The sequence below is a fragment of the Roseburia sp. AF20-18LB genome (assembly GCF_003461185.1).
GTDB classification, from domain to species: Bacteria; Bacillota; Clostridia; order Lachnospirales; family Lachnospiraceae; genus Roseburia_C; species Roseburia_C amylophila.
In genome coordinates this window covers 1-48,924 of record NZ_QTWP01000011.1, presented here as the reverse complement: position 1 = coordinate 48,924, position 48,924 = coordinate 1, and the positions used below count along the sequence as shown (strand labels likewise).

Here is a 48,924-nt window from a genome sequence, read left to right as displayed (position 1 = left end):
AACTTAAACTTGCAAACTGGAAGCTCGGATTCCAATTCAGCATGGGAAGCTATTATAAGGCTGAGGCGAATCACAATATACCCCATTTTACCAGATAAAGCATTAAAAATATGCTATACGTAACAATTATATTGAAATTCTGATTAAAATATGTTATATATAACAATATAGATATAATGATAATGAAAATATGTCGCATATAACATAAAAGAGACTAAATTTGAATAATTATGTTAATGCTGACATAGTGAAAGGGGATTATTTATGGATAATGATGCATTAAATGCAATCTTTGAACAGATAAATAATTTAAAAAAGCCAGAGACTGAAATGAGTGAAATAAAACCTGAGAATAAAACAAGTAATATTAAAGTGATACTAAATGGTATATCACAGGAAATACAAAGGGTATTAGATGAGAATAATCTTACACAGGAGGACTTATGTCGCATAACCAATATGTCTCAATCTAATATAAGCAAAATACAGAATGGAAAAGTTGTTCCACGAATAGAGACTTTACAGAAGATTGCGGATGCTACGCATACAAGATTAGTCATTAGCTTTGAAAGTGTGGAAGGGGATGAGTAATAATGGCCAATATAAAAAAAATTGAGATTAACCATTTTAGAGGAATCAAGAAATTAGAAGTTTCCAGGTTTTCCAATATCAACCTTATTGTCGGGGATAATAATAGCGGAAAAACTTCATTCTTGGAGGCCATTCAGTTGTTATTTGCAAATGTTCAGTTGGGATCTATAAAAAATATAATAAAGCAGAGAACTGTGCTGAACGTGAATGACAGTAGTTTTTACAGTTCGTTCATTAAGATGTTTAATGCTATGCAAAGAAGCGACTCGTTAGAATTAGATATTTACGCTGAAAGCAATGTTGGACCTATCAAATTTGAAATGCGAGGAACAGAAAAAAGTATCTCCGGAGAAGATGCTCTTCAAATATCAACTATGTCGTCACGTCAAAAGGCATACTATAAAAAGACATCTACACTCGTTCCTGAGATGGTAAAAGTTTTTAATGGCAGCATTATTAGTCAAAAAGGAAAGAAGTTAGTGGAAAAGAAGATTAAACTTACTTCTTTGGACAATACATTTGTTGGACCAGTGGTTAAGAAGGAAGTGCAATATATTCCTTCCTTTGGTCATTTAAGATATGATCTGTTACAGAATATCGTAGATAATCCTGAGTACAAAAATTTGGCTATAAGTATTTTGAAACAGTTTGATGAAGCTATCGTGGATATTTGCTATACAAAAGCAGATGATGGATCTTTCTTGGAAACCGTTATTACAGAAGATGGAGTTAATATGCCTTTTTCAGTGTATGGAGATGGCATAAAGAAAATATTATATATTTTAAATAAGTTGTTTGATGCAACAGATTCTATTTTGCTCATAGATGAGATAGAAACAGGCTTACACAAAAAATACTACGACAAGTTATTCCCTGTGGTCTTTGAATTGGCGAAAAAGCTTAATGTACAATTGTTTATTGCAACACATAGTATGGAAGCCATTGATGCAATTCTCGAGTATGGAAAATATGATGATATCGATAATAAGATTGATCCAATCAAAGTTATCACCTTAAAGAAAGTAGAATCGAAGGATGGAAAGGAAAGTAACGTAGTGGCTCGAAATGTAGATGGTCAGTACGTCTATGAAAACAGAAAAGCGTTCGAGTTTGAGGTGCGCCTATGATGACAGAACTAATACTTGTTGAAGGCGTATCAGATGTGCAGTTAATCAGTTATTATCTGCAAAATGTGTATGACTGGAAACACGAAAAAGAGAATAATTTGAGAATGATTCCATTGGATGCTCATGATCATATAGAGAATCTTTCAAAGAATGGAAATCAGCTTATTTTATGTGGCGTAGGCGGAAATGGAAGATTTTCGCATTTTATTAAGCAGCATAGAATTAATAGCATGATTATAGAGAAAGAAATTGCTTCTATCATGGTTGTCACAGACCGAGATGATGAAGCACTCCCTAAAATAGGAAGAAGAATAAACGACTTGTTTGAAAATATATCATTCAAGATTGGTGAATGGAGTGATATTTCCATAGAGGATTCTTTTGGATTAACCAAGGCAATAGATACATATCTTTTAGTCGTACCACCAGATAAGAAAGGCGCTCTTGAAAATGTAATAATTGACGCTTTGAAAGAAATAAATGAGGAACAGGCTCTGATTGAAGAAGTAATACAGTTTATTGATTCATTGAAAGTACAGTTAGTTCCAGAACTAGAGCAGATAAATTATGCAAACAAGGCAACTATAGGAACATTTTTTAGCGTAAGAGATCCTAAACATGCCATGAGATCTTTTGCAACCTATGTTTCAAAAATAGATTGGAAAAAGTCAGAATCTTTAAATGAGCTGTTTGCTCCGTTTGCGGATTTGGGAAGATAAGTATACGGTATTCCTGGGATGTAAACATAGATAAATACAAGAATAAAAATTTTATTTGGAGGTCGCCATGGCATATTCAGAGTTAATAAAAAATTTTGACAATATAAGAAGCTACATGCGTGACTTCTTTATTTATGGGTTCAAAACAAGAGGAGAGTATGACCGGAAAAGTGCCCGAAGCTATGATAATGAGCGCCGCAGAATACAGAGCTATTTGGGAAAGCTTGTTACCTTTAATCAGAATGCTTCTGGTAAGCGGATGTTTATTTCGCTGGATGGAAGAAGTGTGACACATAACCCATTATATCAGGCATTCAAGTCGAAAAGTTTTACCAATAAGGATATAACACTTCATTTTATTGTGCTGGATATCCTTGCAACCGGGAATGAGTATAAGCTCAAGGAATTGCTGGAAGTTATAGATGCAGATTATCTTTCCTGTTTTAATCATCCAATAAGCTTTGATGAGTCAACTCTTCGCAAGAAGCTGAAAGAATATGAGAAACTTGGAATTATTTTATCTGAAAAAGAAGGAAGAACAGTCAGATATAAAATAGTGCCTGATGAAGTGAAACTTGAACCATATAGAGAGGCTATCAGATTTTATTCAGAAGAAAATCCTTTGGGAGTAGTAGGCAGTTATCTGGAAGATAAACTGGAACCGGATAAGGAATATCTTACTTTTAAAAATCATTATATTATGAATGCTTATGATGCTGAAATTATTGAGGCAGTACTTCAGGGGATTCATGAGAAGAGAGTAATTGAAATTGTTAAGTTCAGCAGGAATGAAAATCAGGAAAGAAGATGGCAGGTGATTCCACTTAAATTATATGTCAGTACGCAGGGCGGACGTAATTATCTTCTATGCAGGGGTGCTACGAACCGAAAAATTCTTTCTTTTCGAATAGACTATATTCAAGAAGCTACTGTTAAAGATATTTATCCGGGGTTTGATGAAGCATTGGAAGAGTTTGAAAAAATGTCAAAGCATATGTGGGGAGTGGCATGTACAAAGGACAGAAAATTTGAACATATAGAAGTGGACATTCAGGTCGGAATAGGAGAGGGCTATATAGTCAGAAGATTAAATAGAGAAAAGCGCTGCGGAAATATTAGAAAGATTGATGATGAAACATACCGTTTTTCAGCAGATGTTTTAGATGCATATGAGATAGTGCCATGGATTCGCACTTTTTTCGGAAGGATTAAGGCAGTCAGGTCTGATAATGCAGAAGTAGTAAACCAACTAAAGCTTGATATTGTGAAGTTGGCAAAGCAGTATGAGGTGATGAAATGATTTTTAATGAAATATATGGCTGCTATTATAATGCAGTTGCAAAAATAATTGGTCTTGCTATAGATGGAAGATTGACGGAAAGCAAAATGAATGAAATTGCATCAGAATATGCTTTTGAGGAAAGTTTTCTTACGATTGTTCCTGCGTTAAAAAATCAGGATTGGCAACTCGTAAATCATGAACTGGAGACGCCAATTGTAAATAAACCGGCTATGCCCATGACTACACTTGAGAAAAGATGGTTGAAAACAATATTGCTGGATTCAAGGATTGCATTATTTCAGATACCGCAGGGAGAACTTGAGAAGGTGGAACCTTTATTTGAAGCGGGAGATATTGTTTATTTTGACAGGTATCTTGATGGCGACAGATATGAGGGGCCTTTATACATAGAAAATTTTCATACGATTCGGCAGGCTATAAAAGAACATAATAAAGTAAAAATCAAATTCTGGAATAGGAAAAACCAGGAGAGAACACAAATAATAGAACCAATAAAGATTGAGTATTCGGACAAGGAAGATAAGTTCAGGGTACTCAGTGCAGGGCGGTGGAATATCAGAACAATCAATATGGGAAGAGTAATTCAATGTGTAAAACTTGATGAAACATTTCCTGAAAAATTATGTCTTCAGACAAGAAAAAAGGATACGTTAATTTTTGAATTAATAGACGAAAGAGATGTTCTGGAAAGAGCTATGATGAAGTTTGCTCATTATAAAAAGAAGGTAGAGAAAGTCGATGATGAGCTATTTCATGTAGAGATGGAATATGACGTAGAGGATGAAACCGATGTACTGATACAGATGATGTCATTTGGCAGCTATGTTAAGATATTAGCACCAGATAAGATGAGAAAGGAACTTTGCAAGAGAATAGAAAGACAGTTGGAAATGTTAAACTGGTAAAGGAATGGATGAAATGAAGTCCATTCCTATTTTTATTCCTATCTCTGAAAGGTGCATGGTAATGGAAAGCACTGTCATGAATTATGTTCGCAACTTTTTTTCCGTGAAAGAAGTAGGGCGCTGCGTTATCATTTAACTATCAGATACAAACAATAGAGGTTATGAGAAAATTGCAGCATAGAAATTTGTAAAGGTTTGCTTGGAAAGCAGGAAAGGAGTTCATAATGTTTGAGATAAAAGGAAAAGTAAATACTGCTGTTTGTTATGCCACAGTAGTGGAGGATGAGGCAATTGAGCAGATTAGAAGAATGTGTGATTACACAATGTCTGAGGGTTCACAAATAAGAATTATGCCGGATGTACATTATGGAAAAGGATGTACAATTGGAACCACAATGACAATCAAAGACAAAGCAGTGCCGAATGTGGTAGGTGTGGATATTGGCTGTGGAATGTATACAGTAAATCTTGGACATCAGGATATAGACTTTGAAAAATTTGATGAAGTGGCACATTTTATTCCACATGGAAATGATGTTTGGAGTGGAAGACAGATGAAATTTGATCTTAGCAGATTAGAATGTTACAGAGAACTTAAAGATTCTAAAAGATTGGAACGATCTATAGGAACTTTAGGTGGGGGAAATCATTTCATTGAAATTGATATAGCATCAGATGGAACAAAATATCTGGTAATTCATTCCGGAAGTAGAAATCTTGGAACGCAGGTTGCCGGTATATATCAGCAGTTAGCAATAGACCTTAATAAGGGGATAGAACCTTATCTTGAGGCAAGGGAGAAATTAATCAGGACATATAAGGAACAGGGAAGAAGACAGGAAATTAAGTCAGCACTGGAGCAGATTAAATGGGAACCGCAGGAGATGACGATTCCTATGGATCTTTGCTATGTGTATGGTAAATATCTTGACCAGTATCTTCATGATGTGGAAATCTGTCAGGAATTTGCCCGTCTTAACAGAGAAAAGATGGCAGAGATTCTTCTTGAAAAAACCGGTTTAACAGGAACGGATGGTTTTCATACCATTCACAATTATATTGACACGAAGGAAATGATTCTTCGTAAAGGTGCTATTGCTGCACATAAGGGTGAAAAGGTTTTGATTCCAATTAATATGAGAGATGGAAGTGTGCTTGCTGTAGGTAAGGAAAATCCGGAATGGAATTATTCTGCACCTCATGGCGCAGGACGAATCATGTCTCGGTCAAAGGCTAAGTCCACTTTAAGTCTGGAAGAATACAAACAAACGATGGAAGGCATTTATACAACCTGTGTAGGTGATGCGACCTTAGATGAAGCACCGATGGCTTACAAATCACTAGAGGATATTATTGATGTAATACGTGATTCTGTAGACATTATTGAGGTTATGAAGCCACTTTACAATTTTAAGTCAGACAAATAATTTTATCTTATATGGATATTGCAAATAAATTTGGAAAGGAGGTATTTAAGTGAAAGATATGATTCGTAAAAAACTAAAAGAAATTGAAAAAAAGGAAAATGTAAGAATTATCATGGCGGTTGAGTCTGGTAGCAGAGCCTGGGGATTTGCTTCACCAGACAGTGATTATGACGTCAGATTTGTTTATGTGCGGCAGTTAGAGGACTATTTACGGCTTGAAAAAACAAAAGATACGATAGAGTGGCAGTTAGATGATGTGCTTGATATCAGCGGTTGGGATTTGAAGAAAGCATTACAGCTCATGCACGACTCGAATCCATCTATTTTTGAATGGTGTGCCTCTCCGGTTGTATATCAGAGTTCGGATGCTTTTGAAGAACTGAAAAGGATTCGTGGGGATTACTATTCAAGAAAGAAGAGTCTATATCACTATTGGCATATGGCGAACGGTAACTATCAGACTTATCTTCAGGGAGAAAAGGTTCGGATTAAGAAGTATTTTTATGTAATAAGACCGTTACTTGCGGCAATGTGGGTGGTAGATAAAAAAACTCAGCCACCAATGCTGTTTTTGGAATTACTGGATGCTGAGCTTCCAGTAGGATTAAGGAACATTGTGGACGAACTTTTGGAAAAGAAACAAAAAATGCCAGAGATGGGTATGGCTTCTAAAATTAAAAAATTAGATAATTTTATAGATAGGCAGTTGATAGAAGTAAAGAAAGCTGCTGATACAGAAGAAACAATAAAGCGAGATTGGAAACTGCTGGATGAATTTTTTTGCCGGGTAGTTGGTGAGAGTATAAGAGAATATCAGGCCTGATTGATGTTTTTTGCTTAGTAGAGTATAATTTGCATAAAAAATAAGAGGGCAGAAAAGTAATTCTAATGTGCCAACCGGGAGACAATAATATGGTTTTTTTTGCATTAAAGAAACGTAGGGCTGAACGTGCAAACAGAGAAAAAAATTTATGGATTCAGAAGGCACTTGCAGAAATTGATATGCTTGTGCCAAAACAAGATAAGCTAGATGTGGAAAAATCAGGTTCAGAGATTCGTTATAGCCTGGATGTCAGGTGGTCTGATTTTGATGAGTGGAAATCACAGCTTGTTTATCCTACATTTCAAGAAATGCTTATGACATGTATAGAGAAAAAAGGTATGTCAAATCAAGACTTTTATAAAGCAGCACATATGGATAGAAAACTTTTTTCAGCAATAAAGAACAACACAGAGTATCAACCGAAAAAAGAGACAGCGGTAGCATGCTGTTTTGGTCTTACTTTGGACTTGGAAGATGCTGAAAATCTTCTTGAACTTGCGGGGTATAAATTATCGTTGGCAATTACCTGGGACAGGGTTATATATTATTGCTTGAAGAATGGAATTTCCAATATTGATGTAGTCAATGAGCTTCTTTATGAGGAAGGAGAGAAGTGCATCAGGGTATAGGATGGAGTTTTATATGATTTCTATGTGATTGTCGTTTTTAAAAAGACCATTTATTGGTAAAAATGGGCTAATATTACATTGCAAACTTGCTGAAAAATAATTGAATTTAGGAGAAATGTAATTATGCCAATCGTATTAAAAGCAATTGATTTAGAAGAAGTATTTGATGACGATGAATTCCTTCTTGCCTGGGTTGGAAAATCTATAGAAGAGGGGAGAAGTTTTGGGGGATATTCTGGAAATATCTATTCACATAAAAAATATGGAAATGCAGAAATATACTCTTGTCTTGTTGTAAATGAAGAAGATAAAAAAGTGGAACTGGAGAAATTTGACATTCAGATTAGTGGAGCTTGTGTTTGGAAAGTTCGTTATTCGGATATACCGTTAAAAAATGATATATCATATAATATGACAAGATTGAGTGCAGTTAAAAATTCTGAAGGTGATGGATTTACAATTATGCATCTCATTAATGCAGATGTATTACCAAGTTTTCTTGAAGATGATGAAATTGAGGCACAAGTGGTAGCGTACGCATTAGATGTTCATTATTATGAGGATGAAGGAGCTTTTGCGGCAACCGTTCCAGAATGTGAAAGCGTGAAATGTGAAAACTTGAATGGATATAAGATTTTACCGGCAATGGGTTCTGTTTTGCCGAATGGATTTTTACGTGGTAATATTGTAAAAATGGATAACGGCACAGGGGAACATGATGAATCAGATGACGAATTAGTGACAATAACAGGGATTGTAAAAGCAGCATGTGTAAAAGCTATAAAATTGGATGAAGAAGTACTTTCAAAATTTATCGTAATACGTCTTGAAACACAGTTTGGCGAACTTGATTTGGTCCATTCCAGAGCCATGATTACAGACGAGGAAGCTTTGTATATTAAAGAGGGTGCAATTGTGCAGGCTGTGGCAATTCTGTCTGGGGATGTAGCAATTAAGGAATATGAGAATGGTTTTGTAAAGAATCAGAAAAATGATTTGGCTGCATTAAGATATGCACTTATAAAGGGAAATGCATCCAGACTTAAACTGATTATGGCAGAAGATATTTCTTATGAATCTGTCAACGCAGATTCTGTAATTAAAGGAAAAGAAAATGTGATTGCACACTTAAATTATGTTCATAATGAAACAAAAACAAAGTATTTTTCTTATTTGGCGACGCTTAAAAATGAAAATCCAGGAGAACGTTGTATTATATTAGCGGAAGATGAAAAATATAATTTTACGTCAATTGTCCGCATTGTTGTAAATGAGGAGGGACTTATTTCGAAAATCATTATCACAAATAATCCGAATATAAAGTTCAAGATAGATACCAAGCCAATATATTCTAAGGGTTAGGGTGGAATGGATTATGATAGAACGGAAAACGGATATTACACAGATGACAATATCGCAACTGGAAACAAAATTTGTAAGTGTATATACGAAGTTGATTTTATCAGGAACTGCATTCAAGGTATTTCCATCCGTTATGTTGTGGGGACCGCCGGGAGTAGGAAAGTCACAGGCAGTAAAGTGTATAGCGGAGAAAGTGGCAGAAAGAACAGGAAGAAAAGTTGTTGTAACAGATGTGAGATTGTTGTTATTTAACCCTGTGGATTTAAGAGGTATTCCAACAGCCAATGCAGATAAAACGTTAGCGGTATGGCTAAAACCAAAGATTTTTCAAATGGATGAAAGAGAGGATGTTGTTAATATTCTATTTCTGGATGAGATATCTGCAGCTCCGCAGTCGGTTCAGGCGGCAGCATATCAGATTACGCTGGATAGAACAATCGGAGAACATAAGCTACCGGAAAATTGTATTGTAATAGCAGCGGGTAATAGAGTTACAGACAAATCGGTTGCTTATACTATGCCTAAAGCTCTGGCAAACAGGCTAATGCATATTGAGGCTGTAGGAAATCCGGCCAGTTGGATAGAATGGGCAAACTTGCATGGAATTCATCCATATGTAATCGGCTTTATCAGTTATAGTCCGGCAACGCTTATGGAAGTTGAGCCGTCTATGGATGAGTTGGCATTTCCAACACCAAGATCATGGGAAATGGTGAGTAATATTTTGAACTATGTTTCTGATAATTTGGATGAAGTTATCCAGCTAGTAGCTGGATGTATTGGTAAAGATACAGCGTACTGCTTTAAAGCATGGACAGAAATGTATGGCGTAATTCCAGAAATAAGTGAAGTATTTGATGGTTCACTGACGCAGATTCCTAAGCGACCTGAAGTTGTGTTAGCCTTAACATCACAAATTGGAAACTACATACAGGAACACCATAGCTCAATTGAAGTCAAAAATGCATTGGATTATGTATTTTTAATGCCGATTGAATATAGAAGTCAGGCACTTACCAGTTTTCTGGGAGTGAAAGAGATACGAAAACAACTTCAAAATGATGATAGATTTTGTAATTGGTTTCTTCGTTCAGGAAGAGATTGGGATGATTATAGATGATTCTGACCAAAATTCGAAAGCAGAAAATACAATCAAAGATTCAAGAAGCAAGAGCAGGGTTGATTGCTGAAAAACCATTCTTTGGGCTATTACTTATGTATGTGAAATATGTTGCTGTTAATAATATAAAGAATATTTCAACAAATGGGCGCTGTATATATTTTCATCCTGATTTTTTGGATAAGCTTACTTTGTATGAAATACAATTTATTTTTTGTCATCAAATTATGCATATTCTAATGGGAGATATTTGGAGAGATTTTGACAGAACAGGAGATGAGTATCATCGAGCTTATGATATTGTAGTAAACAGACAATTATTAAAGACAGGCTGGCAGGAAAATGGTTTATCGCATTTGGGAAAGCTTCAATATGATATACCTCATTGCCCATATGAGATTGAAAATCTTAGTATAGAAGAAATCTATGAATTATTTCCATTTAAACTTCAAATGCTGGATGAGAGAACGAGAAAACGCTATATGACAGATTCGGATTACTGGTGGAACTTTAAAGAGGATACAGGGGATGGAGGTATAGTAATACTGGATTTACCTGATATTAGTATGTGGTCTGATAAACCGCAAAAAGAAAAAACTGTTGAAAAGCTGCAAGAGTTTTGGACAAGGAAAGCAAAACAGACATTTGAAATTGCAAAGATGCAGAACAAGGGGAAAGAGGCATCAGACGTGCCAGACTCGGTAAAACGGGTTATCAAAGAAAAAAAGAAGTCTATATTGGAATGGAGAAAAATTCTGGATGATTTTGTGCAGGAAGAAATAATGGATTATTCATTTTCTCCTCCAGATAGAAGATTCTCTGATTTTGACTTCTTTTTGCCAGATTTCAACGAAAGAGATTTTGTCACAAAAGAAATTTTGTTTTGGGCAGATACTTCCGGTTCAGTAAATCAAGATGCGCTTGAAGCAGTATATGCAGAAATTAGAGGTGCTATTGAGCAATTTAATGGTAAAATAGAGGGAAAGCTTGGGTTCTTTGATACAGATGTAACCCCACCAATTTCGTTTGAAAATATCAATGAATTAGAAAAAATAATACCATATGGTGGAGGTGGTACTGATTTTACGGTTGTGTTTCATTATATAAAAAGTAATGTGAAACACGACCTGTCATCTGTCATTATTATATTTACTGATGGATATGGTTTATTTCCAGAAGAAGCAGATATACCTGATATTCCGGTTCTCTGGTTGATTGATAATGAAGATGTGAATCCACCCTTTGGAAAAGTAGCAAGACTAAGAAAGGCACAACAATGACAACCAATCATCTGATTTTAGATTTTTCGCATGTATATTGCGATGAAAACATACCAAAGAATACCGGCATCCACTGGCTGGACTGCTCTGAAATTGAAGAGTGTGATTTGTATTGTTCCAGACAGGCGGAAGAGAAAATCAGAGAAAAAATCAAGCCATATGGAATTCATGGAATTCATTTTCTGGATTCCGGAAATTATCATTATGTGACAGAAATTATGACAAGCCAGATTCAAAAGGAATTCCAGCTTGTTGTATTTGACCATCATACGGACATGCAAAAGCCGATGATTGAGCACATGACAAGTTGCGGAGACTGGGTAGAAAAGGTGTTAGAGACGAATCCATGGCTACAGCAACTGGTATTAATCGGACCGCAGGCGAAGGATATAGAGCAGCTTTATCGGGAAAATGATGGCTTGATGAATCGTAAAGAAATATCAGAAAAACTCCTTACTTTTTCCGCAGAAGAAATTCATACCGGAGAAGACAAAAATAAGATTTCCAAAATAAAAAAGAATCTGCCGGTTTATATATCCATAGACAAAGACATCTTGGATAAACAATATACGGAGACAAACTGGAGCCAGGGGAACATGTCACTTCCGATGCTGGAGCGATTGCTCTCACATTTTCTGGAAAACGGAAATATACTTGGCATTGATATTTGTGGAGAATGCCAGCAGGGAATTCCACTGCCGGAATATTTGCAGGCAGAAGAACTGAATGAAGAAACGAATCAGAAATTATTTGAGTTCCTGTCCCATTATATTTTATAACATTCCAAAGCAGAAAATAGGATATCCCCACAAGCTCTCCAAAGCTTTGTAAAATCTTGAAAAAGCTAATCTTCAGATATATAATGTTAAGAAAGTAAGAGCAATGAAGGAAGAGTATAAGATATTTGATGAGTACAGATTGCATAAAATGTTTTCTAAAATCAAGTTGTTTTCTGAATAAAGAACTTTGACTAGAATAACTATGAAGCGAGGTAGTGGATATGGAAAAAGACCCGTTTAAGGAATATTTGAGGGAGTCTGAACCGGATAAAGCTCATAAAGGATATGCTTGGAGTACGGCAATTGGACTTCAGGCAGTGGACGGACTCAAACCATCTAAATATCTGATTGATACCGCCATTCAGAACATTGAAGGTAAAATCACGATGAAAGAAGCACAGAGTCTTATTGACAGCTATTATGAAGAAAGACCAGTGCATTTGTCCGATGATGAGCGTACCGAAGAAGCAGATAAGGTTTCGTCCCGTATCGCAGAAATTCTTTCGGAAACAGCGTTTTCATTTTCACCAAACGAGTATATCTCTATCCACCGTAAACTCTTTCAGGGTATTTATAAACACGCCGGAAAGATTAGAGATTACAACATCACAAAGAAAGAATGGGTGCTTGATGGAGCAACTGTTATGTACGGTAGTGCTTCAGAACTGAGAGCTACACTTGAATATGATTTTTCGAAGGAGAAGGATTTTAGTTATAAAGGGCTTTCAATGGACGAGATTATTCATCATCTTGCGGTATTCATTTCAGGGTTATGGCAAATCCATATCTTCGGGGAAGGCAATACGAGAACAACGGCAGTGTTTTTCATCAAATATTTAAGGACGCTTGGGTTCTCTGCAACCAATGATATTTTTGCAGAAAATGCGTGGTATTTCAGAAATGCACTTGTCCGTGCAAACTATACAAACCTGCAAAAAGGTATTCACGAAACAACAGAGTATTTGGAAGCATTTCTCAGAAATTTGCTTTTGAACGAGGAAAATGAGCTTCATAATCGAAATCTTCATATAAGTGGACTTTTGAACAAAGAAAAAGTGGACATTGGGGATATAAAAGTGGATATTGAGGATATAAAAGTGGATATTGAAAGTGTACTTTCCGAAAAAAGTAGTGATTTCTTGGTAAAAACGACGATTCATATCCATAGACTTTTTGAGAAGTTTGGCTTTGATGAGGTGTTTGGAAGAAGTGCAGTTATGGAACTTCTTGAACTGAAAGGTTCAGGTGCTTCAAATCTTCTTTCCAATTTGGTGCAGGCAGATATTATTGAACCAGTGTCCGGTCACGGAAAAGGAAAATATAAATTCAAGAAGTAATGTATATCTTGTCTGAAGTTTTATAAGTTTTTTCTTGAAATTGTCGACACAGCGTGTAGACAATCCGATGTTTTATTTTCAGCAGAAGAAAAGAGAGAAAAGGAACATAATAGAAATTGTGTTGATGATAGAATCCAGAAATAAAAAAAGACAGCCACTTTTGGGGGTCGGTACAGTCGCCTCAATTGAGACTGTCTTATTTTTGACTAAATCAAAAGGGAAAGTATCTTTTCTAAAAACAAGGAATGTTATACAATATATCTGTTAAGATAAAATATACGGAGGATGTCCAATGTATACAACATACAAAGAGTACTTAAAACAGGAGACGTCACTGCCCTTTGAAGAAGCCATGCAGATCTGGGACCAGATTGCAGAGCGGGGGGAAGCGGATGCAGCCTGCAGGGAACTCATAGACCGTTTTTTGAAATGTGCAGTAGACTATGTGCGAATCAGAAACGGATGGAACCAGAAATCGCTGGCAGAGAAAGGGCAGGCAGATGCGGAGCGCACCCGCTGTCATAATCTTGTGATCAGTGCGAAAAACAAATTGTCCGTCTATATGTATGAGCATAAGCTGGGCAATGACTGGGATGATTGGTTAGGGGAAGAGCGAAAACGAATCGGAGACTTCGCATGTTATGTGGTACTGCTTCAGGGACTGGAAGCAAGATAGTATAGAAAACAAAAGAAATCGAGGAACTTATCACATGGCAAAAGTGATTATGATACAGGGAACAATGTCGAATGCCGGAAAAAGCCTGATTACAGCAGGCTTATGCCGTATCTTTCATCAGGATGGATACCGCGTGGCGCCTTTTAAGTCGCAGAATATGGCATTGAATTCCTATATTACAGCAGAAGGGCTTGAAATGGGACGGGCACAGGTTATGCAGGCAGAGGCAGCTGGAATCGAGCCACAGGTCTGCATGAACCCGATTCTTTTAAAGCCTACAAATGATATTGGCTCCCAGGTGATTGTCAACGGTACGGTCATTGGCAATATGCCGGCGCGGGAATATTTTAACTATAAGAAAAAGCTTGTCCCGGATATATTAAAGGCATTTCACAAACTGGAAGAGCAGGCGGATATTATTGTAATAGAAGGAGCCGGAAGTCCGGCAGAAATTAATCTCAAGGAAAATGACATTGTAAATATGGGCATGGCGGAGATGGTAAATGCACCGGTTCTTCTGGCAGGAGATATTGACCGGGGCGGTGTGTTTGCACAGCTTTTAGGAACACTGATGCTTTTAGAAGAGCAGGAAAAATCCCGTGTAAAAGGTTTAATCATCAACAAATTCCGCGGAGACGTATCCATATTGGAACCGGGCATTCAGATGTTAGAGGAAAAAGGCGGCATTCCGGTCTGCGGAGTGGTGCCTTATATGAAGGTACAGCTTGAGGATGAAGACAGCCTGACCGGAAAATTCAAGCATCGGAAAGAGGCATTGATAGACCTGGCAGTTATCCGTTATCCGAGAATATCTAATTTTACGGATTTTGATGTTTTCGAGCATATGGAGGGAGTATCGGTGCGCTATGTGACTTCGGTGCAGGAAATCCATCATCCGGATGCCATTATTCTGCCGGGCAGTAAGAATACAATGGGTGACCTGAAATGGATGCGCGAAAATGGCATGGAAGCTATGATAAAGAAACTCTCCGCAGACACTCCGGTCATTGGAATCTGCGGCGGTTACCAGATGTTAGGAGAAAGCCTCGAAGACCCTTATTCGGTAGAGGAAGGCGGTAGCTTACGTGGTATGGAACTATTGCCGCTTAAGACGGTGATGAGCCGGGAAAAGGTACGCCGTCAGGTAATGGGAACCATAGACTCTCTCACCGGCACGTTAGCTTCCCTTTCCGGCAAAGAATACAAAGGCTACGAGATTCATATGGGACATACCGGCGGAACACAGAAGCCAGAGCGGATACAGGCACCAAAGCAGACACAGGCGCAGCCTCAAGCTCATGCGCATGCACAGGAGGAATCCTGTATACAGGATGCAGTCGTTGTGCAGAAGGAAAATGTCTACGGAACGTATGTCCATGGTATTTTTGATGAAGGAGATATCGCATCCACTTTTATCCGGGCATTAGCGGAGAAAAAGGGAGTGCATTATGAAGATAATCAGGGCATGAATTATCAGCAGTATAAGGAGAGCCAGTACGATTTGCTGGCGGATACACTGCGGAAATATCTTGATATGGAAGCGGTTTATGGAATGCTGCAGGAGGCAGAATATGACAAAAGCAGAATTGGATAATAGAAAGATTTTGCCTTTGGAGGATAGTTGGTATTGCAGGGCAAAAGAGAAGCTGGATGGAATCGCCAAACCATTGGATGGGCTTGGAAAGTTTGAACATCTGATTGCACAGATTGGAGCCATAGAGAAGACGACCAGAATATCCATTCAGAAAAAAGCAGTTCTTGTTATGTGTGCAGACAATGGCGTGGTGGAAGAGCAGGTCAGCCAGAGTGGAAAAGAAGTAACGCTTGCAGTGGCAAAAGCCATGGGAGTAAATAATTCTTCTGTAGGAAAGATGGCAGCAGTGGCAGGCGTGGATGTAATTCCGGTGGACATTGGAATTGATACAGATGAAGTGATTCCCGGAGTATTGCCACGAAAAGTTGCAAAGGGAACGAAAAACTTTGCCAAGGAACCTGCAATGACAGAAGAAGAAGTCTTAAAGGCAATAGAAACCGGAATACAACTGGTGCAGCAATGCCACAGAGAAGGGTATGAGATACTTGCCACAGGAGAGATGGGAATCGGAAATACAACCACAAGTACAGCTGTTGCAGCAGCACTTTTGGATTTAGAGGTAGAGCAGGTGACCGGCAAGGGCGCCGGATTAACGGATGAAGCATTAAAAAGAAAATGCAGGGTAATTAAAGAAGCAATAGAAAAATATTCCCTTCGTGATGCGGATGCATTTACCATATTAAAGACGGTAGGTGGACTGGACATAGCCGGATTGACAGGCGTATTTATCGGAGCAGCAATCAAGCAGATACCGGTTGTCATCGATGGCGTCATCAGTGCCGTTGCGGCACTTTTGGCAGAGACTTTTTGCAAGGGTGCCGTAAATTATATGATACCATCCCATAAGAGCCGGGAACTGGCAGAGACAGCGATTATGAAAAAGCTGCGTTTAGATCCGGTACTGGATGCGGATATGGCGCTGGGTGAGGGAACTGGTGCAGTGATGATGATGTCCCTGCTGGATGTAGCACTGGGCGTGTATTTGCAGGGAGCATCCTTTGCAAATTTTGAGATAGAACAGTACAAGAGGTATGAAGAATGATTGCATTGGTAATCGGCGGAAGCGGCAGCGGAAAATCCGCATATGCAGAACAAATGGCAGTGAAAGCCGCAGGCAACGGCAGCCTTTATTATGTAGCCACCATGCAGGTGTATGATGAAGAAGGAAAGAAAAAAGTAGAGCGTCACCAGAAAATGCGGGCAGGAAAAGGCTTTCTTACGATAGAGCAGCCGAGAAGACTTAAAGAGGCAGCAAAGAAAGTGGCAACCGAAAAAGTGTCAGCAGGAAGAGTTGCAGCAGAAAGAGTGCCAGCCGGGAAAATAGTTTTGTTGGAATGTATGTCGAACCTCGTTGCCAACGAAATGTTTTCAGAAGAAAATCTGTCTGCTGTGATGGATGAAGCGAAAATAAAGCAGCTTTCCCATGAAATTATAAGTGGAGTAACAGCATTGCAGGATTCCTGTGATATACTGATTATTGTCACGAATCAGATATTTGAAGACGGAATCCGTTATGACGCATCCACAATGGCTTATATCCGGTTGTTAGGAGATATAAACCGGCAGATTGCAGAGCGGGCAGAGCAGGTCGTTGAAGTAGTAGCAGGGATTCCGATTTTTATAAAAAAGGATGGAATTTAAGAAAGAAGAGGAATACATGAAAATTATAAAAGGATTCGTCATTGCATTTTCCATATATTCAAAAATACCGGTGCCACAGTTTGACTGGAAGGAAGAAGATATGCAGTATCACCTCTGTTTCTTCCCATTGATTGGTCTTATCATTGGTGCATTGGAAGCCGGCTGGTTCTTTTTGGGAAATGCAGTCGGGATAAGCCATCTTTGCAAAACACTGATAGCGGTGGCAATTCCACTGCTTGTTACCGGTGGCTTTCATATGGATGGATTTATGGATACCATGGATGCATTTCATTCCTATCAGGATAAGGAGAAGAAGCTGGAAATTTTAAAGGACCCGCATATTGGAGCATTTTCCGTATTGATGCTGGTTTTATATTATCTTATTTATGGAGCAGCATATGCGGAGCTTACGGAATTGTCTGCAATTCTTGTAGTGGGAATTGGCTTTGCGTTATCACGAAGCTTAAGCGGAATTGGTGTGGTAAGCCTGAAGGCGGCAAAAAAGGACGGTATGCTTGCTTATTTTGCAGACAGCGCCCAGAAAAAAAGAGTGCTGGCAGTCCTCATCATAGAGGCAGTTGTCTACAGTGGATGTATGATTTATGTAAACCTGTGGGCGGGGCTTGCAGCAGTAGTTGTGGCATTGCTCTGTTATGGATATTATGGCTGGAAAAGCCGGAAGGAATTTGGCGGAATCAATGGTGATACCGCAGGATATTTTGTGTCATTATGCGAAAATGCCATGGCAGTTGCAGTGGTAGTTGTTCTTCTCTTTACAGAAAATTGCTTTCCTGTAAAGTAAAAAACGCTCCGCGAGTATGCGCACTGCGGCGTATAAGGTACATGTCGCAAGCGACCGTCGCAGGTGCGAGAATGAGCCAAGGCACATTCTTTGTGCTATAGCAGGCTAGAAAGGAAAAATCATGGAATTATTTTTGGGCGGATGTTACCAGGGAAAAAAGGAATATGTGTTAAAGCTTCACCCGGAATGTAAAGGTCAGGTGATAGAGGGCGAAAACCTTCCTGCAGACTGGGGTGGAATGATAAAAGAACTGCAGGAATTTGAGAATCCTCTCATCAACCATATACACCTGTGGGTCCGGAAATGTCTTGAGCAGCAGACAGATGTGGAGCTGTTAGCTGATAAACTGCTGGAAACATATCCGGGACTTATTTTCATCTGTGATGAGATTGGAAACGGAATTGTACCGATGGATGCTCTGGAACGGGATTACAGGGAGCAGACCGGAAGACTACAGATCCGGATTGCCGAAAAGGCAGAAAGGGTAGAACGCATTGTATGTGGAATCAGCCAGAGATTAAAATAAATTTATTGCTTATCCGTCATGGAAAGACCCCGTCAAATCGGGAACACCGGTATTTGGGTGTAACAGAAGAAGCTTTATCCGGGGAAGGTAGAAAGCAGTTAGAGATTCTTGCAGAAAAAGACATTTTAAAAAAACCATGGCTGCTTTTCATCAGTCCGATGCTGCGCTGTCAGGAGAGTGCTGGTATACTTTTTCCGGGAAAGAAAGCTTATCCGATAGAAGAATGGCGGGAGATGAATTTTGGCGCATATGAGGGAAAAAATTACGAAGATTTGAAAAATGATTCCTATTATCAGAAATGGATTGACAGCAATGGCACACTGCCTTTTCCGGAAGGCGAGAGCCAGCAGGAATATATAAAACGCTGCCATAGAGGACTTCTTACTGCAACAAAAATCATAGAGGAAAAGATTGCCAGAGAAGTAGCAGATACTGCAAAGACGTCATCAGCGAATGAGATAACAGAACTCCGGGAGCCTGAAAAACTGATAGCAGAAAATCAAATGACAGAAAATCCGATAACAGAAAGTCAGCCCCGGAACGTGACAGCGGTTGTACACGGCGGCACAATTATGGCACTGCTTCACATTCTTGCAGGCGGAAATTATTTTGATTATCAGGTGAAAAATGGAGGCGGCTACTGCTGTAAGCTCAGACTTTGCGGGGAAGAATGGAAATTAGATTCCCTTGAGGAGATTACAATATGATTTATCACATGATTGCGTTCGGACTGGGATTTTGCCTGGACCTTCTTTTGGGAGATCCATACTGGCTGCCACATCCCATCCGGGTGATTGGAAATTTTATAGGGATATTGGAAAAAAGAATGAATAAAAAGGAGTGCAGTGAGAAATACCTTGTAAGAGCAGGCATTGGAATGGTTGCGCTTGTTTTGCTGACAGTTCTTATGGTGACCGCACTTCTTCTGATTCTTGCGTACCGGATTCATCCGGTGGCAGGTGTTATTTTGGAAATGATTATGACCTATCAGATTCTTGCTGCAAAATGCCTGAAAGTAGAAAGTATGAAGGTATATAAGTGTTTAAAGGAGAATGACCTTATAGCGGCAAGACATGCAGTTTCCATGATTGTAGGCAGAGATACCGAGAAGCTGGATGAAACCGGAGTGGCAAAGGCTGCCATTGAAACGGTGGCAGAAAATACTTCGGACGGAGTCATTGCACCGATGCTGTATACCGCACTTGGCGGACCGGTTCTGGGCTTCTTTTATAAGGCAGTCAATACGATGGATTCCATGGTAGGATATAAGAATGAACGTTATCTTCACTTTGGCAGAGCTGCCGCAAAATTCGATGATATCTGCAATTATATCCCATCCCGTATCAGTGCATATCTGATGATTGCAGGGACGTATTTCCTTGGAAAGGAATATGACGGGAAGCATGCATATTACATTTATAAGAGGGACAGGTATCATCATGCCAGCCCGAACTCTGCCCAGACAGAGGCAGTTTGTGCAGGAGCACTGTCCATACAGCTGGCAGGAGATGCCTGGTATTTTGGCAGACTGGTGAAAAAGCCGTTTATCGGAGATGCACTGCGTCCGGTGGAATATGAGGACATTAAAAGAGCGGACAGGCTTTTGTATGCGACTGCATTTTTATGTGAAGGCATTTGCCTTTTGGTGATGGGATTGTTATTTTTTATATGATTGAAAGGATGAAAATTCAGGAAAGGAACAGGAATATGGTACATGGAGGAGACATCTACCGTAATTGCATATCGTTAGATTATTCTGTAAATATCAATCCTCTGGGCATACCGGCATCTGTAGAGGCAGCCCTTAGGGAAGCGGTGCCTTTATGCAGCCGGTATCCGGATATCAGGCAGGAGAAGCTGAAGGCAGCTATTGCTGAGATGGATAAGGTATCGGCAGATGAGATATTGTGCGGAAATGGAGCTTCCGAACTTTTTCCTGCAATTCTTCATGCATTAAAACCAAAGAAAATACTGATTCCGGTTCCATCTTTTTATGGTTACGAGTGGGCTGCCGGAACGGAAGCGTGTGAAGTAAGCTATTTTCCGTTGCGGGAGAAGGATAATTTTGTGCTGGGAGAGGATTTTATCGAGGCATTAGATAAAGAAACGGAGCTTATTTATCTTGCCAGTCCCAATAATCCCACCGGACAGTTAATTCCGCCGGAGGTTTTAAAAAGGATTTTAAAGCGGTGTCAGGAGCTTGATATAATAGTGGTGGTAGATGAATGCTTCCTGCCATTTTGCGAGGAGGCTTCGATTTATGAAGAAATGGAAGCTGGCATGAAATGTGGGAATCTGATTCAGGTGAGGGCATTTACCAAGACCTTTGCCATACCGGGAGTCCGGCTGGGTTATCTTATCTGCCGGAACAGGGAAGTCTGTCAGAAGATTGCAAGGCAGCTTCCGGAATGGAACTTATCGGTATTTGCCCAGATGGCAGGATGCGCTGCAGCAAAAGAAACGGAGTTTATCGGGGAAAGCAGGAAACTCATAAAAGAGCAGCGGAGTATTCTGACAAAAGAGCTGACATCCTTAGGCTTCCGGGTGTATCCGTCCCGGGCAGATTATATTTTATTTTACACAGAGCTGCCATTATATGAGTTGCTTTTAAAGAAACAGATTTTGATTCGAAATTGTGAAAATTACAGAGGTCTGTCCAAAGGATATTACCGGATTGCAGTAAGAGGGCAGGCAGAGAATGAGCGGCTGATAAGCGCATTAAGAGAGGTGACAGAGAAATGAATCCCATCGAATTTGTATTGCCGGGAGAGATTGAAAAACGCAGCTTTGAGATTATTTCAGAGGAATTAGAAAAGCGTCAGATTGTATTGCCTAAGGAGCAGGAGCCTGTTACCAAGCGTGTGATACATACCAGCGCAGATTTTGATTATGCAGAGACAATGTGTTATTCTGACCATGCAGTAGAAATTGCAAAGGAACTGATTCTTAAGGGCGCCGATATTGTAACGGATACCAACATGGCACTTGCCGGAATCAATAAGAAAATACTGGCATCATTTGGCGGAGAAGCCCATTGCTTTATGGCGGATTTGGATGTAGCACAGCTTGCCAGAGAGCAGCAGGTAACAAGAGCCACCATCAGCATGGAGAAAGCCGCAGCCATTGAAAAACCGGTTATTTTTGCGGTGGGAAATGCACCGACGGCGTTAATCGAGCTTCACAAAATGATAACGGAGGGACGCTATCAGCCGGCATTTATTATCGGAGTTCCGGTAGGCTTCGTAAATGTGGTACCGGCAAAAGAATTGATTATGGAAACAGAAGTCCCTTATATCATTAACCGGGGCAGAAAGGGCGGGAGCAATGTTGCCGCAGCTATCTGCAATGCAATTTTGTATCAATTAAGACGATAGTAAAATCAGGGGGAAGAAAGATGCAATATGGGTTTACCTCCGGAAGCTGTGCCGCAGCCGCAGCAAAGGCAGCAGTCTATATGCTGCTGAGCGGAAGAAGAAAAACAGAGATTACCATTGAGACACCAAAGGGAATTCCCTACCATGCAAAGGTGGAGCATATCAAAATTCAGGAAACAGAAGTTTCCTGCGCGGTACAAAAGGACGGCGGGGATGACCCGGATGTGACAACGGGGGCATGGATTTATGCAGCGGTGAGCATTTGTGAAGAAAATAACAATCAGATAGAAATAGATGGCGGCATCGGTGTTGGCAGGGTTACGCGGCCGGGATTAGACCAGCCGGTAGGAAATGCCGCAATTAATACGGTACCACGGCAGATGATTGCAAAAGAAGTATCAGAGGTCTGCCATCTGTTTGATTTTCAGGGCGGAATCAAAGTCGTAATTTCAGTGCCGGAAGGAGAACATCTTGCGGCGCAGACTTTTAATCCGAGACTTGGAATAAAGGGCGGAATCTCGATACTTGGAACCAGCGGGATTGTGGAGCCTATGAGTGATAAGGCATTGCTAGATACCATAGCAGTGGAATTGAAACAGAAGCGGGCAGAAGGTCATTCTATTGTTGCCATATCGCCGGGTAACTACGGATTGGAATTTATGAAACGGACCTATGGTTATGATTTGGAGCGCAGTGTAAAATGCAGCAACTTTATCGGACAGACCATTGACATGGTAAAAGAACTTGGATTTTCCAAAATGCTCTTAACCGGTCATATCGGAAAGCTGATAAAGGTATCCGGCGGCATTATGAACACCCATTCCAAAGAGGCAGACTGCCGGATGGAACTTCTGGCGGCGGCAGCAATCCGTGCAGGCGCAGAAGTGACACTGCTTCGGGAAATATTAGACTGCATTGGTACAGAGGATGCGGTAGACCGGATTAAAAAAGCCGGATTTTTAGAACCTGCCATGGAATATGTCATGGAAAAAATTGAAGACCATCTTAAGCATCGTGTCGGGGGTGGACTGGAAATAGAATGTATGGTTTATAGTAATGATATCGGACTTTTAGGTGTAACGCCGGGAGCAGAGGCATTATTAAAAGAACTGTTGGAGGAAAAGGAATGATTCATTTTGTTGGAGCAGGGTGCGGAGCACCGGATTTGATTACCGTAAGAGGAATGCATCTTTTGGAGAAAGCAGATGTGATTATCTATGCCGGTTCACTGGTAAATCCCAAGCTTTTAGACTATGCCAAAGCAGACTGTCAGGTATATAACAGTGCAGTGATGACCTTGGAAGAAGTCCTTGCAGTTATGGTGGAGGCAGAGCAGGAAGGAAAAGATGTGGTGCGGCTGCATACCGGAGAACCAAGCATATATGGAGCAGTGCAGGAGCAGATGCAGGAGCTGGATGCAAAAAAGATAGCCTATGATTCCACGCCGGGAGTAAGTGCCTGCTTTGGAGCAGCGGCAGCCATGAATCTGGAGTATACCCTGCCGGATATTTCCCAGTCCCTTATCATTACCAGAATGGAGGGACGGACGGCGGTTCCGGAGAAAGAAAGCATTGAGGCATTTGCTGCCCATCAGTGTTCCATGGCAATTTATTTAAGTACCGGAATGTTGGAAAAGTTATCCGAGCGACTGATAAAGGGTGGCTATTCAAAGGATACCACTGCGGCACTGGCTTATAAGGTAAGCTGGCCGGAGGAAGAAATATATATCTGCACGGTAGAAACATTGGCACAGACAGCGGCAGAACATGGAATTACCAAAACGGCACTGGTTCTCGTTGGAGATGTCATTAACAAGAGCGGATACAGTAAATCCAGACTGTATGCAGAAGATTTCTCCACAGAATTCCGGGCAGCAAAAAAATCATAAGAAGGCGGAAAGAAAATGCAGTCATTGAAATGGAGTGTCATCAGCTTTACCGAAAAGGGAGCAGAGCTTGCCGAAAAGATAAAAAGACTTTCCAAAGAGCAGCAGCTTCCCTGTGAAATTCATACTTATCATGGAAGAAAACAGGTGGAAAATCTGAATGCGTGGACAAAGGAGCAGTTTTCTTTAAGAAATGTAATCCTTTTTATCGGAGCATGCGGAATTGCAGTACGGACAATTGCCCCATTTCTTAAGGACAAGCTGACAGACAGTCCGGTGCTGGTACTGGATGAGGCAGGCAATTATGTAATTCCTCTTTTATCCGGGCATGTAGGAGGTGCAAATGAGATAGCACTGCAGCTGGCAGAGTTATTAGGAGCAGTTCCGGTAATTACCACAGCGACCGACATTAATAATGCCTTTGCCATAGATGTATTCGCCCAAAAGCATGACCTTTCCATTGATAAAAAAGAAGGCATTAAGAAGGTTTCTGCAAAGGAGCTGGAAAAAAAGAAGCTTTCCATGACAATCGCTCCGGAATATGCTGCCAAAGTGGATGTGGCAATCGGCACACCAGAGGATGGGCAGAAGCCGGAACCATTATTGACCTTAATCCCCAAAGAATATATTCTTGGAATCGGATGCAGAAGGAATAAAGAAGAACAGGAACTTAAGGCATTTGCAGAAAACTGTTTAAAGGAAGCCGGAGTAGACTGGAAACAGATACGGGCGATTGCTTCGATTGATAAAAAGAAGGATGAAAATGCAATTCTAAAACTTGCGGCAGAACATGGCATTCCATTTCTCACCTTTGATGCAGAAACCTTAAGCCGTGTGTCCGGTACCTTTGATTCATCGGTATTTGTGGAAAGCCAGGTGGGCGTAGACAATGTCTGCGAGCGGGCAGCCATGGCAGCCTGCCGGGATAATGGAAGGCTGGTGCTTCAGAAAAAAGCGGAAAACGGAATGACACTGGCAATAGCAAAAGAAGATTGGAGACTGACTTTATATGAAGAATAAAATATGGATTGTTGGAATGGGACCGGGAAATGAAGAGATGATGACAGGCAGGGCCATCGAAGTATTAGAACAGGTGGACGTAATCATCGGATATACCGTATACCTTGATTTGTTAGGAGAACGTTTTCAAGACAAGGAATTTCTTTCCACGCCGATGCGGCAGGAAGAAAAACGCTGCAGAATGTGTTTTGAGGAAGCCGGAAAAGGCAAAAGCGTGGCAATGGTATGCAGCGGCGATGCCGGTGTCTATGGAATGGCATCACTGATGTATGAGATCGGAAAAGAATATCCGGCGATTTCACTGGAAGTGATACCGGGAATTACCGCAGCCAACAGCGGAGCAGCGGTTCTTGGAGCACCATTAAATCATGACTACTGTGTAATCAGTCTCAGTGACCTTATGACACCATGGGAGTTAATTGAAAAGAGGCTGATTATGGCGGCACGGGGAGATTTTGCTATTGCACTTTATAATCCGTCCAGCCGGAAGCGGGCAGACTATTTGGAAAGAGCATGCAAAATTCTGCTTCAGGAGATAGAACCGGAGCGCGCATGCGGTTATGTGGAAAATATCGGAAGAGACGGAGAAAGCACAGTTACCTGTACTTTAGAAGAATTACAGAGTAAATCAGTAAATATGTTTACTACCGTTTTTGTTGGAAATTCCAGAACCAGAATTCAGGATGGAAAATTAATCACACCAAGAGGCTATAAGATAGAGCAATGAAAAAAATAATCATTTTTTCAGGAACAACAGAAGGAAGAAAATTATCGGAGCTGATGGCGGCAGCAGGCATAGCCCACACTGTATCGGTGGCAACCGATTATGGAAAGCTGGTCATGAAAGAGCATCCAGAGGTGAAGATTCAGGAAGGACGCCTTTCCAAAGAAGCTATGTCAGAATTTCTAAGGAAAGAATCCTTTGACCTTGTAATCGATGCCACTCATCCCTATGCGGTGGAAGTGACCAGAACCATAAAAAGCTGCGTTGCCGGAATGAAAGCGGATGGACTTGAGGTCATTTACTTACGGCTGAAACGGAGCATCCAGGCGTCAGAAGAAACGGGACTTCGTTTCTTTGACAGCAATGAAGCCTGCGCAGAAGCATTAAAGGAAATCAAGGGAAACATTCTTCTTACCACAGGAAGCAAGGAACTTTCTGTATATACCGAATCGGAAGAAGTAAAAAAACGTCTTTATGTCCGGGTACTGCCGGGGCTGGAAAGTCTTGAAATCTGCCGGAGGGAAGGAATTCTGCCACAACAGATTCTGGCACTGCAGGGACCTTTTTCTGAAGAATTCAATGATGCACTGATTCATCAGTACGGGATAAAATGTATGGTAACAAAGCAGGGCGGCATTACCGGAGGCTTTTTAGAAAAAAAAGAAGCAGCTTTAAAAAATCATATCCCGCTTTTGGTCATTCGTCGGGAGGCAGCAGAGGAAGACGGACTTTCCTTTGATGCAGTCTGTGAGAAAATCGAAACATTAACAGGAGTAAACCTTTCCTTAAGACCGGCGGAGCTTATGATTACGCTGGCAGGAATCGGACCGGGGGATGCAGATATGATGACCGTCCGGTTAAAGGAAGCATTGGCAGAAGCGGACCTTGTATTAGGTGCGAAACGTCTGATAGAGGCAGTGACACCGAAGCTTGAAAAAGAGGCACTTTATCTGCCGGATAAAATCCTTACATGGCTTAAGGAAAAGAGCAGACAGTATGCGGTGCATGAAAAACTGAAGGTAGTCATCCTTTTTTCCGGGGATATTGGTTTTTATAGTGGCTGGAGCAAGGTAAGAATCTGTCTGCAGGAAGCGCTGCAAAAGGGCATACTTCATGGAACCCTGCAAAGCATTCCGGGCATTTCTTCCATTCAGATGATGGCAGCAGCCTGTGGCGTAAGCTGGGAAAATGCCGGAATTTACAGTATACATGGCAAAACAGATACGGGTGGCTGGCAGGCAGAAGTGCTGCACAGGCTGCATGAAAATGGGCGGCTGTTTCTTTTGGTATCCGGAGCTGAAGATATCCGGAAATTAGGAGCACTTTTTTCGGATAAAAAAGCTTGCAGAATTACAGTGGGGTACCAGTTATCTTATCCGCAGCAGAAGCTGATGGTGCTTACACCGGAAGCGTTCCGGGAGACAGAACAGGAAGGATTGTATGTTGTTATGATAGAGAAGGAAGAACAGAAAGCGAATGAAGAATGTGCGGAGCAGGGAAAGCGCAGGGAACAGCAAGCGCAGGAAGAGCCGGCAGCTTTGTCACCGGGAATCCCGGATGAAGCCTTTATTCGTGGGAAAGTTCCAATGACCAAAGGGGAAGTGCGTCAGGTCAGCCTTTGCAGCCTGCGGCTTCAGAAAGATTCGGTGCTTTATGATATTGGAAGCGGAACAGGTTCCATTGCCGTAGAAGCAGCACGTTTATCCCAAGGAATCAAAGTCTATGCCATTGAAAAGGAAGAAGAGGCGCTAGCACTTCTGGCACAGAATAAAGAGAAGTTTCAGGTAGCAAATATGGAGATTATCCGGGGAACGGCACCGGAGGCATGCAATGGATTAGAGGAGCCAACCCATGTGTTCATCGGGGGAAGCGGTGGACACCTGATGGAAATTTTAGAAGTACTGGCAGCAAAAAAGAGAAGAATAAGAGTTGTAATGAATGCTATAAGTCTTGAGACGGTGGCAGAATTCAAACAGGTAAAAGAACGGTTTTCGGTATGCAATTTTGAAATGATTCAGATGCAGGTCAGCCGTTATCATGAGCTTGGTTCTTATTATATGCCAAAGGCAGAAAATCCGGTTATGATATGTTCCTTTGATTTGCAGGGAGGAGAAGCGGATGCAGAAGCGTAAAGGAGTAGTTCTTGCAGCACCCAAAAGCGGCAGTGGAAAGACACTGATTACCTGTGCATTAATCGAAGCCTTGAAAGAAGCAGGAGTCAATGTCTGCACATTTAAGTGCGGACCGGATTATATAGACCCGATGTTTCACCGGACGATTTTAGGCGTGCCGGGCGGAAATCTGGATACTTATTTTACTGGCGAAGCAAAGACAAAAGAGATATTTATGGAAGAGACACCGGAAGATGCATTTGCAGTGGTAGAGGGTGTCATGGGGCTTTATGACGGACTTGGCGGAATTTTAGAAGAAGGTTCCACTTATCACCTGGCAAAAGCAATTTCTCTGCCGGTGATTCTGGTAATTGATGCACATGGCATGGGAAGAACAATACTTCCGCTGATACAGGGACTTTTATCCTATGACAAAGCCGGAATCATAAAGGGCGTGATACTAAACCGGGTCAGCAAAATGTTCTATGCGTCATTAAAAGAGTTAATCGAAACCGAATTATCCATAGAAGTGCTGGGCTGTTTTACGGAACAGAGGGGGCTTCATCTGGAGAGCCGCCACTTAGGCTTAAAACTTCCGGAAGAAAAGCGTGATTTAAAAGAACAGGTATGCCGCGGGGCAGACAGCTTAAAAGAAACGGTATCGATAGAGCGGATTTTAGCAATTGGGGGAGCCGGAGAAAAGGATGCGGCATCCCCAGAAGTTGATAGTCACGAAAACAAAGTGACATATCAGAGAGCAGATATCTATGAAAATGATATGGTATTCCAGAGAGCAGATATCAAAGGAAATGACACCCATGAAAGTAAACTCCGCCTTGCCATCGCAAGAGATGAGACATTTTGCTTTTATTATCAGGAGAACCTGAAACTGCTTTCAAAAATGGGCTTTGAGCTGGTGCCGTTTTCTCCCCTGCATGATAAGAAATTGCCGGAGCATATCAGCGGATTACTGTTAGGCGGGGGATATCCGGAACTTTTTGCAAAGGAATTATCCGAAAATGACAGCATGAAGACAGCCATCCGGGAAGCCATCCGGGGCGGACTTCCGTCATTGGCAGAATGCGGCGGGTTTCTTTATCTTCATAAATCACTGAAGGATATGGAAGGCAGACAATATTCCATGGCGGGCGTAATTGATGCAGATGCAGATTACCGGGGAAAACTGGTGCGTTTTGGTTATGTGGAGCTTACCGAGAAAGAAAGCCAGTTCCTGCCGGAAAAAGAAGGAATCCGGGGACACGAATTCCATTATTTTGACAGTACGGAAAATGGAACGGACTGCGTGGCAAAAAAACCGACCGGAAACAGAAGGTGGGAATGTGTCTGGGAAGGAGAAAACCACTGGTGGGGATTTCCTCATCTTTATTATCCGTCCAACCCTTCTTTTGTGGAGCATTTCTATCAGCAGGCAGGATTGTATCAACAATCGAAATTGAAGCAAAAAGATAATTTGAAGTAAGAGGAAGACAGATGCAGAAAGAAAAAGCACAGAGTGGAATTTTATATGGAATCGGAGTAGGACCGGGGGAGCCGGAGCTTTTGACCCATAAAGCGGTTCAGGTGATAGAATGCTGCGATACCATAGTAGTGCCATCCGAACCGATAGAAGAGTGTAATGCTTTTCAGATTGTAGAAAAACTGGTGCCGGACATACGGAAGCATCAGCTTGTGGCATGGAATTTTCCCATGACCAGAGATGAGAAAAAGTTAGAAGAAGCCCATGATAAGATATGCGAAAATATAGAAGCATATCTTGCAAGGGGAGAAAAGGTTGCCTTTTTAACGCTGGGGGATCCGGCAATTTATTCCACCTATACTTATCTTTCACAGAAAATCGAAGAGCATGGTGGCCATACGGAAATGGTCAGCGGTGTACCGTCTTTTTGTGCAGTGGCAGCAAGACTTGGCATTTCGCTGGGAGAAAAGGAAGAGCAGATTCATATTATTCCCGGTTCCTATGAGATAGAAGAATCGAGACAATTTTCCGGCACCAGAATCTATATGAAGTCCGGAAGGAAGCTGAAGCAGTTAAAAGAAATGCTGCAAAAGGAAAGTACCATCCGTCCGTTAGAAGTGTATAGTGTTTCCGATTGTGGAAAAGAGGAAGAAAAAGTCTTTTCCGGTGTGGATAACATACCGGAAAACAGCGGATATTTTACCATCGTGATTGTAAAGACCAAAGATGAGCCGGTGCATAACAGCAGCCGCTTTTTTGAGAATCGTGCATGCGCTTATTATCCCTGCCATATGGACATTGAGCAGATTAACTGTATGTTCTGCTACTGCCCGATGTATGAAATGGAGCATTGTCCGGGAACACCGGAGTACAAAGAGACAAATGGCAGAAAACTTAAGATTTGTACCAACTGTACGTATCCCCATCAGGCAGAACATTATGATGCCATTATGAAGGTACTGACCCACCGGCTGAAAGGCTAGAGGACTTTTTAAGGGTGAAGTTTGTTGAGGCTGGGTGAACTATGGCTTGTGAAAAAATAAAAAGTGTGTTAGTATAGTAGCGATTTCATAGAAAGATAACCGGTGCCTGCAATGAAATTCATTCATATGCAGGGTAAAAGGGAAACAGGTGTAAATCCTGTACGAACTCGTCACTGTAAGAAGGGAGTAACGTAGTCAGGCTTTTAAAAGCGCCACTGATGCACAGACATTGGGAAGGTGATTACGGAGCGTTAATCTTTGAGTCAGGAAACCTGCCGTTTATCTGGTACGGGAAGAGATTCCGGGTCACGAGTAATTGGCTGTACTGTTTGATAACAAGGGAAATCGGTAAAGCGTATTTCCTGTAGTTAGTATGTCATTTACTTCGTTCATAGCAATATGGAACGGAGTTTTTTCATGTGTAAGTGAAACCAGAACATGAGAAAAGGAGAAAAAAATGAAAAAGAAAGCATTGACTGTAGTTCTTACACTTACTATGGCTGCAACCATGTTTGCGGGATGTGGTGATAAGAAAACAACAGGGACAACTGAAACAACAGAAGCTGTTTCGACAGAAGATGAAAAGGATGATCAGGCAAAAGCAGATGAGGTAGCAGCATTGATTGATGCAATTTATGTGCAGGAAAGAACTGATGAGACAGATGCACAGTGTAAGGCAGCAAAAGAAGCATGGGATGCACTGACAGATGCTCAGAAGGAACTGGTATCCGGAGAAAATGCAGACCCGGATTACTTTGGAAGAGATACCGGAGATGCATCAAAGGATGATCCTTTAAATCAGGATGATATTGGAGAGAATGAGCTTTTGGTAGTAAGCTTTGGTACATCCTTTAATGACAGCCGCGCAACAGATATCGGCGGCATTGAAAAAGCATTACAGGAAGCAAATCCTGACTGGTCTGTAAGAAGAGCATTTACAGCACAGATTATTATTAACCATATACAGGCCCGTGATGATGAAAAAATCGATAACATGGATCAGGCATTAGAGCGTGCGGTAGACAATGGCGTTAAGAATCTTGTGGTACAGCCGACCCACTTAATGCATGGTGCAGAATATGATGAACTGGCAGAAGCAATTGAGAAGTATCAGGATAAATTTGAAACAGTCCGTATCGCAGAACCTCTGTTAGGTGAAGTTGGAAGTGATGCAACTGTAATCAACGAAGACAAGGCTGCCGTTGCAGAAGCAATTACATCAGAAGCAGTTAAGGCTGCAGGATATGACAGCATGGATGCTGCAGCAGAAGACGGAACAGCATTTGTATTTATGGGTCATGGTACTTCCCATACAGCAAATGTAACTTACGACCAGATGCAGACCCAGTTAGAAAAACTGAATTATAAAAATGCATTCGTTGGAACCGTAGAAGGTGAACCGGAAGATACCGCATGTGAAGCTGTTATTGAAAAAGTAAAAGAAGCAGGATACAAAAAAGTAATTCTTCGTCCGTTAATGGTTGTTGCCGGAGACCATGCAAACAACGATATGGCTGGAGATGATGAAGATTCCTGGAAGAGCCAGTTTGAAGCATCCAAAGCATTTGACAGTGTGGATACACAGATTGAAGGTCTTGGAAGAATCAAAGCAGTCCAGGATATTTATGTAGCACATACAAAGGCTGCTTTAGAGGCAGAACCACTTGCAACAGCAGGTGGTTCCAATTCCTCTGCAGCCTTAGAGGATGGAACTTATACCGTAGACTTCAACACAGACAGCACAATGTTTCACGTAAATGAAGCAAAAGAAGGCAAGGCAGAACTTACGGTAAAGGATGGAAAAATGACAGCACATATCACACTTCCATCTAAGAACATTGTAAATTTATTTGCTGGAACAGCAGCAGATGCACAGAAAGATGGTGCGAAGCTTCTTGAGCCTACTACAGATACGGTAGAATACAGTGATGGAACCAGCGAAGAAGTATACGGCTTTGATGTTCCGGTTCCTGCAGTGGATGAAGACTTTGACCTTGCATTAATTGGAACAAAGGGAAAATGGTACGACCACAAAGTATCTGTTTCTAATCCTGAAAAAAAAAATTAGCTGATGGCTCTTATGAGGCAGAAGTAACTTTAGAGGGCGGAACCGGAAGAGCAACGGTGGATTCACCGGCGAAGGTTGTGATAAAAGATGGAAAAATTACTGCAACCGTTGTGTGGAGCAGTCCAAACTATGATTACATGTTAGTAGATGGAACGAAGTATCTTAATGAGAACAAGGGCGGAAATTCCACCTTTACGATTCCGGTATCCGGCTTTGACTGTGACATTGCAGTAGTGGGTGATACTGTTGCAATGAGCACACCTCATGAAATTGAATATACATTGAATTTTAAACTGGTAAAATAAAATGCAGAAAAAACGAATTATGATAGTGAGCGTTATCTGTATACTTCTTCTGACTCTTTGTGCCTGTGGTACAAAGAAGCAGGAGAAAAAAGCAGATACCGTAGATTTTAGTTCTCTCAGCAAGACCGGGAGTATGGAATTAAATTATGCAACACAGTATAGTGTCGATGAATATGGCGGGTATAAAATGATTACGATCGTGGATGACGGTCGTTTTTTGCTTATTCCGGAGGGCATGGTGGTGCCGCAGAATATCCCGGAGGATGTTACGGTTTTACAGCAGCCGCTGGATAAAACATATCTGGTATCCACTTCTGTTATGGATTTGGTAAGACAGATTGATGCCATGTCAGATATCCGGCTCTCCGGAACGAAGGAAGATGGCTGGTATGTAGAAGAAGCCAGGGAAGCCATGGAGGAAGGAGACATTTTATATGCAGGAAAATACAATGCTCCGGACTATGAACTGATTCTGGATGAAGGCTGCAATCTGGCAATTGAAAATACAATGATTTATCATAACCCGGAAGTAAAAGAAAAGCTGGAAGAACTTGGAATCCCTGTACTTGTGGAGCGTTCCAGCTATGAATCACACCCGCTGGGCAGACTGGAATGGATCCGTTTATATGGAGTATTATTTGATAAAGAGGAAGAAGCAGATTCTTTTTATGAAACAGAATTAGAAAAATTAGAGCCGATTATGAAGAAAGAAAGCTGCAATGTAACAGTAGCATTTTTCAGTGTGACAGCAAACGGAACAATCAGTGTGCGGAAATCAAATGATTATGTAGCGCAGATGATTGCTCTTTCCGGTGGAACCTATGTGCCGGAACAACTGGCGGGCGAAGAAGAAAATGCACTTTCCACAATGAATATACAGATGGAGGATTTCTATGCAGATGCAAAGAATGCCGATATCTTAATATATAACAGTACAATTGAAGGCGAAATCAGTACGCTGGAGGAACTGAAACAGAAGAATCCGCTGTTTGCAGATTTTAAGGCAGTACAGGATGGAAATGTCTATTGTACCACAAATAATTTCTTCCAGAAATCCACGGCAATCGGAGATTTTATGGAAGATCTGAATAAAATATTTCAGAATACAGATACAGAAGAAGCAGGATATTTAAAGAAGCTGAGGTAAAAGAAAATGAAGCGGTATGCAGTCTCTTTTATAACAATTATTATATTGCTGGTGGGATTAATTTTCTGGAATATTGGTTCTGGAAGTATTTCGATTTCATGGGATGAGCTTTGGAATATTTTACTGAAACAGACAGAAGAAGGCACCGCTTATCATATTATCTGGGATATCAGACTGCCACGGATTCTTGCTGCTGTCATGCTGGGGGGAGCATTGTCCATTTCCGGATTTTTACTGCAGACCTTTTTTGGAAATCCAATCGCAGGTCCGTATGTGCTGGGAATTTCTTCCGGTGCCAAACTTATGGTAGCACTGGCAATGATTTATCTTTTAGGAAGAGGAATTACCATCAGCTCATTTGGAATGGTAGCAGCAGCCTTTATCGGCTCGCTATTAGCAATGGGGTTTGTACTATTAATTTCTATGAAGGTACATAGAATGTCTCTTCTGATTGTATGCGGAATTCTCATCGGATATATTTGCTCGGCAATTACAGACATCTGTGTTACTTTTGCGGATGATTCGAATATCGTAAATTTACACAATTGGTCCCAGGGCAGCTTCTCCGGAATGAACTGGTCGAATATCCTGATGATATTTATCCTGACCTTGCTGTCCTTTCTTGCGGCAATGTTTCTTGCAAAGCCGATTGGTGCGTATCAGATGGGAGAGACTTATGCCAGAAATATGGGTGTTAATATAACGGTACTCCGGGTAAGCCTGATTCTGTTATCCAGCTTATTGTCGGCTTGTGTAACAGCTTTTGCAGGGCCGATTTCCTTCGTAGGAATTGCTGTGCCACATCTGATAAAATCTGCCACAGGAACAGCAAAACCACTGGTGCTGATACCGGGCTGCTTTCTGGGGGGAGCGGTAGTGACACTGTTTTGTGATGGAATCGCAAGAACACTCTTTGCACCGACAGAAGTAAGTATCAGTACCGTTACAGCGGTCTTTTTAGTTCCGGTGGTAATTGTAATGATGCTGCGCAGACAGGAGGAGCGGGGATGACAAAACAGATGGCAGGAAAAGCAGAGTACACAGAGAAAGAACGCATGGCAGGAAAAATGAAATTTTCTGAAAGAAAACAGGGGCTTGTAACAGACAAATTCAAAGTTGGATATGGAAAAAAGGTCATTCTTTCGAATGTCAATCTGATGGCAGAACCGGGAAGGGTATTGACGTTGATTGGTCCCAATGGTTCCGGTAAATCTACGATTCTAAAGAGTATTGTAAAGCAGTTGAAATCCCTTGGTGGTGTAGTATACCTGAACGGGAAAGCAACCTCGGAAATGAAAGAGGCAGAAATCGCAAAGAGCCTTTCCATGGTAATGACAGAGCATATTCATCCGGAACTGATGTCCTGCCGGGATGTGGTTGCAACCGGGCGATATCCCTATACCGGAAGACTTGGAATCTTAGATAAGCAGGACTGGAAACTGGTGGATGAGGCAATTACCATGGTTCATGCGGAAGAGGTGGCAGAGCAGTCATTTACAAGAATCAGTGACGGACAGAGACAGCGTGTTATGTTGGCGAGAGCCATCTGCCAGGATACAGCAATCCTGGTATTGGATGAACCTACCTCTTATCTGGATATCCGCTATAAGCTTGATATTTTAAACAGCATCCGGAAACTGGCAAGGGAACGGAATATAGCAGTAATTATGTCACTGCATGAACTTGACTTGGTACAGAAAGTATCGGATATGGTAGCCTGTGTAGATGGGACCACCGTCAGCCATATTGGACCACCGGAGGAAATCTTTCAGGGTTCGCTGGTACAGAAGCTTTATGGAATTGAGGAAAAGAACTTTGATTCCATGCTTGGAATCATGCAGATGCCGGGAAATAAAGCTGCCCCGAACGTATTCGTAATCGGAGGCGGTGGTGCTGCAATACCAACTTATTACAGACTGCAGAGAGAACATATTCCATTTGCAGCAGGAATCTTATTTGAAAATGACGTAGAATATCCTGTTGCAACGGCACTGGCATCAAAAGTCATTACTGCAAAAGCTTTTTATCCGATGGAAGAAGCACAACTGGAAGAAGCTAAGAAAATACTTGCAGGCTGTGAAACCTGTATTTGCACCTGGGAGAATTTCGGACCTTATAATATGTTAAATAAAGAACTGCGAAGCCTGGCAGAAGAACAGGGAAAATTGAAATAGAAAAATTGGAATAAAAGAAAAGCCCATGGAATCAAAGTTGTTTTATGATTTCATGGGCTTTGGTATATTTTACTGTTCAGTGTCTTCTGGTAAGATGAATTTTCCAACAAGTTCATCTAAGGAAGTTGCCTGTGCAGATAACTCCTGGCTGGTAGCAGAGGTCTCTTCTGCGGATGCGGAGTTGGACTGAACTACCTCAGAAATCTGGTTTACACCCTGTTCTGCCTGATCCATGGCATTTGCCTGAGTCTTAGCAACATCACTGATGTGCTTGGAAGATTCTGCAATCTGCTGGATACCATTTACAACGTTTCCGATAGATTCAGCAGCATGGTCTGCAGCTGCATTACCTTCAGCAATCTCCTGAAGGGCACCTTCGATTAAGTCTCTGGTATCTACAGCAGATTTGGTTGTCTGCTCTGCAAGCTGACGAATCTGGTCAGCAACAACGGCGAATCCACGTCCTGCTTCGCCGGCTCTTGCAGCCTCGATAGAAGCATTCAGAGAAAGTAAGTTGGTCTGGGAAGCAATATCTTCGATTTCAGAAATAATATTTCCAATCTTCTTAGAAGTTTCATCAATACGTGCCATAGCATCAACCATGGCTTTCATTTCAGCACTGCTGTCTTCTGCTTCAGCAGCATACTGTTTTGCCTGATCATAAGCAATCTGAGCCTGATCAGCGGACTGTTCAATATTACTTGTAATATCAGTGATTGTTGCCTGAAGCTGTTGTACGGCACCGGCCTGCTCAGTAGCACCTTCTGCCATACTCTGGGAAGATTCTGCAAGGTTCATGGAACCGGCAGAAACCTGGGAAGAAGCTTCTCCAATCATCTGGATAGTATGTACCATTGCATCACGCATGCCACGCATTGCGGTCAGTAACTGTTCGAAGTCACCGACATATTTGTCGGAATGCTCGGACTGAATGGTGTAATCACCATTTGCCATGCCCTCCATCAGAACACCTACATCAGTGATGACGGCGTTCAGTGTTTCAGCCATTTCAGTAGAAGTGGCTGCAATACTTGCAACTTCATCGTTGGATTTCACCTCCGGGAAAGGGTCATGTAAATTGCCCTGTGCAAAAGTGCTAAGACGATTCTCCAGTGCGACTAAAGGTTTTGAAATTCCCTTTGCAATGGAAGCTCCCATCTTGGAAGAAACAAGGATGGATACAATAATAATTACAGCAATGATAATGATAAAAATAAGGGAAACAACAGAAAGTGTATCTGCTAAATGATCTCCTTCTGTTACTTTGGTATTCATCAAGTCCCTCATTCCGGAATAGATTTCGTCATATAATGGGGCTACTTCATCAATCATTATATTCTGGGCTTTTGCACTCTGACCCGGGTCGGTTGTTTTGCCGGTATCAATTGCTTTCTGCTCAGTAGTCCAGTAATCTTCCAGCTTGGCATCAATGGAATCATAGATTTCCTGCTCTTTGCTGGTGGTAGTAACTTCATCTACAATTTCCCAATACTGTTCAAAAGTGGCCTTTCTTTCGTCATGGGTATCGGACATCTGACTAATCAGACTGTCATCATCATATCCGACAATAGCACGGGTGGCAGATCTGGTATCGGTAAAGGCAACCATTGCTTTGCCGATGTCACCCTGTGAAAAACCATAATTGTTCAGGGCACTCTTATACAGAGTCATGGTTACAATCAGCATAACCACACCAAGGGTGGCTGCGATGGAGCAGGTGGTCACGATAATACGGAATGCCTTCCCCAGACGGTTTCTAATTTTAAGATTCTCAAACATAACGTTCCTCCTTTGTTATATACAATGGCACTATGGCACCAATTGCGTTATGCAACAGTAAAAGTAAAAGCGAAAATCTAAATATTTATCATAATTTTACTACTTTATGGGAAATATGTCAAAATTATTCAGACAATAAGTGACTTGGAAACTGATTATTCCTCAAATTTGTTTAAACATATGAAAATTGACATTTTTCCGGTGAACCGCTAAAATGACGAAGAACATAAATAAGGCATTAAGGGAGAAAACAGTATGGGATATGTATATTTTGTCCGGCACGGACAGACCATATGGAATGTAGAAAATAGGATATGTGGTGCAACAGATATTGCACTGACTGAGCTTGGACATAAGCAGGCAATTGAGACCGGAAAGAAAATATTAGAAGAAGGCATAAAGGCGGATGAAATATTATATTCCCCATTAATCCGGGCAAAAGATACTGCATTGCATATTTCGGAAATTACCGGAATTCCGGCAAGGGAAGAGCTTCGTTTAAAAGAGCAGAACTTTGGCAGATTTGAATCCACACCGCGGGATGGAGCAGAATTTAAGATTGCAAAGGGACAGTTTATCACCCGCTATGACGGCGGAGAATCTATGCTGCATCTGGCACAGAGAATTTACAATCTTCTGGATGAAGTAACAGCTTCCGATAAGACTTATATTCTGGTGGCACACAATGGCATATCAAGAGTTGTGCAGTCCTATTTTTATGAAATGACCAATGAAGAATATGCTGCATTTGGCGTGAAGAACTGTGCCATATTAAAATATGAATTCTAAGAGACGAAGGGCAGGAATGGAAAATGAAACCGAAGTCGGAAAAGAGTATAGAGCTTTATCATATCATGACAGAGCGGGGGTATCCGGAAGAATTCTGTGATGTCATTACCCGGAATCTGAATACGGATTTTACGGCACAGAGGATGTTATGGTATTTATCACACTATGAATATCTGCCGGAGGGTGAAATTGTAGATGAAATGCTTGCCATTTTAAGTGACCGGAATGCGATTATGCAGAAAAAAGAATTAGAAAAAACCAATGCTGCATGGAATGAATTCCTGCAGCATGGTTTTGAAGAAAAAGAATAGTTCATCGGATTAATTTCATATCTTCGATAATAAAAGTCTTATCTTCCATATGATATTCGCTGTGACAGAATGGACAATACCGCTGTCGTACTGCATCAAAGCTGGCACCGCAGCTATTACAGATAACGGAACTGATGGAGAATCCAGGTGGTTCCGGAGTGGAAATATTTCGCAAAAGAGTGACATCAATACAGTCACCGGTTTTGGAAATATTTCCATTTTTTTCGCTGTAATTTATCCACCAGGTTCGTAAGGTCATATGCAGCTGATTGTTTTCCACGGACAGATTTCTCAGTGTCATGCCACTGGTATAAGTCATTTCAATGATATCTTTGAAACGCTCGTCTAATGTACCACCACGATAGGAAGAAAGCGTGGATGGGTCATTGGAAAATACCGCCATGCGTACAAGAGAAATCATCTGGCCTTCAAACTTTTCATAAGAGAAATTCGGATCATAACGAAGCATCATATCCTTTAACTTCCGTTTTGTACGCAGAAAGCCAAAAGCCGAAATATGTTTCATGCCATCCCGGTTGCCAAGCCCCATAAGAAGCAGCAAATCTCCTAACAGCAAGCCTAAGAATCCGCCACCAATCAGTGCGGCAAGATAAGCAGAGGACAGTGCCAGAGGAAGAATTTCCTGTTTTCCAATGAGAAAGAATGGGAAGAATCCAGCAAAAAATGCCAGCATGGTAAGTAAAATGGTATTGTGAAATACCTGCATATTCCGGTTGGAGGATGGATTTATTACAAAGGATAAATTCATGACACGGGGAAATAAATCCGTTATGCGAAATTTTGTACCGCAGTAAGGACAGCCTTCCGTCAGATTGGAAACCAGATTAACGGCACCACAGCTTGGACAGGTTGCGGTAATAAAGGGAAGCTGCTGTTCGTTAGGGCTGTGTACAATTGTTTCATACATAACCTGCTCGGTATCACGGGAATAGAGTTCGCCGGAAGTATTGGAAAAAGAGAACTTATGGCGGATTTCTTCATAAGTTGTATCCGAGGTATACCAGGCACTCTTGTGGGTGAGACAGGCAGTACCAAAAGTATTTCCCTTTCCCGGAATGACACGGTTTTCCATATGAAGTCCCTTTTCCTTAAGACGTTCCTGCTGTAATTTCAGAAAATAAGTAATATCACCATCACAGCTTACCGGAGGAGTTTCATCTTCGTTCCACTGGTTATATTCTTTGGCAAACCGGTCATACATGCCTCGGCCTTTGTCCCAGGCGGGTTCGTAGTCCCGGAAAGCTTTGGCGTCTTTATGGAATTTCAATAATCGAAAACAGCCGAAGATACCAAGGATAATACCGGCAGCAAGCAGCAGATAACGAGGCATCAGATTAAGCTCTGTAACGGTAATGCTGGAAATAAGAATGGTTCCCAGGGCAATGAAGAAGATGCTCTGTGCCAGATATTTCCGGTCTGGTTCTGCTACTTCAAAGGTACGTTTTTTACTGGATAGGTTGGATAAGATACTCATGGAGACTCCTTTCTGAAGGGTTTCTTAAAGTTAAAATAAGCATTTGATAAGTCACTATTAAGTTAGTACGCAGTGCTCATTATAGCATATTTCAGAAAGAAGATAAATCATCAGCCGATGTGGATGCCGAGAAGCTCTAAGAGGAAGAAGACCAGCGGAATCGTAAAGACGGAGCAAAGTGTCATGACAAAGCAGGTCTTTGAAGCAAATTCCGCATCGGAATGGTAGTTTTCTGCCATCATCGGAATGGCGGACATGGCTGGCATACATGCCATCAGGGTAAGAATGGTTGTTTCGGTCGGAGTAAGGAAATGTGATACCACGGCTGCAACACCAACCGGAATCAGAATCATTTTGACAATTACCAGAAAGAAATAATCATAAATAAAGTCGAGATTCTTTAAGGAAATATAAGAAAGAGCTGCACCCAGGAAAATCAGCGCAAGACTGAAGCTTACATTTCCAACAGAGGTAATTGTATGGTGTACCGATACCTCTGGTAAGATTAACATAGCTTGTCACATATTGGCTATGAGAAAAGCTTTAGCTTTCTGAAAAATGAGGTTCTTTCTTGTACTTTTATTCATAATAAGGTATACTTTAGGGAAGTAATTTGTTGAATTAAATATGTTTGTATGGAGGATTAATTATGGACATGAACATTGTATGCCTTGATCTGGAAGGAGTATTGGTACCGGAGATCTGGATTGCATTTGCAGAAACAAGCGGAATCCCTGAATTAAAGAGAACTACAAGAGACGAACCGGATTACAATAAATTGATGAAATGGAGACTTGGCATCTTAAAAGAACATGGACTTGGATTAAAAGAAATTCAGGAAACCATCGCAAAAATTGACCCGATGCCGGGAGCAAAAGAGTTCTTAGATGAACTTCGTTCCATGACACAGGTTATCATCATCAGTGATACCTTTACCCAGTTTGCAGGACCTCTGATGAAGAAATTAGGCTGGCCTACCATTTTCTGTAATTCTCTGGAGGTGGCAGAGGACGGTGAGATTACCGGATTTAAGATGAGAATTGAAAATTCCAAGCTGACTACAGTAAAAGCATTACAGTCCATTGGTTATGAGACGATTGCCAGCGGAGACAGCCACAATGACCTTGGAATGATTGAGGCAAGTAAAGCAGGATTCTTATTCCGCAGCACCGAGCAGATTAAGAAAGACCATCCGGAACTGCCTGCATTTGAGACTTATGATGAGTTAATGGAAGCAATCAAGAAGGCTCTTTAATTATGGCAGAGGAAAACCAGACAACCCACAAACGCAGGGTGCGTTACAGTGGAAAATATCCGAAGAAATTTGAAGAAAAATATAAAGAACTTCAGCCGGAAAAATATAAAGATACGATTGAGCATGTAATAAAAAAAGGAAACACACCTGCCGGAATGCATATTTCCATAATGGTAAATGAAATTCTGGATTTCTTAAAAATCCAACCGGGAGAAACAGGCTTTGATGCGACCTTGGGATATGGCGGTCATACGAAAGCAATGCTGCAGTGCTTAAAAGGGCAGGGACACATCTATGCAACGGATGTAGACCCGGAGGAATCAGCCAGGACAAGAAAGCGGTTAGAAGAGGCCGGTTTTGGAGAAGATATTCTGACAATACGATTACAGAATTTCTGTACGATAGATGAAATTGCAAAAGAAGCCGGCGGATTTGATTTTATTCTTGCGGACCTGGGTGTATCTTCCATGCAGATTGATAATCCGAAGCGTGGATTTTCTTTTAAAGTGGATGGCCCACTGGATTTACGGCTGAACCAGGAAGCCGGAATCAGTGCAGCAGAACGCCTGGCTGCCATTACAAAGGATGAACTGGCGGGAATGCTTTATGAAAATTCGGATGAGCCATACTGTGAAGAACTGGCAAAAGCGATTACCGATGAGATTCGAAAAGGCAACCGGATTGATACCACCACAAAGTTAAGGAATATCATTGAAAAGACGCTTGATTTTCTACCGGAAAAAGAGAAAAAGGATACGATAAAAAAGACCTGCCAACGAACCTTCCAGGCACTTCGTATTGATGTGAACCGTGAATTTGAAGTGCTGTATGAATTCATGGAGAAACTGCCGGATGCATTGAAACCGGGCGGAAGAGCCGCAATTTTAACTTTCCATTCCGGCGAAGACAAGTTAGTAAAGAAAGCATTAAAAGAAGGCTATCGGGCAGGCATTTATGCCGATTATGCCAAAGATGTAATCCGCCCATCTGCACAGGAGTGTGCGCAGAACGGACGGGCACGTTCTACTAAGATGCGCTGGGCAATTAAGGCAGAGTAGGTTATTTTGAAAATACAATGAGATGGAGACGAAAACAGTGAAAATGAAAAGAAAACAGATTGGTATGCTGGTATTTATTGCGATTATTGTGATACTTATGGTCGTAACAAGCCAGACACCAGGAACAATTGCTGATGCTGACAGCTATCAGTGTAAAGTCTATGCAACGATTTTATCTTTGCTTCCGCCGGTTATTGCAATCGGACTGGCATTGATTACCAAAGAGGTTTATACCTCACTTCTGGCAGGAATTATTGTAGGTGGTTTACTGTATTCCAATTTTAACCTTGAATTAATGTTAAATACCATTTTATTCCAGGAAGAAGGTGGTATGATATACAAACTGTCAGATGCAGGAAATGTGGGAATTTTAGTATTCCTTGTCATGCTTGGCATTTTGGTATCCCTTCTTAACCGTGCAGGTGGTTCTGCCGCATTTGGAAAGTGGGCATCCCGGCATATTAAAACCAGAATCGGAGCGCAGATTTCCGTTATGATTCTTGGTGTATTGATTTTCGTGGATGATTATTTTAACTGTCTGACCGTAGGAAGTGTAATGCGTCCGGTTACAGACCGGCACAAGGTGTCCCGTGCAAAATTATCTTATATTATTGATGCAACGGCAGCACCGGTATGTATCATCGCACCAATCAGTTCCTGGGCAGCAGCAGTTACTTCTTCTGTTCCGGCAGATTCCGGAATCAATGGATTTGCGGTATTTATCCAGACAATTCCATATAACTTATATGCATTGCTGACATTGGTAATGTTAATTGGAATTACTCTTTTGCGCGTGGATTTCGGACCGATGAAAACCCATGAAATGAATGCAATCAAAGGTGATTTGTTTACCACACCGGGAAGACCGTATGAAGATAATGAAGAGGAAGTTGTAAAAGAAAACTCTCACGTACTGGATTTGATTCTTCCGGTAGCTGTGTTGATTGTAAGCTGTATCGTAGCCATGATTTATACCGGTGGCTTCTTCAGCGGAACTTCCTTTGTAGAGGCATTCTCTGGCTGTGATGCTTCCGTCGGACTGGTTCTTGGCGGCGCAGTAACACTGGTATTTACTTTTATCTATTACATGTTGCGTGATGTTTTATCCTTTAAGGAATTTACCGAATGTATTCCGGAAGGATTTAAGGCGATGATTGCTCCGATTCTGATTCTGACTATGGCATGGACCTTATCCGGAATGACCAATCTCTTAGGAGCAAAAGTATTCGTGGCTGATCTGGTAGCAAATTCAGCAAATGCAATGCAGGGCTTCCTGCCAATGATTATCTTCCTGGTAGCAGCGTTCTTAGCATTTGCAACCGGAACCTCCTGGGGAACCTTCAGTATTCTGATTCCGATTGTCCTTGGTGTATTCCCAAGCGGACAGATGATGGTAATCTCCATTGCGTCCTGTCTGGCAGGAGCAGTTTGTGGAGACCATTGCTCACCGATTTCAGATACCACAATTATGGCATCTGCCGGTGGCCACTGTGAGCATGTTAACCATGTAGCAACCCAGCTTCCGTATGCATTGACAGTTGCAGCAGTCTGCTTACTGGGCTATTTCCTGATTGGTATCCTGCAGGCAGCAGGACTGGCAGGAATTTCATGGCTGGCACTTCCGGTTTGTATCGTGGTATTAATTGGCGTATTATTCGTAATTCGTTCCAGAACAGGACGGGAAGAAATTTAAAAAATAAAAAAGATAATGCGGGATACGGAATTGGTGTCCCGCATTTTTGTACAATAGAATCTATAATAAAAATAATTTGAAAATTTGAAACAAAAGAAACATAAAATAGCAGAAAAGAGGAAAAAAATGTTTTGTACAAAATGTGGAAATGAATTACCGGTAAATGCAAAATTCTGTACCAAATGCGGAACGAAAGTAGAAGCTTTTCAGCCGGGAGCAATCCAGCCAAATCCGACACCGCAGAAAGCACCGGTAAATCAACCGACTCCGGTACCACAGAGAAACTCAGTACCGCAACAGGCACCGACACAGCAGCAGACCCCGGTAAGACAGGCAAGTCCGGCACCACAGCCACAACAAAAAAAGAATGAGAAAGTAACAAAAACAAAGAACAGTGAAAAAATATCAAATAAAAATAAGAATGAAACTGAGAAGAAATCCGGCTCCGGTGCCATGGTATATTTATTAATCGGTGCAGCAGTCATTATTATTATTCTGATTGCAATTATTGTATTGTTATTTATCAAGGGCAATCAGCCGGCAAAGCAGGATGATATTACCGATAAGCCGGTGGTTACAACGGAGCAGACCACAGAGACGGAAATGTCTACAGAGCAGACAGATAGGAAAGATGTAAGCGGACAGCAGGAAGCATCTGAGAAAACTTCCGAAGTAATAAATAAAGAAGATACAACTGGAAATGAGGACATGGGAACAGACGGAGCAGTTGGAGAAGAGGAAGCAGAATATATTCTTCCGGAGAGTGCCAGCCGATTATTAACGGAAGCTGATTTGGAGAATCTGACCCAGGAGGACCTCCGGATTGCCAGAAATGAAATCTATGCAAGACATGGAAGAAAATTCTTAGATGAAGGACTGCAGGAATATTTCAATGGAAAATCCTGGTACAACGGAACCATTGAACCGGACGATTTCAAAGAAGATATGTTATCGGAAATAGAGAGAACCAATGAGGATACCATCGTGAACTATGAGACGAAGATGGGCTATCGTTAGAAATAACATTCAATGAAACAGGAAAAGGGGTAGAACAGATATGCCATGTACAACCATTTTAGTAGGGAAAAAAGCTTCTTATAATGGAGCAACCATAATTGCACGAAATGATGATTCCGGTGCCGGACATTTTACACCTAAGAAATATGTGGTAATTCATCCGGAAGAACAGCCGACAATCTATCAGTCTGTATTATCTCATGTGAAAATAGAATTGCCGGAGCATCCGATGCGTTACACGGCAATGCCGAATGCGGTAGACGGGGAAGGTGTCTGGGCTGCCTGTGGAGTCAATGAGGCGAAGGTTGCCATGACTGCAACAGAGACCATAACTTCCAATCCCCGCGTCTTAGGAGCAGATCCTCTGGTGACCTACCATCCGGCAGAAAATGGCAGGGAAGAGATTATCGGCGGCATTGGAGAAGAGGATATTGTATACATTGTGCTTCCGTACATTCACAGTGCAAGAGAGGGTGTCATTCGCCTGGGCAGTTTGTTGGAGCAGTATGGAACCTATGAGATGAATGGAATTGCATTTCAGGATAAGGATGAAATCTGGTGGCTTGAGACCATTGGCGGACATCACTGGATGGCAGGAAGAGTGCCGGATGATGTCTATGTGGTAATGCCAAACCAGCTGGGACTTGATACCTTTGATTTAGAGGATGCCCTTACTACACAGAAGGACTATATGTGCTCAAAGGATTTGCGGGAATTTATTGAAGAAAATCATCTGAATCTTTCTTTGGATGGCAGCTTAAATCCAAGAGATGCATTTGGTTCCCATGATGATTCCGATCATGTATACAATACACCAAGAGCCTGGTTTATGGAGCGTTATCTCAACCCACATACCTATAAATGGGATGGGGAGCAGGCTGATTATACGCCGGTATCCGATGATATTCCATGGTGCTTGAAGCCGGAGAAAAAGGTAACGATCGAAGATGTAAAATATGTATTATCCGCACATTTTCAGGGAACACCTTATGACCCGTATGGTTCTTATGGGGAAAAATCCATGAAAGGCGCATTCCGTTCCATTGGAGTCAACCGGAATGATTTTCTTTCTGTGATTGAAATGCGGCCGGAGCAGGCGGACATTACCGAAAATACAGGAAGCATCATACAGTGGGTAGCATTTGCATCCAATGTATTTAATGTGCTGGTTCCGTTTTATGGTGAAGTGGAGACAACGCCGGAATATGTATCCAATACCACCGGAGAAGTTTCTACAGATAATTTCTACTGGGCAAGCCGTATGATTGCAGCTATGGCAGATGCCTCTTATCACAGATCCCTTTTTCACATCGAACGCTACCAGATGCATGTGATGGCAAAAGGACGGGAACTGCTGCATACCTATGATGCACTTCTGGCAGAAGAAACGGACGCAGCAGATAGACAGAAACTGATGCAGCAGGCAAATAATGCGATAGCAGAAATGCTTAAGAAAGAGACACAGGATACTTTGGATAAAGTACTGTTTGAATTAAGCAGCCAGATGAAAAATGCATATTCACGCTCAGATGCATGACAGAGAAGGACACAATAGAGAAAAGGAGCGTAAGTGGAATGCAGACAGATTTTCATTTATTATATCCACCGGATTATGACCGGAACAAAGCCGTTCCCATGAAGGATTATAAATTTATCCACGCATTAAAAATTGATGCTATGGTAATACTGATTAAGGAAAGTTACCGGGGAGTGGCAGACCTTTCACTGGAAAATTTCTTCTCTACAGATGAGCGGGTATTAGAGTATCGTCTGGGCGTAGTAGAAGATCTGGTGGAAAATCCATCACTTTACGAGGCATTTTGCAAGGCGGTATCCATTATTTATAATATCAATGATATGCGAAGAGTATTAAACAGTGATTTTACGACGGATTCAGCCCTGCGTTCGGTGCGATATCTTGAAATGTATCAGGAAATTGTAAATCTGTTTGCGGATGCATTGGAAAAAGCAGAGATTCATTCGGAAGGTATGCAGAATTTCAAAAAAGAAATTCACTCAATCGTAGCAAGCAGCGAGTACCAGAGCCTGAATGAGGAACTTCCGAAAATGGAACTGAACTTCGGGCATATCAAAAGCGTAACCGTAGGTATTAATCTTGATGGCAATTTAAGACCGAAAGAAGCCGGACTGATTTCTGTCAATGAGGAGCAGTTCCATCCAGGAACTATCATGGACCGGCTTTTGAAAAAAGGGAAAAAAGATAAATGGCATCTGATGTCGGCACTCTATCCACTGAGCCGGGTGCTGCACAATGATGAACAGGATGCTATAGACTATTCCATGAATGCAGCTTTGCAGACTATTTTTGCAAAGTCGCTGAGGGAGTTTGAACCGCTGGTGCAGAATTATTATCACATTAATACAAATATGTTTATTGCTTTATTGGATGATATCCGTTTTCTGACTGCCGGAGTAAAATTTATCCGTTCCATGAAAGAAAAGGGATTTGCCATGTGCAGACCGAAGATTGCATCCATGCAGGAGAAACGCTGTGAGTTAAAGCATGTATACAATCCCATGCTGGCAGTGAATTCCGTAGAGGAAACAATTGTGTCTAATTCCTTTGAGCTGGATGAAAAAGGAAGATTCTATCTGATAACCGGCCCAAATCACGGAGGGAAATCTATTTTTGCCTATTCCATCGGAATGGCGCAGGCGTTATTCCAACTGGGGCTGTTTGTTCCGGCAGAAGAGGCGGTAATGAGTCCGGTGTCTGGAATATTTACACATTTTCCATCCTCTGATGAGAATAATTATGGAATGGGCAGACTGGAAAGTGAGTGTGTAAGACTGAGTGAAATCATGAAACAACTGTCAGATACGGATATGCTGTTGATGGATGAATCTTTTTCCAGTACCAGTGGACTTGAGGCAGGCTACATAGCATCAGAGGTGCTGACCGGAATCGGAATTATCGGCTGCTGTGGCCTTTATGTGACCCATATTCATGATTTGACACAACAGCTGGATACATATAATGAGCATCCGGAGAATAAAGGCAAAATCGATAATCTGGTGGCAATGATGGAAAGTAAAGAAGAGGGTACCCGGAGTTACCGGGTCATCCGGACGACACCGGATGGCTTAAGTTATGCAAGAGATATTGCCAAACGTTATGGTCTGGATTTGGAAGATATTTTAAAAAGATAAAAGAGAAAATCCGTATCTTACTCCTGTTATATACGTATACTATTTGTTGGAAGATTGCAACTAAGATAGCAATTGACTAACAGGGCAGGTGAAAACTACAATAGGAGAAAAGGAGGAATTTCTATGCAGGCATTGTCAAAAGCAACACCAGGTGAAACCTATACCATTCAGTGGATGTTTGGTCAGCCGGAAGTGCTTGATTTCTTGCATAGCCACTCTGTAGATGAGGGGGAACGCATACAGCTCATCCAGAAAATGCGTGACTGTGTAATTATTGGGGCAAAAGACAGCAGATTTGCAATGGGAAATGAAATTGCAGACCGAATACAGGTGTAGGAAAATCGTATAAACGCGGGAAAATATTTTGTGGGTTATCCGCGTAAAAAGAGGGAAGCAGTTCTGTACCGACCCCAAAAAGTTAGACTTTTAAGCGTAGCAGTTTTATTG

Annotated in this window: 46 protein-coding genes, 1 pseudogene and 1 riboswitch; of the genes and pseudogenes, 44 read left to right on the top strand and 3 right to left on the bottom strand. The window is 41.4% G+C overall.

From position 1 onward, the window contains the following. Positions 1-264: 264 nt before the first annotated feature. From DWX65_RS13695 to DWX65_RS13525, 35 genes and pseudogenes are all read left to right on the top strand, one after another. Entirely contained in the window at positions 265-591 is a 327-nt protein-coding gene (locus DWX65_RS13695; RefSeq protein ID WP_242997882.1) for a helix-turn-helix domain-containing protein, read from the top strand. A gap of 2 nt (positions 592-593) precedes the next feature. Continuing rightward, positions 594-1,718 (top strand): AAA family ATPase, encoded by a 1,125-nt coding sequence (locus DWX65_RS13690; protein ID WP_118173644.1) that lies wholly within the window; start codon positions 594-596, stop codon positions 1,716-1,718. Further along, on the top strand, positions 1,715-2,437 hold the full coding sequence (locus DWX65_RS13685; RefSeq protein ID WP_118088040.1) for a DUF3226 domain-containing protein: 723 nt from the start codon (positions 1,715-1,717) through the stop codon (positions 2,435-2,437). Before DWX65_RS13690 ends, DWX65_RS13685 begins: the two co-directional genes overlap by 4 nt. 67 nt (positions 2,438-2,504) lie before the next feature. After that, positions 2,505-3,737, top strand: coding sequence for a WYL domain-containing protein (locus tag DWX65_RS13680; RefSeq protein ID WP_118173643.1), 1,233 nt, complete (start codon positions 2,505-2,507; stop codon positions 3,735-3,737). Beyond that, positions 3,734-4,645: a WYL domain-containing protein gene (locus tag DWX65_RS13675; protein ID WP_118173642.1), complete on the top strand. Its 912-nt coding sequence runs from the start codon at positions 3,734-3,736 to the stop codon at positions 4,643-4,645. Before DWX65_RS13680 ends, DWX65_RS13675 begins: the two co-directional genes overlap by 4 nt. Positions 4,646-4,869: 224 nt before the next feature. Continuing rightward, the gene (locus DWX65_RS13670) at positions 4,870-6,072 is read left to right on the top strand and encodes an RtcB family protein (RefSeq protein WP_118173641.1); all 1,203 of its coding nucleotides are present in this window, start codon (positions 4,870-4,872) and stop codon (positions 6,070-6,072) included. Positions 6,073-6,130: 58 nt separating this feature from the next. Next, the gene (locus DWX65_RS13665; RefSeq protein WP_199535057.1) at positions 6,131-6,895 is read left to right on the top strand and encodes a nucleotidyltransferase domain-containing protein; all 765 of its coding nucleotides are present in this window, start codon (positions 6,131-6,133) and stop codon (positions 6,893-6,895) included. 89 nt (positions 6,896-6,984) lie between these two features. Next, the gene (locus DWX65_RS13660; protein WP_118173639.1) at positions 6,985-7,524 is read left to right on the top strand and encodes a hypothetical protein; all 540 of its coding nucleotides are present in this window, start codon (positions 6,985-6,987) and stop codon (positions 7,522-7,524) included. Positions 7,525-7,647: 123 nt separating this feature from the next. Next, positions 7,648-8,886, top strand: a complete 1,239-nt coding sequence (locus DWX65_RS13655) for a hypothetical protein (RefSeq protein WP_118173638.1) — start codon at positions 7,648-7,650, stop codon at positions 8,884-8,886. Between the two features lie 13 nt (positions 8,887-8,899). Beyond that, entirely contained in the window at positions 8,900-10,006 is a 1,107-nt protein-coding gene (locus DWX65_RS13650) for an ATP-binding protein (protein WP_118173637.1), read from the top strand. Further along, on the top strand, positions 10,003-11,286 hold the full coding sequence (locus DWX65_RS13645; RefSeq protein ID WP_118173636.1) for a vWA domain-containing protein: 1,284 nt from the start codon (positions 10,003-10,005) through the stop codon (positions 11,284-11,286). The genes DWX65_RS13650 and DWX65_RS13645 overlap by 4 nt, the downstream gene beginning before the upstream one ends. Continuing rightward, on the top strand, positions 11,283-12,065 hold the full coding sequence (locus DWX65_RS13640; protein ID WP_118173635.1) for an arginase family protein: 783 nt from the start codon (positions 11,283-11,285) through the stop codon (positions 12,063-12,065). The genes DWX65_RS13645 and DWX65_RS13640 overlap by 4 nt, the downstream gene beginning before the upstream one ends. Positions 12,066-12,286: 221 nt before the next feature. Beyond that, positions 12,287-13,402, top strand: a complete 1,116-nt coding sequence (locus DWX65_RS13635) for a Fic family protein (RefSeq protein ID WP_118173634.1) — start codon at positions 12,287-12,289, stop codon at positions 13,400-13,402. 292 nt (positions 13,403-13,694) lie between these two features. After that, entirely contained in the window at positions 13,695-14,078 is a 384-nt protein-coding gene (locus DWX65_RS13630; protein ID WP_118173633.1) for a hypothetical protein, read from the top strand. Between the two features lie 34 nt (positions 14,079-14,112). Beyond that, on the top strand, positions 14,113-15,672 hold the full coding sequence (locus tag DWX65_RS13625; RefSeq protein ID WP_118173632.1) for a cobyric acid synthase: 1,560 nt from the start codon (positions 14,113-14,115) through the stop codon (positions 15,670-15,672). After that, positions 15,650-16,714 carry a nicotinate-nucleotide--dimethylbenzimidazole phosphoribosyltransferase gene (cobT, locus tag DWX65_RS13620; protein ID WP_242997881.1) on the top strand — a complete coding sequence of 355 codons (1,065 nt, stop codon included), beginning with the start codon at positions 15,650-15,652 and terminating at the stop codon, positions 16,712-16,714. The genes DWX65_RS13625 and cobT overlap by 23 nt, the downstream gene beginning before the upstream one ends. Continuing rightward, positions 16,711-17,313 (top strand): bifunctional adenosylcobinamide kinase/adenosylcobinamide-phosphate guanylyltransferase, encoded by a 603-nt coding sequence (locus tag DWX65_RS13615; protein WP_118173630.1) that lies wholly within the window; start codon positions 16,711-16,713, stop codon positions 17,311-17,313. The genes cobT and DWX65_RS13615 overlap by 4 nt, the downstream gene beginning before the upstream one ends. Before the next feature lie 16 nt (positions 17,314-17,329). Then, the gene (locus tag DWX65_RS13610; RefSeq protein WP_118173649.1) at positions 17,330-18,115 is read left to right on the top strand and encodes an adenosylcobinamide-GDP ribazoletransferase; all 786 of its coding nucleotides are present in this window, start codon (positions 17,330-17,332) and stop codon (positions 18,113-18,115) included. 121 nt (positions 18,116-18,236) lie between these two features. Then, the gene (locus DWX65_RS13605; protein WP_118173629.1) at positions 18,237-18,641 is read left to right on the top strand and encodes a bifunctional adenosylcobinamide kinase/adenosylcobinamide-phosphate guanylyltransferase; all 405 of its coding nucleotides are present in this window, start codon (positions 18,237-18,239) and stop codon (positions 18,639-18,641) included. Beyond that, entirely contained in the window at positions 18,614-19,348 is a 735-nt protein-coding gene (locus DWX65_RS13600) for a histidine phosphatase family protein (protein WP_118173628.1), read from the top strand. Before DWX65_RS13605 ends, DWX65_RS13600 begins: the two co-directional genes overlap by 28 nt. After that, the gene (gene cbiB, locus DWX65_RS13595; protein WP_118173627.1) at positions 19,345-20,313 is read left to right on the top strand and encodes an adenosylcobinamide-phosphate synthase CbiB; all 969 of its coding nucleotides are present in this window, start codon (positions 19,345-19,347) and stop codon (positions 20,311-20,313) included. The genes DWX65_RS13600 and cbiB overlap by 4 nt, the downstream gene beginning before the upstream one ends. A gap of 35 nt (positions 20,314-20,348) precedes the next feature. Beyond that, positions 20,349-21,383 carry a pyridoxal phosphate-dependent aminotransferase gene (locus tag DWX65_RS13590; RefSeq protein WP_242997880.1) on the top strand — a complete coding sequence of 345 codons (1,035 nt, stop codon included), beginning with the start codon at positions 20,349-20,351 and terminating at the stop codon, positions 21,381-21,383. Next, complete coding sequence (locus tag DWX65_RS13585; protein WP_118173626.1) at positions 21,380-22,015, top strand: precorrin-8X methylmutase; 636 nt, start codon at positions 21,380-21,382, stop codon at positions 22,013-22,015. Before DWX65_RS13590 ends, DWX65_RS13585 begins: the two co-directional genes overlap by 4 nt. A 20-nt stretch (positions 22,016-22,035) precedes the next feature. Next, positions 22,036-23,145 carry a cobalt-precorrin-5B (C(1))-methyltransferase CbiD gene (cbiD, locus tag DWX65_RS13580; protein WP_118173625.1) on the top strand — a complete coding sequence of 370 codons (1,110 nt, stop codon included), beginning with the start codon at positions 22,036-22,038 and terminating at the stop codon, positions 23,143-23,145. After that, positions 23,142-23,903, top strand: coding sequence for a precorrin-4 C(11)-methyltransferase (gene cobM / locus DWX65_RS13575; protein ID WP_118173624.1), 762 nt, complete (start codon positions 23,142-23,144; stop codon positions 23,901-23,903). Before cbiD ends, cobM begins: the two co-directional genes overlap by 4 nt. 15 nt (positions 23,904-23,918) lie before the next feature. Next, positions 23,919-24,920 (top strand): cobalt-precorrin 5A hydrolase, encoded by a 1,002-nt coding sequence (locus tag DWX65_RS13570; RefSeq protein WP_242997879.1) that lies wholly within the window; start codon positions 23,919-23,921, stop codon positions 24,918-24,920. Continuing rightward, positions 24,910-25,647 carry a precorrin-3B C(17)-methyltransferase gene (cobJ, locus tag DWX65_RS13565; protein WP_118173623.1) on the top strand — a complete coding sequence of 246 codons (738 nt, stop codon included), beginning with the start codon at positions 24,910-24,912 and terminating at the stop codon, positions 25,645-25,647. The genes DWX65_RS13570 and cobJ overlap by 11 nt, the downstream gene beginning before the upstream one ends. Next, positions 25,644-27,776 (top strand): precorrin-6A reductase, encoded by a 2,133-nt coding sequence (gene cobK / locus DWX65_RS13560; protein WP_118173622.1) that lies wholly within the window; start codon positions 25,644-25,646, stop codon positions 27,774-27,776. The genes cobJ and cobK overlap by 4 nt, the downstream gene beginning before the upstream one ends. Beyond that, a complete protein-coding gene (locus DWX65_RS13555) occupies positions 27,763-29,235 on the top strand; it encodes a cobyrinate a,c-diamide synthase (RefSeq protein WP_118173621.1) in 1,473 nt (490 codons plus the stop codon). Before cobK ends, DWX65_RS13555 begins: the two co-directional genes overlap by 14 nt. An 11-nt stretch (positions 29,236-29,246) precedes the next feature. After that, positions 29,247-30,215 (top strand): precorrin-2 C(20)-methyltransferase, encoded by a 969-nt coding sequence (cobI, locus tag DWX65_RS13550; protein WP_118173620.1) that lies wholly within the window; start codon positions 29,247-29,249, stop codon positions 30,213-30,215. Between the two features lie 83 nt (positions 30,216-30,298). Further along, a riboswitch (cobalamin riboswitch) is annotated at positions 30,299-30,509 on the top strand. Positions 30,510-30,672: 163 nt separating this feature from the next. Next, positions 30,673-31,875, top strand: a pseudogene (locus tag DWX65_RS13545) (sirohydrochlorin cobaltochelatase); the annotation flags it as partial. 464 nt (positions 31,876-32,339) lie between these two features. Continuing rightward, positions 32,340-32,588, top strand: a complete 249-nt coding sequence (locus DWX65_RS13540) for a hypothetical protein (RefSeq protein WP_022244140.1) — start codon at positions 32,340-32,342, stop codon at positions 32,586-32,588. Positions 32,589-32,607: 19 nt separating this feature from the next. After that, positions 32,608-33,735 (top strand): ABC transporter substrate-binding protein, encoded by a 1,128-nt coding sequence (locus DWX65_RS13535; protein ID WP_242997878.1) that lies wholly within the window; start codon positions 32,608-32,610, stop codon positions 33,733-33,735. Between the two features lie 6 nt (positions 33,736-33,741). Continuing rightward, positions 33,742-34,746 carry a FecCD family ABC transporter permease gene (locus tag DWX65_RS13530; protein WP_118173617.1) on the top strand — a complete coding sequence of 335 codons (1,005 nt, stop codon included), beginning with the start codon at positions 33,742-33,744 and terminating at the stop codon, positions 34,744-34,746. A 56-nt stretch (positions 34,747-34,802) separates the two neighbouring features. Then, positions 34,803-35,909 carry an ABC transporter ATP-binding protein gene (locus DWX65_RS13525; RefSeq protein WP_118173646.1) on the top strand — a complete coding sequence of 369 codons (1,107 nt, stop codon included), beginning with the start codon at positions 34,803-34,805 and terminating at the stop codon, positions 35,907-35,909. Positions 35,910-35,978: 69 nt separating this feature from the next. Here DWX65_RS13525 and DWX65_RS13520 read toward each other — a convergent pair whose 3' ends face one another. Beyond that, on the bottom strand, positions 35,979-37,688 hold the full coding sequence (locus tag DWX65_RS13520; RefSeq protein ID WP_118173616.1) for a methyl-accepting chemotaxis protein: 1,710 nt from the start codon (positions 37,686-37,688) through the stop codon (positions 35,979-35,981). Positions 37,689-37,943: 255 nt separating this feature from the next. Here DWX65_RS13520 and DWX65_RS13515 point away from each other — a divergent pair, with 255 nt between their 5' ends. Both DWX65_RS13515 and DWX65_RS13510 read left to right on the top strand, forming a co-directional pair. Continuing rightward, entirely contained in the window at positions 37,944-38,477 is a 534-nt protein-coding gene (locus DWX65_RS13515; RefSeq protein ID WP_117945976.1) for a histidine phosphatase family protein, read from the top strand. Between the two features lie 23 nt (positions 38,478-38,500). Then, complete coding sequence (locus DWX65_RS13510) at positions 38,501-38,788, top strand: hypothetical protein (RefSeq protein WP_197420827.1); 288 nt, start codon at positions 38,501-38,503, stop codon at positions 38,786-38,788. Position 38,789: 1 nt separating this feature from the next. Here the strand turns inward: DWX65_RS13510 and DWX65_RS13505 are convergent, their stop codons facing one another. Then, positions 38,790-40,283, bottom strand: coding sequence for a hypothetical protein (locus tag DWX65_RS13505; protein WP_118173615.1), 1,494 nt, complete (start codon positions 40,281-40,283; stop codon positions 38,790-38,792). A 110-nt stretch (positions 40,284-40,393) separates the two neighbouring features. Beyond that, a complete protein-coding gene (locus tag DWX65_RS13500) occupies positions 40,394-40,795 on the bottom strand; it encodes an AEC family transporter (RefSeq protein ID WP_118173614.1) in 402 nt (133 codons plus the stop codon). A 143-nt stretch (positions 40,796-40,938) separates the two neighbouring features. Between DWX65_RS13500 and thrH the strand changes: the two genes are divergently transcribed. The 7 genes from thrH to DWX65_RS13465 all read left to right on the top strand — a co-directional run bounded on the left by thrH (position 40,939) and on the right by DWX65_RS13465 (position 48,813). After that, on the top strand, positions 40,939-41,538 hold the full coding sequence (gene thrH / locus DWX65_RS13495; RefSeq protein WP_118057665.1) for a bifunctional phosphoserine phosphatase/homoserine phosphotransferase ThrH: 600 nt from the start codon (positions 40,939-40,941) through the stop codon (positions 41,536-41,538). Between the two features lie 2 nt (positions 41,539-41,540). Next, a complete protein-coding gene (gene rsmH, locus DWX65_RS13490; protein ID WP_022244131.1) occupies positions 41,541-42,596 on the top strand; it encodes a 16S rRNA (cytosine(1402)-N(4))-methyltransferase RsmH in 1,056 nt (351 codons plus the stop codon). Positions 42,597-42,639: 43 nt separating this feature from the next. Continuing rightward, positions 42,640-44,289 (top strand): Na+/H+ antiporter NhaC family protein, encoded by a 1,650-nt coding sequence (locus tag DWX65_RS13485; RefSeq protein ID WP_118173645.1) that lies wholly within the window; start codon positions 42,640-42,642, stop codon positions 44,287-44,289. Between the two features lie 126 nt (positions 44,290-44,415). Further along, complete coding sequence (locus DWX65_RS13480) at positions 44,416-45,306, top strand: YARHG domain-containing protein (protein ID WP_118173613.1); 891 nt, start codon at positions 44,416-44,418, stop codon at positions 45,304-45,306. A 40-nt stretch (positions 45,307-45,346) separates the two neighbouring features. After that, on the top strand, positions 45,347-46,843 hold the full coding sequence (locus DWX65_RS13475; protein WP_118173612.1) for a C69 family dipeptidase: 1,497 nt from the start codon (positions 45,347-45,349) through the stop codon (positions 46,841-46,843). Between the two features lie 38 nt (positions 46,844-46,881). Then, positions 46,882-48,477: a MutS-related protein gene (locus tag DWX65_RS13470; RefSeq protein ID WP_118665380.1), complete on the top strand. Its 1,596-nt coding sequence runs from the start codon at positions 46,882-46,884 to the stop codon at positions 48,475-48,477. A 123-nt stretch (positions 48,478-48,600) separates the two neighbouring features. Further along, on the top strand, positions 48,601-48,813 hold the full coding sequence (locus tag DWX65_RS13465; protein WP_022244126.1) for a FeoA family protein: 213 nt from the start codon (positions 48,601-48,603) through the stop codon (positions 48,811-48,813). The last annotated feature ends 111 nt before the right edge of the window (positions 48,814-48,924 follow it).

Coding starts and splice junctions, on each gene's coding strand:
- DWX65_RS13640 (WP_118173635.1), top strand. CDS start 11,283: ATGACAACCAATCATCTGATTTTAGATTTTTCGCATGTATATTGCGAT.
- DWX65_RS13680 (WP_118173643.1), top strand. CDS start 2,505: ATGGCATATTCAGAGTTAATAAAAAATTTTGACAATATAAGAAGCTAC.
- DWX65_RS13520 (WP_118173616.1), bottom strand. CDS start 37,688: ATGTTTGAGAATCTTAAAATTAGAAACCGTCTGGGGAAGGCATTCCGT.
- DWX65_RS13610 (WP_118173649.1), top strand. CDS start 17,330: ATGAAAATTATAAAAGGATTCGTCATTGCATTTTCCATATATTCAAAA.
- DWX65_RS13605 (WP_118173629.1), top strand. CDS start 18,237: ATGGAATTATTTTTGGGCGGATGTTACCAGGGAAAAAAGGAATATGTG.
- cobJ (WP_118173623.1), top strand. CDS start 24,910: ATGAAGAATAAAATATGGATTGTTGGAATGGGACCGGGAAATGAAGAG.
- cobK (WP_118173622.1), top strand. CDS start 25,644: ATGAAAAAAATAATCATTTTTTCAGGAACAACAGAAGGAAGAAAATTA.
- DWX65_RS13655 (WP_118173638.1), top strand. CDS start 7,648: ATGCCAATCGTATTAAAAGCAATTGATTTAGAAGAAGTATTTGATGAC.
- DWX65_RS13475 (WP_118173612.1), top strand. CDS start 45,347: ATGCCATGTACAACCATTTTAGTAGGGAAAAAAGCTTCTTATAATGGA.
- DWX65_RS13480 (WP_118173613.1), top strand. CDS start 44,416: ATGTTTTGTACAAAATGTGGAAATGAATTACCGGTAAATGCAAAATTC.
- DWX65_RS13510 (WP_197420827.1), top strand. CDS start 38,501: ATGAAACCGAAGTCGGAAAAGAGTATAGAGCTTTATCATATCATGACA.
- cobM (WP_118173624.1), top strand. CDS start 23,142: ATGATTCATTTTGTTGGAGCAGGGTGCGGAGCACCGGATTTGATTACC.
- cobT (WP_242997881.1), top strand. CDS start 15,650: ATGACAAAAGCAGAATTGGATAATAGAAAGATTTTGCCTTTGGAGGAT.
- thrH (WP_118057665.1), top strand. CDS start 40,939: ATGAACATTGTATGCCTTGATCTGGAAGGAGTATTGGTACCGGAGATC.
- DWX65_RS13695 (WP_242997882.1), top strand. CDS start 265: ATGGATAATGATGCATTAAATGCAATCTTTGAACAGATAAATAATTTA.
- DWX65_RS13505 (WP_118173615.1), bottom strand. CDS start 40,283: ATGAGTATCTTATCCAACCTATCCAGTAAAAAACGTACCTTTGAAGTA.
- DWX65_RS13670 (WP_118173641.1), top strand. CDS start 4,870: ATGTTTGAGATAAAAGGAAAAGTAAATACTGCTGTTTGTTATGCCACA.
- DWX65_RS13645 (WP_118173636.1), top strand. CDS start 10,003: ATGATTCTGACCAAAATTCGAAAGCAGAAAATACAATCAAAGATTCAA.
- DWX65_RS13500 (WP_118173614.1), bottom strand. CDS start 40,795: ATGTTAATCTTACCAGAGGTATCGGTACACCATACAATTACCTCTGTT.
- rsmH (WP_022244131.1), top strand. CDS start 41,541: ATGGCAGAGGAAAACCAGACAACCCACAAACGCAGGGTGCGTTACAGT.
- DWX65_RS13615 (WP_118173630.1), top strand. CDS start 16,711: ATGATTGCATTGGTAATCGGCGGAAGCGGCAGCGGAAAATCCGCATAT.
- cobI (WP_118173620.1), top strand. CDS start 29,247: ATGCAGAAAGAAAAAGCACAGAGTGGAATTTTATATGGAATCGGAGTA.
- DWX65_RS13530 (WP_118173617.1), top strand. CDS start 33,742: ATGAAGCGGTATGCAGTCTCTTTTATAACAATTATTATATTGCTGGTG.
- DWX65_RS13470 (WP_118665380.1), top strand. CDS start 46,882: ATGCAGACAGATTTTCATTTATTATATCCACCGGATTATGACCGGAAC.
- DWX65_RS13570 (WP_242997879.1), top strand. CDS start 23,919: ATGCAGTCATTGAAATGGAGTGTCATCAGCTTTACCGAAAAGGGAGCA.
- DWX65_RS13685 (WP_118088040.1), top strand. CDS start 1,715: ATGATGACAGAACTAATACTTGTTGAAGGCGTATCAGATGTGCAGTTA.
- DWX65_RS13485 (WP_118173645.1), top strand. CDS start 42,640: ATGAAAAGAAAACAGATTGGTATGCTGGTATTTATTGCGATTATTGTG.
- cbiD (WP_118173625.1), top strand. CDS start 22,036: ATGCAATATGGGTTTACCTCCGGAAGCTGTGCCGCAGCCGCAGCAAAG.
- DWX65_RS13690 (WP_118173644.1), top strand. CDS start 594: ATGGCCAATATAAAAAAAATTGAGATTAACCATTTTAGAGGAATCAAG.
- DWX65_RS13590 (WP_242997880.1), top strand. CDS start 20,349: ATGGTACATGGAGGAGACATCTACCGTAATTGCATATCGTTAGATTAT.
- DWX65_RS13675 (WP_118173642.1), top strand. CDS start 3,734: ATGATTTTTAATGAAATATATGGCTGCTATTATAATGCAGTTGCAAAA.
- DWX65_RS13555 (WP_118173621.1), top strand. CDS start 27,763: ATGCAGAAGCGTAAAGGAGTAGTTCTTGCAGCACCCAAAAGCGGCAGT.
- DWX65_RS13535 (WP_242997878.1), top strand. CDS start 32,608: ATGATAGTGAGCGTTATCTGTATACTTCTTCTGACTCTTTGTGCCTGT.
- DWX65_RS13625 (WP_118173632.1), top strand. CDS start 14,113: ATGGCAAAAGTGATTATGATACAGGGAACAATGTCGAATGCCGGAAAA.
- DWX65_RS13650 (WP_118173637.1), top strand. CDS start 8,900: ATGATAGAACGGAAAACGGATATTACACAGATGACAATATCGCAACTG.
- DWX65_RS13515 (WP_117945976.1), top strand. CDS start 37,944: ATGGGATATGTATATTTTGTCCGGCACGGACAGACCATATGGAATGTA.
- DWX65_RS13465 (WP_022244126.1), top strand. CDS start 48,601: ATGCAGGCATTGTCAAAAGCAACACCAGGTGAAACCTATACCATTCAG.
- DWX65_RS13665 (WP_199535057.1), top strand. CDS start 6,131: ATGATTCGTAAAAAACTAAAAGAAATTGAAAAAAAGGAAAATGTAAGA.
- DWX65_RS13525 (WP_118173646.1), top strand. CDS start 34,803: ATGAAATTTTCTGAAAGAAAACAGGGGCTTGTAACAGACAAATTCAAA.
- DWX65_RS13630 (WP_118173633.1), top strand. CDS start 13,695: ATGTATACAACATACAAAGAGTACTTAAAACAGGAGACGTCACTGCCC.
- DWX65_RS13600 (WP_118173628.1), top strand. CDS start 18,614: ATGTGGAATCAGCCAGAGATTAAAATAAATTTATTGCTTATCCGTCAT.
- DWX65_RS13635 (WP_118173634.1), top strand. CDS start 12,287: ATGGAAAAAGACCCGTTTAAGGAATATTTGAGGGAGTCTGAACCGGAT.
- DWX65_RS13585 (WP_118173626.1), top strand. CDS start 21,380: ATGAATCCCATCGAATTTGTATTGCCGGGAGAGATTGAAAAACGCAGC.
- cbiB (WP_118173627.1), top strand. CDS start 19,345: ATGATTTATCACATGATTGCGTTCGGACTGGGATTTTGCCTGGACCTT.
- DWX65_RS13660 (WP_118173639.1), top strand. CDS start 6,985: ATGGTTTTTTTTGCATTAAAGAAACGTAGGGCTGAACGTGCAAACAGA.